This is a genomic window from Paractinoplanes globisporus DSM 43857 (assembly GCF_000379645.1).
In the GTDB taxonomy this organism is placed as follows: Bacteria; Actinomycetota; Actinomycetes; order Mycobacteriales; family Micromonosporaceae; genus Actinoplanes; species Actinoplanes globisporus.
Window position 1 is genome coordinate 510,964 of record NZ_KB903294.1, and the last position, 56,996, is coordinate 567,959.

Genomic DNA, 56,996 nt, shown 5'->3' on the forward strand with positions numbered 1-56,996 from the left:
GTGCGCAACAGCACGAGCGGGAAGAAGAAGTCGTTCCACAGTGGCACGAAGCGGAACACCACGACCGTGGCGATGGCCGGCTTCACCAGCGGCGCCATCACCCGCGCGAAGACCCGGAACTCCCCCGCGCCGTCGATGCGGGCCGCCTCCTCGAGCTCGCGCGGCAGCCCCCGGAAGAACGCCGACATGATGAAGACCGAGAACGGGATGCCGCTCGCCGCGTACACGAGAACCAGCCCGAGCCGCGAGTCGACCAGGTTCATGCTTCCGAGCAGGTAGAAGATCGGCAGGATGCCGAGCCGGATCGGCAACATCAAACCCGCCAGGAAGTACGCGATGAGCACCCCGCTGCCCCGGAAGCGAAAACGGCCCAGCACGTACGAGGCCGGCAGCGAGACAGCCACGTCCAGCGCCACCGCCCCCACCGTCACCAGCACCGAGTTGCGCACGTACGTGGAGAACGAGGCCTGGGTCCAGGCCGTCGCGTAGCTGGAGAAGTCCACTGTGGTGGGCAGGGCCAGCGGGCGCGACAGCACCTCGGTGTTCGGGCGCAACGAGTCGATCACCATTACGATCAGCGGCGCCACGGCGACCGCGGCGTAGCTCCACAGCAGCAGGTATCCGGCGACGCGCCATCCCCTCATGTCAGGGAGGCCTCACGCCGCCGGACCACGCGGTTCGCGACCACGGCGATGCCGAAGGTAAAAAGGAACAACAGCGCCGCCAGTGCCGAGGACTGACCAATCGCATTGGTACCGCCCTCCTGGAACGCCACCCGGTAGAAGATCAGCCCGAGCACGTCGGTGGCGCCGCCCGGCCCCGTCGGCTGGTTGCCCTGGGCGCCCTCGAGCGAGTAGACGAGCTCGAACGTGTTCATCGAGCCGATGAAGGTGAGGATCGAGACCACGCCGATGGCCGGCAGCATCAGCGGCAGCGTGACCCGGAAGAACCGCTGCCCCGCGTTCGCGCCGTCCACCCGCGCGGCCTCGCCGTACTCCGGCGGCAACCCAGCCAGCGCCGCCCCGAACAGCAGCACCGGGAAGCCGATGTACTGCCACGCGTTGACCAGGATCACCACCGGCAGCGCGGTCGCCGGGTCGCCGAGCCAGGGCCGGGCCAGCGAGCCGAGCCCCACCGCGTCGAGCCCGGCGTTGAGCGGGCCGAAGGTCGGGCTCAGCAGCAGGCTCCACAGGTACCCGACGACCAGCCCGCCGATCAGGTACGGCACGGTGTAGACCGTCCGCAGGAACCGGCGGGCGACCGGCAGCTCGACGAGCAGGACGGCGACCAGCAGGCCGAACGTGTTCTGCACCAGCATCGTCCCGGCGAAGAACGCCATCGTGTGCCAGAACGCCGGCCCTAGCTGCCGGTTGAGCGGGAACGTCGTGAAAAGGCTGGTGAAGTTGCCGGCGCCGGCGAACCCGCCCCGGGCCGTGCCCTCCCATTGCCAGAGGCTGTCGGTCAGCGCCGACAGCAGCGGGTAGACGGTGAACACGGTGTAGAGCAGGAACGCCGGCAGCAGAAACCAGAAGGCGACCCGCCACCTCACGGTTTGAACCACTGGGAGACGCCGGTCTGGATGTCGCCGGCCACCTGCGCCGCGGTCTGCTGGCCGAGCAGCATCTTCTGCAGGCCGGTCGCCTGCAGGTCGCTGCCGAGCGGCGTGCCGTAGCGGAAGTCGACGAGCATCAGGTACGGCGTCGGGTCGGTGCGGTACGCGCTGACCATCTGGCCGAGCAGCGGGTCGCTCGACTGCACGCCCTTGACCAGCGAGACCTGCTTGAGGTTGTCGGCCACCTGCTGCCCGAACTCGGTGGTGGTCATCCACTGCAGCAGCTCGAGCGCCTCCTTCTGATGGTCCGACTTCGCGTTCAGCCCGTACGAGGCGTCCACCCAGCCGACCTGCAGCGGCTTCGCGACCACTGCGCCGGGCGGTGGCGGCGGGTTGAAGACGCCCAGCTTGAGCTCCGGGTTGATGGCCTTCATCGGGGCGAGCGCGAACGATCCCTCCGGGATCATCGCGGCCTTGCCGGTGGCGAACAGCGTCTGCACGTCGGTCTCCCCGAGGCCCATCATGTCCTTCGGGAAGTACGGCTTGAGCTGGTTGAGCACGTCGAGCGAGGCGACGTACTCGGGGTCGGTGAACTTCGCCTGCCCGGCGAGGACCTTCTTCTCGAAGTCCGGCCCGCCGTACCGGGTGGCCGCGAACGTGTCGTTGTACAGCGGCAGCAGCCAGGTGTCCTTGCCGGACACGGCGAACGGCGTGATGCCGGCGGCCTGCAGCTTCTTCGCGTCCGCGATCATCTGGTCCCAGGTGGCCGGCGGCTGGAGCTGGTTCTTCGTGAAGATGTCCTGGTTGTAGTAGACCTGGAACGTCGACATCTCCAGCGGTACGCCGTAGACCTTGCCGTCCTTCTTGCCGCGGATGCCGTCCAGCGCCCCGGTCTCGAAGTTGGTCAGGCCGGCCACCTTGCCCTCCAACGGCACGAGCTCGCCCGCGTCGATGAGGGGCTGCACCCCGCCGTACGCCCGCAATTGTGCGACGTCGGGGCCGCCGGCCTGGGTCAGGCCGGTGGAAAGGATGGTGTTGTACTCGGTTGCCTTGTACGGCTTGAAGTCAACCTTGATGTGCGGGTGCGACTCCTGGAACTTGGCGAAGATCTGCTTGTAGACGGCCGCGTCCTCGGGCCGCCACGACCAGACCGACAGCGTGACGTCGCCGTTGTCGCCGTTGGATCCCGTCGCGGTACAGGCGGCGGAGGCGGCCATGGTGGCCGCGACCGCGAGAACCGCGAATCCGTTGCGCGCTCTCATCTCTCTGCCTTTCGCAATCGACTTCAGCCGGCGATGGCCAGCGCTTGCCGCACCGCTCCTCCCGACGCCGCGAGCGCGTCCCGCGCCACTCCGACGGGCACCCCGGCCAGCAGCGAGACCAGCGCGACCCGGCAGTCGCCGCCGGCGCGTTCCGCCGCCACCGCGCAGACCTCGGGGTCGAGCCCCGTCGCCTCGACGAGGATCCGCACGACCCGGCCGCGCAGCTTCGCGTTGCGGGCGCCGACCGCGACCATGAGGTTGGAGTAGGTGCGGCCCAACCGCACCATGAGCGCGGTCGAGAACGCGTTGAGCAGCATCTTCTGCGCCGTGCCGGCCTTCATCCGGGTCGACCCGGCGATCACCTCCGGGCCGGTGGCCACCCCGACGTGCACGTCGACCTCCGTGCCGAAGCTCGCGCCGGGATTGGCCGACATCAATATCGTACGGGCGCCTCGGGCTCGCGCGGCCCGCAGTGCCCCGATCACGTACGGGGTGCGCCCGCTCGCGGTCAGCCCGACCGCGACGTCCTCGGGCAGCAGTTCGCCGCCCTCGTCCGCGCCGCCCACCTCCTGGTCCTCGACGTTCTCGATCGGACGCTGGACCGCCTCGAGGCCGCCGGCGTGATGGGCGACCACCTGCGACGGATCGGTGCCGTAGGTCGGCACCAGCTCGGCCGCGTCCATCATCGCGATGCGCCCCGACGTGCCGGCCCCGAAGTAGTGGACGCGGTGACCGCCGCGCAGCGCGACCGCGGCGAGGTCGACCGCCCCGGCCAGCGCCGGCAGCACCGCGCGGACGGCGGCGGCGACCTTGGCGTCCTCGTCATTGATCATGCACAGCATGTCGAGCGTGCCGGCGAGATCGATGTCCACCGTGTCCGGGTTTCGCTCCTCGGTCGGAGCGATGACCCAGGGGTTCGTTTGTGCCGCCACGACAGAAACTTTCCATGATGTGTTTCTCTTCGTCAATCTCTTACCGTCGATGATCGCGAGCCGTTGTCCCTGATCGGACATTGACGCCGCTCCTCCGATGTCACTAACCTTCACACTTGTCAAGCAACTGGAAAATGGGCTTCAAGGAACGGGGGCCCGCGGTTGGGCGACAACGCTGCCGCCCAGCCGCGCGGGCCGCCCGCCGACGGAGGGAGCGCTGTGCCGGTCGGCCGTCGCGGATTTCTGGCCATCTCGGCGGGCATCGTCGCCGCGCCCGGCCTCGGAGTCCCGGCCGCCGCGTCCCGTGGACGGGTGCGCACCGGCGTCGAGCGCCTGATCGCCTCGCGGTACGAGATCCTGCGCGGCCGGCGGATCGGCGTCATCACCAATCCCACCGGCATCCTGCCCGACCTGCGGCACGAGGTCGACGTGCTGCACGCCGACCCGGCCGTCGAGCTGACCGCCGTCTTCGGCCCGGAGCACGGCTTCCGCGGCACCGCGCAGGCCGGCGGCTCACAGGGGTTCTACGACGACCCGCGCACCGGTCTGCCCGTCTACGACACGTACGGGAAAAGCGGCCAGGCCCTGGCCGACGTCTTCACCGCGTCCGATGTGGACACCGTTCTCTTCGACATCCAGGACGTCGGCGCACGCTTCTACACCTACATCTGGACGCTGTACGACTCGATGGTCGCGGCGGCGCTGGCCGGCAAGCGGCTGGTGGTGCTGGACCGTCCCAACGCGATCTCGAGCCGGCGGGCGTCGGGCCCGGTGCTGCACCCCGAGTACGCCACCTTCGTCGGCCGTAAACCGATCGCTCAGGCCCACGGCATGACCGTCGGCGAGCTGGCCCGGCTCTTCAACGACACCTGGGTCGCCGGCGACGCGGGCCGCCCGGCCGACCTGGCCGTGGTGGAGATGGACGGCTGGCACCGGGACATGTACTACGAGGACACCGGGCTGCCGTGGGTGCCGCCGTCGCCGAACATGCCGACCGTCGACACCGCCGTCGTCTACCCCGGCACCTGCCTGTTCGAGGGCACCCTGGCCTCGGAGGGGCGCGGGAGCACCCGGCCGTTCGAGATGATCGGCGCGCCGTACGGCGACTGGCGCTGGGCTTCGGCGCTCACCGAGCTGCGCCTGCCCGGGGTGGCGTTCCGGGAGAACTACTTCACTCCGACTTTCTCCAAGTTCGCGGGCGTGGCGGTCGGTGGGGTCCAGCTCATCGTCACCGACCGCCGCGCCTGCGACCCGATCCGGACCGCGATCGCCATGCTCGTGACGCTCCGGCGGGTGTACCCGGCCGGTTTCGCGTGGCGGCCGGACAACTGGATCGACAAGCTCACCGGTTCCGACCAGGTCCGCACGGCGATCGACGCGGGCCGGGACACCGACGAGATCGTGGCCGGTTGGCAGGGCGAGCTGGCCGCCTTCCGCGCGCTGCGCGCCCGGTACCTCCGCTATCCCGACCGGGAAGACCGCCGATGACGTCCTTGGCCGGGACCGCGGCCGCGATCCTCTCGCTTCTGATGCCGCCGCTGGTCTTCACCCCTGGGCAAACGCTGCACTATGGCCGCGCGGCGCAGGCCGGACTCGTGCCGTCGTCCATCGAGAAGATCGCCGACGACATCGACACGTACGCCCGGACATCGCCGCCCGAATACGCGGGCGCGGTCGCGCTCGCCGCCCACAACGGGGTGATCGTCGCGCACGACGTGACCGGGTACGCGCTGCGGTACGCCGACGACAAGCCCACCGAGCTGCCGCCGGACCAGTGGATCCCGATGCGGGCCGACACCATCTTCGACATCGCCTCGATGACCAAGTTGTTCACGTCGATCGCCGCGGTGCAGCTCATCCAGGCCGGCCGCATCGGCCTCGACACCCCGGTCGTGACCTATCTCCCGGCGTTCGCAGCTAACGGCAAGTCCGGCATCACCATCCGCGAGCTGCTCACCCATACTTCGGGGCTGCCGGCCGATCCGGTGCCGTCGCTGTGCTCCTACGCGACCGACGACGGGCGCTGGGCGGCCGTCTACGCGGTGGCGCCGATCGCGCCGCCGGACACGACCTACCTGTACAGCGACATGAACCTGATGACGCTCGGCAAGGTGATCGAGACGGTCACCGGGCAGCCGCTCGACCGGGTCGTCGCCGACCACATCACCCGGCCGCTCCGACTGCGCGACACCATGTTCAACCCGCCCGCGTCGCTGCGCCCGCGAATCGCCGCCGAGGAGTACCAGCCGTGGACCGGCCGCGGCATCGTCTGGGGCAGCGTGCACGACGAGAACGCGTACTGCGTCGGCGGGGTGTCCGGGCACGCCGGCGTCTTCTCGACCGCGCACGACCTGGCCGTCCTGGCCCAGTCCCTCCTCGACGGCGGGCGGTACGGCCGCACCCGGATTCTCTCCTCGTCTTCGACCCGATTGTTCTTCACCAACTTCAATCAGGCGTACGGGAGAAACGCGCACGCGCTCGGGTTCGAGCTGAACCAGCGCTTCTACATGGACGCGCTGAGCTCGCCGGTGACGGCCGGTCACACCGGCTACACCGGCACCTCGATCGTCATCGACCCGCTGTCGCACTCGTTCGTCATTCTGCTGACCAACCGCGTCCACCCGAGCCGGGCCTGGGGCAGCAACAACCCGTCCCGCCGCGCGGTGGCCCGCGACCTCGCGCTCGCCCTGCCGGTGCGCCCCGCCTCCGGCCCGACCGACTGGTTCTCGGGCACGGCCGACGCCACCACGGTGACCCTGACCGTGCCGGTGGCCGTCCCGGCCGAGGGCGCCCGGCTGTCGTTCGACCTCTGGTACGACACCGAGGAGACGGACGTCGGGCGCCTTGAGTCGTCCACCGACGGCGGTGTGACCTGGCAGCCGGTTCCGTTCTCGCTGCCGGCCGGCCCGACCGACGGCTCGTTCTCCGGTTTCGAGGGCCGACGCTGGCTCGCCGCGACAGCCGGGCTCGCCCCCGGCACGACCGGGCTGCGCTGGCGGTACACCACCGACGCGCTGTACGAGGGCCGCGGCGTCTACGTCGACGGGATCCGGGTGACCGGACCGCGCGGCCCGCTCTTCGACGACCGCCGGCCCGCCGACGCCGCCCTCGTCCAGCCGGACGGCTGGCAGCTCAGCCGGGTCTGAGCGCGGTCGGCTACGTTCACAGCCATGGCACGTACCCGAAAGCCCGCCACGCCGGTCGAGGCCGAGCCGGTGCCCGCGGCCGCCACCGCGGTGCACATCCGCGCGCTCCTGCCGAGCCTGCAGCCGTCGATGCGGCAGGTCGCCGAGCAGGTGCTGGCCGACACGAGGGCCACGGCCACGCTGACCGTCACCGAGCTGGCGGCCGCCTCCGGCGTCTCCGAGGCGACGGTCATCCGGTTCTGCAAGGCGATCGGCTTCGCCGGGTACCCGCAGTTGCGCCTGGCCCTGGCCGCTGAGGCCGGACGGGCCCAGGGCGCCGACCGCAACGGCCGCGAGCTCGACACCGACATCCGCCCCGGCGACGACCTGGCCCGGGTGGTCGAGAAGATCGCCTTCGCCGACGCCCGGGCGGTCGAGGAGACGGGCGCCCAGCTGGACATCGTGGTGCTCGAGCGGGTCGTCGAGGCGCTGGTCCGGGCGTCGCGGGTCGACCTGTACGGGGTCGGGGCGAGCGCCTTCGTCGCCCTCGACTTCCAGCAGAAGCTGCACCGCATCGGCCGGGTCGCCTTCGCTTGGCCGGACACCCACGTGGCCCTGACCAGCGCGGCCCTGCTGCGCCCCGGCGACGTGGCGATCGGCATCTCACACACCGGCACGACCACCGACACGATCGACGCGGTGACCGAGGCCCGCTCCCACGGCGCCACGACGGTCGCGCTGACCAACTTCCCCCGCTCCCCCATCGCCCAGGCGGCCGAACACGTCCTGACCACGGCCGCCCGCGAGACCACGTTCCGCTCCGGCGCCACCGCCAGCCGCCTGGCCCAGCTCACGGTCGTCGACTGCCTGTTCGTAGGCGTAGCGCAGCGAACGTACGGCCAAACCCTGGCCGCGCTCGACGCCACCCGCGCGGCAGTCGGCAGCCGCCACACTTCAGGCCCCCGCCGAACCAGCCGCTGACGGTTCGCCCGCGACCCGGCCGAACCGCCGACGGGGCGAACACGCCTCGGCCGGCCGCCGGGCTGGCCGACGCACCCTCACCCGCTGCCAGGCTGGCCGACTCGCCTACCCGCCGCCAGGCCGGCTGCCGCGCCNACCCGCCGCCAGGCCGGCTGCCGCGCCCACCCGCCGCCAGGCCGGCTGCCGCGCCCACCCGCCGCCAGGCCGGCTGCCGCGCCCACCCGCCGCCAGGCTGGCTGCCGCGCCCACCCGCCGCCGGGGAGGCGGCCGCAGCCGGCTAGCCGGCGAGGCGGGCGTGGATCTCGGTCAGGCGCTGGTCCGGCCATTCCGGGCGGATGCTGCGCACGGCCAGCCAGGCGGCCCCGACCAGGCCGTCGGCCGGGGCCAGCACGTCACCGCCGAACCGCCCAGCGATCAGCTCGCGGACCCGGCGGCCGACCGGGGAAGCCGGTTCGCGCACGACGCTGCCGTTGAGCACCAGCGGCGCCGACTCGCCAGTCGCCCGCACCTCACCGATGAGGCCGACCAGCCGCGCCGCGGCGTCATCGCAGATGGTCGCGGCGACCGCGTCCCCCGCCGCCTCGGCCGCGACCACCAGTGGCGCCAGCGCGGCCAGCTCGATCGGTGGCTGGCCCGCCGCCGCGCGAATGAGGCCGGACCGCCGTCGCTCGGCCGACCCGCCGCCCGAGTCCCCCAGCAGCCGCCCGCAGACCGCGCCGGCCAGCGCGGTCGACGCCCCGGTGCCACAGATCGCCGCGATCGCCCGGCGCACGGCCTCGCGACCCATCCAGAAAGCGGAGCCCTCGTCCCCGAGCAGCCAGCCGAGCCCGTCGGCGGTGGCGTCGACGCGCCGATCCCGAATCCGCACCGCCATCGCACCGGTGCCCGCGAGCAACACCGTCCCCTCCGCCCCCGCGGTGGCCGAACTGAACGCGACCTCGGCGTCTCCCACGTACCGCGGCGAAACCGAGATGCCAACAGCGGCCAATGCCTCCCTGAACGCCCCCGCCGCCCGCTCGTCGTCCAGCGTGGCCCGCCCGGCAACGCCCAGCACGACGGCGCGCACCCGCCCCGGCTCCAGCCCGTCCAGCGCCCGCCGAGCCGTCGCCGCCAACTCGGCGGCGGCCCGCTCGGCGCCGTGCGTGGTCGGGTTCCCTCCCCCACCCTCCACGGTGACCAGCCGAGCCCCGCCCACGGTAGCCACGGTCACCCGGGTCGACGTCCCACCCAGATCCGCACCGACGACGAGTTCGTCCATCCCGCACACGGTAGCGGTGCTCCGGTCAGCCGGCCTTGAGGCGGCTGGCCTTCACCGTGGTCTGGCGTGGGCCGACGACGCGGCCGTCGTTGCTGATCTCGACGCCGTGGACGTCGTACCAGGTTTCGCCGTCGTGGGTGCGTGGGCGGGTCCAGTCGACGCCTTCGATGACCATGCGGAGCACGCCGGCGCCGAAGAGGTAGTCGGTCTCCGCGAAGGTCCACACCCGTGGCGGGAGTCCGTCGTGCGCGTCCATAGCCAGATCCCCGATCCCTCGTCGAGCGCGCCGGGACTTGCGTCCCGCCATGTGAGCATGCACCTGCGCGCGCAAGAGCACGTTACTTTGCACGTGCATCTGCACGGAGGGGCCGACGATCGATCCGGAAGTTCACCCTCCGTCCACCGTCCGGACGATGTGTTCCGTGCGGGGCGGGCGGAGGCGATCTCAGACCGTCAGCGTAACGGTGACCTGCGCGATCGAGGGATCGGCCTCCAGTTCGGACCGCAGCCGGTCGACCTTGGCGATCAGGGTTTCGGCCGGCTCCTCCCGGCTCGACCGCGCCGGCGCCAGCAGGATGTTGACCAGCAGGCGGGACGGGCCGACGTAGACGGCGTGCACCGTGGTCGGCTCGCCCACCCATTCCGCGTCCGTCACCTGCCGCCGGATCGGCTCGACCACGTCGTCCGGGGCAGCCTCCTCGAGCAGCAGGCCCTTGGACCGGCGGGCCAGCAGGAAGGCCACGACGACCAGCAGGACGCCGATGGTCATGCTGCCGATCGCGTCCCACGCGGCCCAGCCGGTCACGGCGTGCAGGATCAGCGCCACGAACGCGACGGCCAGGCCGACCAGCGCCGCCGAGTCCTCCAGGAACACCGTGGTGGCGCTCGGATCGGACGCGCGGGCCAGGTGCTGCACCATCGAGCGGCTCTGCTCCTTCGACTCCTTCGCGAGCTGCTTGCGGGCGGTCTGCCACGAGTAGCCCTCGAACGCGGCCGCCACGACCAGCACGCCGATGCCCACCCACAGCGACTCGACCGGCTCGGGCAGCAGCAAGCCGCGGATGCCCTCGCCGATCGAGAGCGCGCCGCCGATCAGGAAGATGCCGAGCGCGGCGAGGAAGGACCAGAAGTACCGCTCCTGGCCGTAGCCGAACGGCCGCGACGGGTCTGGCCCGCCCGCCGACTTGCGCAACCCCACGAAGAGCAGCACCTCGTTGCCGGTGTCGGCGATCGAGTGCAGGGCCTCGGCCCACATCGACGCCGACCCGGTCAGCAACGCCGCCACGATCTTCGCCACGGCGATCGCGAAATTGGCGGCCACCGCCACGATCACCGTCCGGGAGCTTCCGCTGGTCACGTCCGGCGGTTACCCATCGACCGGCTCGGATAACCGATTCCGTGCATAACTGGCGCCCGGTCGGGGGAATCTTGGGCCGTGAACCGGTTCTCCCTGATCGTGGTGGTGCCGGCGGTGCTGCTCGCCGCCGCGGGCTGCGGCGACGGCGGTCGTCGCACGGCGGCCTCGAACACGGCCTCGGCGATGTTGCGCGCGGTGGCCGAAGGCGACGGCAGCGGCGCGTGTGCGCTGCTCGCCCCGGACACGGCCGACGCAGTGGCGCAGGCGCAGGAGACGAGCTGCGCCGAGGGGGTGCTCCGCGAGGATCTGCCGGCGCCGGGCGCGGAGCGGCACGCCGACGTGTACGGGCAGTGGGCACGAGTCCGGCTCGACGGCGACACGGTCTTCCTGGCCGTGTTCCCCGGCGGCTGGCGGGTCGTGGCGGCCGGCTGCCGCCCCGACGGGTCGGACCGTCCCTACGACTGCACATTGTCGGGGCGGTGAGGCGCGTGCGCTGGCTGTTGGTCGTGTTGCTGCTGGTGATCGGGGCCGGCCTGGGTTACGTGATCACGATCGGGGCGTTGCACCGATGACGCGCCGGCTGCGGGAGAACTCGCTCGGCCTGGTCTTCGGCGTGCTGTTCCTGCTGGCGCTGGCCGCGCAGGCCGTCGCCGGGCACGCCGACTTCAACCAGCAGCAGCTCACCGACGGCCTCGAGCCGATCTCGATGGGCCGCTACGTGACCTCGGCGAGTTTCGCGGTGGACGTCGCCGAGAACTGGCAATCGGAATATCTGCAGTTCTTTCTGTATATCTTTCTGACGGTCTGGTTGATCCAGCGCGGCTCCCCCGAGTCGAAACCGGTCGGCGAGCAGGGCCTCGAATCAGATCAAAAGCAAAAGGTCGGGCCGTACGCCGGCGACGACTCCCCGGCGTGGGCCCGTGCGCGCGGCGCCCGGCTGTGGTTGTTCAGCAACTCGCTCGGCCTGGTGATGGGCCTGATCTTCGTGCTGTCCTGGCTGGCCCAGTCGATCGCGGGGGTCGCCGCCTACAACGAGCGGCAGCTCAGCGACCTCGAGGAGCCGATCTCCTGGGGGCAGTACCTGGCCTCCCCGGACTTCTGGAACCGGACTCTGCAGAACTGGCAGTCCGAGCTGCTGGCGGTCGCCTCGATGGCGATCCTCTCGATCTACCTGCGTCAACGCGGCTCACCGCAGTCCAAGCCGGTCGGCGCCCCGCACACCGCCACCGGCATCGAGGGCTGAAACCCGTTTGCCGTCGTCGATCGGCGGGCATCCGCCCGCTGTGCGCTTGCTACGCAGCAAACTCTCCCGGCCCGGCCTGTCGCGCCGCCGGGCGGGGCGCGGCTTCACCTACCTGGACGCCGACGGTTCCCGGATCACCGACGCCGAGACGCTCGACCGGGTCAAGGGCCTGGTCATCCCGCCGGCCTGGGAGCAGGTGTGGATCTCGCCGGAGCCGCGCGGGCACATCCAGGCCACGGGCGTCGACGCGGCCGGCCGCACGCAGTACCTCTACCACCCCGAGTGGCGCGCCGCCCGGGACGCGACGAAGTTCGACCACGTGCGGGAGGTGGCCGGCCGCCTGCCCCGCGTCCGGCGGCGGCTGCGCGCCGATCTCACCGCGGGCGGCGGCCTGACCCGCGAGCGCGTTCTCGCCGCCCTGGTCCGCCTGCTCGACCTGGGCATGTTCCGGGTCGGCAGCGGCGAGTACGCCGACCGCGACGACGATCCATCGTATGGTCTGACCACGCTGCGGCCCGATCACGTGAGCGCCCGCGGCGGCCGCACGCTGTTGCGCTTCCCCGGGAAGTCCGGCGTGGAGCACACCGGCACCGTGCGGGACCGGGAGGTCCAGGCCGTGCTCGCCGACCTCAAGCGGCGCCGCCGCGACGAGGAGCGGCTCTTCGCGTACTGGGACCGGGCAGGACGGCGCTGGCGGGAGGTCGACGCCGCCGCGGTCAACGAGTATCTCGGCCGGATCAGCGGCGGGCGGATGACCGCCAAGGACTTCCGCACCTGGCACGGCACCGTCAAGGCCGCCACCGAGCTGGCCCGGATCGGCCCGGAACAAACCGTGACCAAGCGCCGGAGGGCGGTCGCCCACGCCATGCGGGAGGTCGCGGACCTGCTCGGCAACACCCCGGCCGTGGCGCGCGCCTCGTACGTGGATCCCCGGGTGATCGACCGCTACGAGCACGGCGAAACCATCGAACGCGAGACCGAGCAGGCGGTACGCAACCTGCTGGGGTGAGCCCGCTCAGGGCTTGCGCGGCGTGTAGGCGACCTTGAAGAACCCGCGGATCGGGCGGCCGAGGCCGAGGTTGTGCTCGAAGGTGACCGGCTTGGCCGGGGCGTTCGTGTCCAGCCGGATGGCGATGTCGTCGCGGCGGCCGCGGTTGGGGTCGTAGACGTCGACGGTCAGCCGGCTGCCGTCCACCCGGTAGCCGTACGCCAGCACCTGGTGGTTGAAGGCCAAGTCCTTCGGGTTGCGCGAGGCCACGGTCACGACGCCGAGCGGCACCGGCAGGCCGCGGTCGAGGTCCTTCTTGATCTGCGGCCACTGCACGCGGACCGTGCGCCAGCCGAGGCCGCGCTCGGCCACGACCTGACGGCCGAAGAGCTTGATGACGTGGTCGCCGTCGGGAAGGCTCATCCACTGGTAGTACTGCGCGACGCCGGCCGGGACGTGCCAGGACTCGATCAGGCGGCAGACGATGAACTTGTAGAACGGGTCGCCGGCCGGCGGGCGGTCGGCCGCGGGCTCCCGCTCGGCGAGCCAGTAGTCGAGGGCGGCGAAGACCATGCCGCCGCAGAGGCCGCCCCCGGCGTTCCCGATCCCGATGTCGCCGAACGGGGTGGGCAGAACGACCGCGGGCTGCTGGGGCCACGCGTTGGTGAACGCGAAGCCGTGCTTCGAGGGCAGGAAGCCGTCCGCCATCCCGTCACGCTAGACCGGGCGCCCCCACCGGCGGGAGCGCCCGGTCGGCAAGCCGTCAGAGCGACGTGCGGTGGATCCGCCCGTCGACGCCGCGGAGCACGACCACGGCCGAGCCGTCGGGACCGGGCGAAGCGCCGATCGCGCCCTGGATCTCGTCGGTGGCGAACTCGCCGCGCTGGAACCAGCCGCCCCACGCGCCGTCGACGAAGTTGCGCTGCCACAGCCGATTGTCGGCGGCGACCGCGAACAGGTAGATGCGGCCGGTGGTGCCGAGCAGCGTCGGGCTGCCGTTCAGCGTGCCGCCCAGGTTCTGCCACTCCGACCAGGCGCCGCCCGAGAGGACCCGCTCCCAGATCTCGTCGGTGCGGTACCGCACGGTGACGTGGATCGCGCCGGAGCCGTCGACCGCCGCGCTGGGCCGGCCCTGCACGCCGCGGCCGTTCGGCCCGCTGATGCCGGTCCATCCGGTGTGCGGGCCTCGGGTGACGATCAGCCCGTCGAAGCCGCGAGCGAAGACGGTCCAGTCGGAGGGTCCGGTGAAGGCGACGGCCGGGGCGTCGGCGACCTTGCCGCCGAGGTCGGACCACGAACCCCAGCGGTCACCCGTCAGCGTGCGGTGCCAGACCCGGTTGTCGGTGCCGCGGGCGAAGACGTCGATCCGGCCGTCGGCCGGCGCGTACGCCGCCGGTTGCCCCTGAATCCGCAGGCCCAGGCTGTGCCAGACGCCGTCCACGTTCTCCCGGAGCGTGCCGTCCGGGCCGCGGGCGAAGACCCGCCCACCGGCCGCCGCGGGCGGGTCCGAGGCCGGCCCGAGGTCGGTGCCGACCACGTCGTCGGTGCCGGTGAGGCCGAGCATCGCGACGCCGTGCGCCGGAAACGTGGCCGTGTAGGAGCCCTGGAACGTACCGGCGTCGGCTCGCGCCCACAGGTCGCGCACGCGCACGTCGCCGCCGAGCGCCACACTGTCGAACGAAACCGTGATCTGCTGCGCGGTGTCACCCCGGTTGAGCAGCGCCACCGCGCGACGACCCGAGCCCGCGAGCGGCTTGCTCCACACCTGCGTGGTGCCGGACGGGTCGGCCACCTTGACGCCCTGCTTCACCAGCGGGTCCTGGTCGACCGCGACGATCTCCGGATTGCGCAGCGCCGCGATCATCGAGGCCGGTAGCGTGCGCGGGTCCGACCCCAGCACGAGCGGCGCGGCCATCATCGACCACATCGCCAGCTGCGACTTCGACTCCTCGAACGTGAGCTCGGTGCCGCCTCCGGGCAGCGGCCGCATCGGCAGCAGATAGTCCGGGTCGCTGAAATGCCCCGGCTTCGTGGCGGAGGGGTGGTACGCGTTGACATCCATGTTGCGCAGCACCCACAGCCACTGCCATTGCGGCTGCGGGTCGAGCACCCCCACGTCGGTGTAGGTGCGCCAGGACGTCGCAATCGAGGGGGCGTACGTGTAGCTCCAGGTCGACAGGGCCTCCGGCGGATAGGGCCCGCCACCCCAGTCGCTGCTCACCGGGTTGCAGATGTTCAGGAACATCGGCCGCGGCGCATGATCAACTTCAAAGGCGAGCTGCCGGTACGCCGTTTCCGGGTCCAATCCGGACACTCGGCCGCACAGCCAGTCCGCCTTGAGCGCGTCGAAACCCCAGCGGGCGAACTGGCGTACGTCGTCGCGGTAGTGCCCGTAGCTGCCGAGTCCGCAGTTGCCCTCGAGGTAGGGCCCGGCGTCGGTGTAGATGCCCGCCTGGAATCCGCGGGCGTGCAGGTAGCGGGTCAGCGCCGCCATCCCGGACGGGAACCGGGCCGGGTCGGCGACCAGCTCGCCGGCGGCGTTGCGGGGCGTGGGCGCGGCCCAGTTCCCGTCGATCCAGACGATCCGGTAGCCGGCGTCGCGCAGCCCGTCGCGGGCCATCGTGTCGGCGATCGTCTTGATCTCGGCCTCGGTCGGGTCGCCGCCGAGTCCGTAGTAGGTGTTCCAGCCCATGTAGGGCGTCGTGGGGGCCGCGGGCGCCGCCGACGCGGCCGTGGGTGCGGCGATCAGGGGGATGAGGAGCAGGGAGAGAGCAGCGGCACGGAGGAAGCGCACGGTCACCTCTCTTGCAGAAGCAGAGCGATCTGGTCGCGCTGACCGGGATCGGCCAGCGCCGCACCGAGCGCGACCACGCGCGCGCCGGCGGAGAGATAGGCGGGCGCGCCGGCCACGGTGAGCCCACCGGTGGCGACGAACCGCGCGTCGGGGAACGGCCCGAGCAGCCCGGAGATCCAGGCCGGTCCGAGCGCCGCCGCCGGGAACGCCTTGAGCCAGCGGCATCCGGCCAGCCACGCCCGCTGCACCTCGGTCGCAGTGCCCACGCCCGGCAGGTGCGGCATTCCGGCGGCCAGGCTCGCGGCGAGCACGCCGAGGTCGAGGCCGGGCGCCACGGTGTACTGCGCCCCGGCGTCAGCGGCGGCGCGCACCTGCTCGGGGGTGATCACGGTGCCGGCGCCGACCCGCAGGCCTCGCTCGCTCGCGGCGTCGACGGCAGCCCGCAACGACGGGATCTGTGACGGGTGGCCGATCGGGATCTCGAGCACGGTGACCCCCGCGTCCCACAGCCGTTCGGCAACGGAGACGGTCTCGGACGGCGGCAGTCCGCGCAGGATCGCCATGACCGTCGTGCCGCCGAGGATGTCGTCGAAATTCATGAAATATCCTCCGTGAGCAGGGCAACGTCGCCCGTCACCCGCAGCGCGGCGCCGGCCAGGCGATGCCCAAGACCGAGGCGGTCCGCTTCCGGCAGGCGTCGCATCAGCCCGGCGAGATAGCCCGAGGCGTACGCGTCCCCCGCGCCGACCGGCTCGACGACCGCAATCGTCGGCGCCGCGCCGAAGTCGATGCCGCCCGGGTGGAACGAGGTCGCCCCGACCGCGCCGTCCTTGACCACGAGCACCTCGGGCGCGGGCAGCAGATCGCGCACCTCGGCCGGGTTCGATACACCCCAGAGAAGGCGCGCCTCGTCGAGCCCGACGAAGACGATGGCGGCCCGGCCGGCAAGCTCGCGCAGCACCGGCGCGGCGGTCGCGACCGGCCACAGCCCGGGCCGGTAGTTGACGTCGAAGCTGCACCGGCGCGACGCGAGCAGCCGGTCGACCAGCCGCGCGCACGAGTCGGACAGCGCCGGGGTGATGCCGCTGAGATGGGTGATCTCTCCGTCCGGGACCGGGGTGTCCGGGCCGAGCCGCGACGCCGCCGATCCCGCGCGGTAGTAGTGGACGCTCGTCGTGAGACCCGGGTTCTTGAAGAACACCCCGGTCGGCGCGCTCTTGTCGACCTCGCAGAGCACCTCGACGCCGTACGAGGCGATCCGACTGCGCAGCAGCTCGCCGAGCGGATCGTCGCCGACCCGGCTCACCCAGGCCGCGTGCACGCCGAGTTGGGCGAGGTAACAGGCCACAGTGGACTCCGCGCCCGCGACGTCGAGCCGCATGCGCCCGCCCTGCGACAGCGGCGCCGGCGGGTCGGGCGTCACGAGCGCCATCGACTCCCCCACGCAGACGACGTCGATCATGCGGCGCTCACCCGCAGACGCCACTCGCAGACGCCACCCGGGGGCACGACCGCGGCATCGCCGGGCCCGGCGTCGGCGAGGTCGAAGACGCGGCCCAGCATGGGCTCGACGCCGATACTGCGGTATGGATTGACCTCGGGCCAGCCGCATAGGTTGCGCCATAGCGCCGTGGAGACCGGCTGGCCGGGCGCCTCGAGCGTGAACGTGAGCCGTTCGCCGTCGCTGACGGTCACGGTGGGGCAGTCGACCAGGATCGCGCCGACCGCCGTGCCGTCGTCGGGACCGAGCGCCGCGAGGGGGGTCGGCCACTTCTCGACCGCTCCCCCGTCGATGCGGGTCTCGGTCCCGGCCGGCGCCTCCAGCACAGCGTCTTCCGACACGTCGAGCAACGCGTGCGCGGCCCAGATGAACCGGTAGCCGGGCTCCGCCTCCAGCCGGTACGCCACGCTGCCGGCCGAGATCGCCCGCCACAGCTGGAAGTCGCCGCAGTTCACATAGCCCCCGTCCCACGGGCGAGACCACGCGGCGCCATGGTCCGGGCGGCCGCGGACTGTGGGAACGCACTCCTCCAGGCCACCTGCGTCGACAAAGGAGTCGCCGGGGCGTACGGAAAAACGGGTTTGATCTTGATGGTGCCAGAGCCACTCCCGGCCGGCGGCGTGCAGCGACGTCCAGCGGCCGCCGTGCTCCGGGTCGACGGTCACGGTCACCATTCCGCGAACGACCCGTCGTCGTGGCGCCAGACCGGGTTGCGCCAGGTGTGCCCGGACGCGTCGGCCCGCCGGACGGCCTTCTCGTCGACGGTGATGCCGAGGCCGGGTGCGTCGAAGCGGGCGATGTGCCCGTCGACGATCCGCAGCGGCGCCGGGTCGGTCACGTAGTCGAGCAGGTCGGCCGAGCCACGGTGGTAGTGGATGCCCATGCTCTGTTCCTGGATCAGGAAGTTGGGCGTGGCGAACGCGACCTGCAGGCTGGCGGCGAGCGCGATCGGCCCTAGTGGACAGTGCGGCGCGAACAGGGCGCCGTAGGTCTCGGCGAGCGCGGCGATCCGGCGTACCTCGGAGATGCCGCCGGCGTGCGAGAGGTCGGGCTGCACCACGCTGACACCGGCCTGCAGAGCCGGCAGGAACCCGGCCCGGTCGTAGAGGCGCTCCCCGGTCGCGACCGGGATCGGGGCGCAGCGCACCAGATCGGCGAGCAGGTGGGTCTGCTCGGGCACCAGCGGCTCCTCGACCAGCAGGGGACGCAGCGGCGCGACGGCGGGCAGAATCATCCGTGCGGCCGGAAGGCTGGCCCGCCCGTGCAGGTCGATCGCCACATCGCGGTCGTCGCCGAGGGCGGCGCGGGCCGCGGCGACCCGAGCGACGATGCCGTTGACCTCGGCGAGCGTGGGCACCGGGGAGAGGCGGCCGCTGGCGTTCATCTTGACGGCGGTCATGCCCGCCTCGACGTGCGCGGCAACCCCCTCGGCGATCTCGGACGGCTCGTCGCCGCCGACCCAGGCGTAGACCCGGGCGCGGTCGCGGACCGGCCCGCCGAGCAGGGCGTGCACCGGCGCCCCGTACGCCTGGCCGGCGATGTCCCACAGCGCCTGGTCGAGCCCGGCCACGGCGCTGGAGAGCACCGGGCCGCCGCGGTAGAAGCCGCCCTTGGTGAGCACCTGCCAGTGGTGCTCGATGCGCAGCGGGTCCTCGCCGATCAGGTAGTCGGCGAGCACGTCGACGGCGGCGCGGACGACCTCGGCCCGGCCCTCCACGACCGGCTCGCCCCAGCCGATCAGGCCCTCGTCGGTCTCCACGCGGCAGAACAGCCAGCGCGGCGGAACCAGGAAGGTCTCAATCCTGGCGATTTTCATGCTGCGTCCTTTCCAGCCGGGCCACGTCCTCGATGGCCTGGTCGAGCAGCTTGCCCATGGCCCGGGCGGCCTGGGTGGGGTTGCGTCGGCGGATCGCCTCGACCACGGCTTTGTGGCTGGGCACCGGATCGTTGGGTCCCGCGGCGCCGTGCACCATGCGGTCGCGTTCGGCCAGGCCGGTCTCGATGACCACCTCCATGCGCTGGACGAGTTCGTTGTGGGTGGCGGCGAGCAGAGCGCGGTGGAAGGCGAGGTCGGCGGCGACCGCGGCCGACGCGTCGTCGCCGGCCGCGGCCATGTCGCGAAGCGCGGCGTCCAGCGCGGCGAGGTCGTCGTCGGTGGCCCGCGCGGCGGCGAGGCTGGCCGCGCCGGGCTCGACGATCGCGCGCAGCTCGTGCAGGTCGTCGAAGAGACCGGGGCGCTGCGAACGGGCGAACTGCCAGCGCAGCACGTCGGGGTCGAGCAGGCTCCAGGCCGCGCGGGGCCGCACGAAGGTGCCGCGCTTGGGCCGGGCGTCGACCATGCCCTTGGCCGCGAGCACCCGCAGCGCCTCGCGCAGCACGGTCAGGCTCACGTCGAACTCGGACTGCAGCGCGATCAGGTCGAGGGTGTGCCCCTCGGGAAGCTGGCCGGTGAGGATCCGCTGAGCGAGGACCTCGACCGTCTGACCGTGCACGCCACGAGCCGCGAACTGCTGCATCCCGGTTTCTCTCTCTTCTGTCGGTCGTTCATGCCGAGGACTTCACGGCCGTCCAGCCGCCGTCGACCACCAGGCTCGCGCCGGTCACGAACGACGCCTCGGGGGAGGCCAGGAACGCCACCGCGGCGGCCACCTCGGCGGGGGTGCCGAAGCGGCCGGCCACGGTCTCGGCGATGCTGCGGGCCCGGTCCTCTTCGGACACCCGATCCCACGCGGCCGTCATGATCGGGCCGGGCAGGACGGTGTTCACCCGCAGCGCCGGACCGTACTCGACGGCGAGTTGCCGGGCCAGGGCCACGAGGCCACCCTTCGCCGCCGCATAGGCGGGATGCCCGGGCAGACCGACCAGGGCGTGCACCGAGGACACGACGACGACGCTTCCGTCGCTCTTTTGAAGATCAGGCAGAAGCGCGCGTACGCCGAGGAACGTGCCGGTGAGGTTCACGGCGATCTGCCGTTCCCAGGAGGCCGGCGTCATCTCACCGGCGGGGGTCACGTCGACCGTGTAGGCGTTGCTGACGAGCACGCTGACCGGGCCCTCGTCACGCGCCGTAGCGGCGATCGCGGCCCAGCCCTCCTCGCTCGAGACGTCGGCCAGCACGGGTCTCGCGCGGCCCGCGGCGGCCTCTATGCGCTTGGTCGTCTCGTCGCTCGCACGCACGTCGGCGAGCACCACCACGGCACCCTCGGCTGCCAGCCGCTCGGCGGTCGCGGCCCCGATGCCCGAAGCGGCTCCCGTCACCACGGCCACGCGACCAGCGAAGCGACGCTCCACGCTCTCACCCTTCGCCGCAACTCTTCATTAATTACGAAGATATGTTGACAGGCCTTCAACGGTGATGCAACCTCTTGGAAACACGAATCAGGAGGCTCAGCATGACTACCGCTCCACTAAGTCGCCGCGGGTTCCTCGCCGGGCTCGGCGGTCTCGGTGTGGCCGGCATCCTCGGCGCTTGTGCTACGGGGAGTGACGACACCTCCGGCACCGCCTCCTCAACCCTGACCCTTCAGTCGTCGCTCTCCGACGCTGACCCCAAGGCCGCGCTCACCAAGGTGGTCGAGGGCTATACCAAAAACAAAGTCACCCTCAACACGATCGCGATCGAGACGTTCCGGGCGCAGCTGCCGACGTACCTGAACTCGGGCAACCCGCCGGACGTGCTGACCTGGTACGCGGGCTCGGTGGCCCGCGACTACGCGAGCAAGGGCTTCCTGCTCGACGTCTCCGACCTGTGGACGGGCAGCGGGCCGTGCGCCGGCTTCTCCCCCGCCCTCAAGGAGCTGTCCACCGCGGACGGCAAGCAGATCTTCGTGCCGACCAACTACTACTGGTGGGGCGTCTTCTACCGGAAGTCCGCGTTCCAGGAGTGGGGCGTGCAGGTGCCGACGACCTGGGACGAGTTCATCCAGGTCTGCAAGACGATCAAGAGCAAGGGCGTGGCGCCGATCAGCATGGGCACCGGCTCCACCCCGTGGGTCGCCTCCGGCTGGTTCGACTACCTCGACCTGCGCATCAACGGCGCCGAGTTCCACCGCGACCTGCTGGCCGGCAAGCACCCGTTCGACGGCCCCGAGGTCAAGGCGGTCATGGACCACTACCGCCAGCTGGTCGAGTACATCGACCCCAAGGGCCGGTCGTACTCCTGGCAGGACGCGGTCACCCCGCTGAACTCCAAGAAGGCCGGCATGTACCTGATCGGCGCCTTCATCACCTCGGCGGTGCCCGCGGACGGCGTCGACGACCTCGACTTCTTCCGAGTGCCGATCATCGACCCGAGCGTGCCGGTGGCCGAGGAGGCGCCGACCGACGGCTACTTCGCCAGCGCGAAGTCGAAGAACGTGTCCGGCGCGAAGGACCTGCTCGCCTACCTGGCCGCCCCGCAGTCCCAGCAGCAGTTCATCCAGCTGTCCAAGTCGTCCAACCTGCCGACCTCGCAGCAGGTCGACACCAGCACGTTCTCCCCGCTGGTGCAGAAGGGCATCAAGCTGCTGAACGACAGCAAGGCGATCACCCAGTTCTTCAACCGGGACTCCAGCGACGAGCTGCAGACGACCGCCGACACCGCGCTGACCAAGTTCCTCGACCGCCCTGGCGACGTCAACAAGATCCTCACCGAGTGGCAGGCGAACGCCAAGAAGGTCTTCGGGCAGTGACCACCGTCGCGGCACCCAGGGGACGGCGCGATCGCCAGCGCGCCGTCCCCGCCGTGGTCTGGCTGTTCCTGCTGATCCCGGCGCTTGTCGAGATCGGCATGGTCTTCTGGCCCGCGCTCAACAGCTTCTACCTGTCGCTCACGAAGTGGAACGGGCTGGGAGCGGCCCAGCCGGTGGGCCTCGACAACTTCCGCGACCTGTTCTCGGACGACGTCTTCCGCGGGGCGCTGAAGAACAACGTCATCTGGGCGATCGGCTTCGGCGGGTTGTCGGTGCTGGGCGGGCTCGGGCTGGCGCTGGCGCTCAACAAGCCCCGTCGCGGCGTCGGTCTCTACCGCAGCGCGATCTACCTGCCGATGGTGTTCTCGCTGGCGGTGACCGGCCTGTTCTGGCGGGTGCAGTACCAACCCGACGGGACCATCAACACGCTGCTCGGCGCGGTCGGGCTCTCCGGCCTCGAGAAGCAGTGGCTCGCCGATCCCGACACGGCGCTCTACGCGGTCCTCGTCGCCGCGGTGTGGCGGCAGGTCGGGTACGTGATGGTGCTCTACCTGGCCGGTCTCAAGAGCACCGACCCCACACTCGACGACGCCTCGGCGGTGGACGGCGCCGGCGCCTGGCAGCGCTTCCGGTACGTCACCTGGCCGCAGCTGAAGGGAGTGAACACCGTGGTCTTCGCGGTCACGGTGATCGACTCGCTGCGTACCTTCGACATCGTCTGGGCGATGACGCAGGGCGGGCCGTACCACTCGTCGGAGCTGCTCAGCACGTACATGTTCCAGCAGGGCTTCACGTTCCTGAACCTCGGCTACGCGTCCGCGATCGCCGTGGTGATCTTCGCGCTGGCCCTGGTCTTCATCATCACGTACCTGATCCGGGCCACAAAGGAGGAGGCGTCGTGACGGCTGCGACCCTGACTCGGCCGGCATCCGAGCAGACGGCGGAGACCCCGGCGAACCGGAAGCGACGCCGCTGGGTCTTCCACGCGGTGATGGCGCCGCTCACCCTGCTCTGGGTGGCGCCGATGATCTTCGTGCTGGTGCTGGCGTTCCGCTCGTTCGACGACATCGCCCAGAACGGCACCGCGGCCTGGCCGTCGTCGTTCACGTTCCAGGGCTTCAAGACGGCGCTCGGCACCGGGGCGATGGGCCGGGCGTTGTGGATCAGCATCCAGGTGACGGTTCCGGCCGTGCTGCTCAGCCTGCTGCTGGCGTCCTGGGCCGCGTACGCGCTGAGTCGTTATGCGGTGCCCGGACGGCGGATCATCCTGCTCACCATGCTGGCCGGCAACCTGCTGCCGCCGCAGATCCTGCTGATCCCGGTGTCGCGGGTGATGGAGTCGCTGGGCATCTACGACACGCTGGTGGCGCTGGTCGCCATCCACGTCGGCTTCGGGCTCGGCTTCTACACGTTCGTGCTGCACGGCTTCATGCGGTCGATCCCGTCCGAGCTGACCGAGGCGGCCCGCATCGACGGGGCCGGGCCGGTGCAGATCTACGCGCGGATCATCATGCCGCTGTGCCGGCCGTCGCTCGCGGCGCTCGGCGCCCTCGCCACCACCTGGATCTTCAACGACCTGATCTGGGCGATCACCGTGCTGCGCACCGAGGCGAAGCTGCCGGTCACCGCCGCGCTGCTGAACCTGCAGGGTGGTTATGTGAGCAACTGGAACGTCGTGGCCGCCGCGTCGGTGGTCGCCGCCATTCCCACCGCGATCGTCTTCTTCGCCTTCCAGCGGCACTTCGTGTCGGGTCTGCTGATGGGATCCACGAAATGACCCCGATGACCATCACGCTCTGGGACTTCACCTGGTACACCCGGACCGGCCCGGGCCAGCCCTTCGAAGACCTCGACTCCGCCTTCCGGCAGGCGGTGGATCGCGGATATGACACCGTACGCGTTTGCGCGATGCCCTACCTGCTCTTCGGATCGGGGCTGGACACCTCCGCGCTGCGCTTCTCGGGACTCGGCGGTTCTTACGGCCAGCGGACGCGGTGGTACGACGTCCCTTCCGGCCCGCCTGTCGATGGCCGCGCCTGGCTCATCGAGCTGTTCCGGGCGGCCGACCGGCACGGCTGCCGGGTGATCGTTTCAAGCTGGGAGTATCAGCAGAGCCCGTCCTTCTCGGTCGACGACGCCTGGCACCGCGCCCTGCAAGGGGTGCCGCGCGATTCCCGCACGGTCGCGCTGGCCGACGCGCACGCCGATCTGATCGACCTGCTTCTCTCGGAAGGCCTTGCGCACACGGTCGCGTTCGTCGAGCTGCACAACGAGGTTCAATTCAGCGGGCTGCACCACGGCGAGGGCATCGTCGGGCTGCGGCCGTCGATGGAGCGCGGCATCGACCGCTTCAAGCAGCGCCACCCGTCGGTTCCGGTGACCGTCAACTACGCGCGCGTGCCGGTCGGCGAGATGCGCGGCATGCCCCGCAACGCGGACGTCGCGGTCTTCCATCCGTACGTCTACGGCGTGCTCGACCAGCTCGTGACGGAGTTCGCGCTGCGCGACCCGTCGCGGCCCTATCCGCAGGAGCGGGCGTTCGCCGAGCTGCTGCGCGACGGCGCGCCCAAGCTGGAGGACTGGTTCCCGCCGGCGAGCTGGAAGACCGAGGCGACCGTGGTGCCGCACCGGGAGATCTACACCCACGACTGGTGCGACCCCGATAAGTGGGATCGCTGGCTGTACGACCGCTACGGCTCGCACCGCCGGGCCATGCGGCAGACTCTGGACACCTGGCTGGACGTGGCCGCGGACTACGCGTTGTCGCGGGACATCCCGCTGGTGTTCGGCGAGGGCTGGGTCGGCTACACGCCGTTGCACGCTTCGTTCGAGGAGGGGCCGGTCGGCGCGGAGATCTGCGAGCACGCCGTACGCCGGTCGCGCGAGCTCGGCGCCTGGGGCACGCTCGTCTGCTCGAACGCGGCCCCGCACCATCCGATGTGGAACGACGTGGCGCTGCAGCGCCGGCTGAACGACGAGTTCCGGGAGAACCGCTGAGCATGTGGACCCTCAGGGGCGTCAACACCGAGTACACCGTCGCGGCGCGTGGCGACCGCATCGACCTTGTCGCGTGGGGGCCGCACGGGGTCTCCGACGGCCCGTCGCCGTTCGACTTTTCGGGCAAGGTGCAGTACATGCTGCCCGGGGATGTCGCCGCCGTCGAGTACGCTGCCGACGGCCAGCGCCCCTTTCTCGGGGCGGATCTGGCCGTGGCCGGCTCGGTGCTGACGCTTGCCCTCGCCGATGTCGCGTTCCTCCCCGACGACGGGCTGCGGGCCCGATTCTCCGACCCGCTCACCGGGCTCGTTGTGACGCTGCGCTGGCGTTTCGCGCCGGGGACCGATGTCATCGAGCGCTGGGCCGTTGTCGAGAACAGCGGGGACGCGCCCGTGGCTTTGAGCCGGCTCGGGTCGGCCGGCTTCTCGGTGCCGACCCCGTCGGGCGCGACGCTGTCCTACCTATGGGGACAGTGGGCGCAGGAGTTCACGCCGGCCTCCGTGCGGCTGGCCCGGGGGCGCTTCGAGATCGGCAGCGCGCAGGGTGTTACGGGGCATCAGTTCTCGCCCTGTCTCGCGGTCGAGAACGGCGATGCCGCGTACGGGATCCAGCTGGCCTGGACGGGATCGTGGCAGATCACCGCCGATCTTGACGTGGCCGGGCTGACCCGGGTGCGGGCGGGCCGACAGCTCGCCGAGGGGCCTGTGACGGTGGCGCCCGGCGAATCGGTGACCACACCGGTCGCGGCCGGGGTCTACAGCGCCGAGGGGCTCGGCGGGCTGGCCCGGGAGTGGCACGCCTATGAGCGGCATCTCGCCGGCCCGCGGCTGGAACGTACCCGGAAGGTCATCTACAACTCGTGGGAGGCGACCGCCTTCGACGTGACGGCCTCCGGGCAACTGGCGCTCGCCGACGTGGCCGCGTCGCTGGGGGTGGAGACGTTCGTCGTGGACGACGGGTGGTTCGTGGGGCGGCACGACGACCACGGTGGGCTCGGCGACTGGACGCCGGACCCGGCCAAGTTTCCCGACGGCTTCGGGGCGTTCGTCGACGCGGTGCGGGCCAAGGGGCTCGACTTCGGTCTCTGGGTCGAGCCGGAGATGGTCAATCCGAAGTCGGCCCTCTATGCCGCCCACCCCTCGTGGGTCTACCAATCGGACGGGCGCCCCCGCACGACGATCCGCAACCAGTACCTCCTGAACCTCGGCCGGGACGACGTGTACGAATTTGTGCGCGAGACCCTCGACGCTTTGCTCTCGACGTACGCCATCTCGTATTTGAAGTGGGATTTCAACCGGCCACGCACCGAGGCGGCGCGCAACGCGTCCGATGTGGATGGTGCGCACGTGCGGAACCTGTACCGGATCCTGGACCACCTGCGGGTGGCTCATCCGGACGTGACCGTGGAGGGCTGCGCGGCCGGTGGGGCGCGGGTCGACCTGGCGATGGCGGCCCGCACCGACGTGCTGTGGCCGAGCGACAACACGGCGCCGCTCGACCGGCTGCGCATCCAGGACGGGTTTCTGTCGGCACACGCGCCGCACCTGATGAGCTCGTGGGTGACCGACGCCGAGGGGATGTTCGACGAGCGGCCGCGATCGCTGGCGTTCCGGTTCGTGCTGGCCTGCGCCGGGGTGTTGGGGATCGGCGCGGACATCACCCGCTGGTCGCCCGCTTCGCTCTCCGAGGCGGCTTCATGGGTGGCTCGCTACAAGGATGTGCGGGAGGTGATCCAGCGCGGCGTGGTGCATCGGATCGGCGGGCCTTCTGAGCGCCGGTGCGCCGTGCAGTACACGCTCGGCGACCGGGTGGTGGTGCTGGCCTGGAACGCGGGTGGGCTGGACGGGCTCGACCGGGTGCCGGCGCGGGACATCCGGCTGCCTCTGCGCGGCCTCGACCCTCGTGCTCGTTACCGGCACGGCACGCAGGTTTACTCGGGCAGCCACCTCATGGCGGTCGGCCTGCCGGTGCGGTGGACGGCGACCCATGACGCCGACCTGATCGAGCTCGCCCTCATCTGACCACGCCGTTGCGGTAGGCGAAGACGACGGCCTGGACCCGGGTGCGGAGGCCCAGTTTCATGAGCACGCGGGAGAGGTGGGTCTTGACGGTGGCCTCGCCCAGGTAGATGCGGGCGGCGATCTCGGCATTGGTCAGTCCCTCGGCGAGCAGGCGCAGGACGTCCCGTTCGCGCGGGGTGAGGCGGGCGAGGGCCTGGCGGTCGGCCTCGGAGGCGGCGGGGTCGGGGTGGCCGGCGAAGGAGGCGATCACGCGCAGGGTGACGGCCGGGTCGAGCAGGCCCTTCCCCGCGGCGACCGTCCGCACCGCGTCGATGAGCTGCTCCGGGGGCGCGACCTTGAGCAGGAAGCCGCTCACCCCGGCGCGCAGGGCGGCCGCGACGTACTCGTCCTCGTCGAAGGTGGTCAGCACGATCACCTTGCTGTCGGGGTGCTCGGCGCAGATCTGGGCGGCCGCGGTCAGACCATCTATCCGTGCCATCCGTACATCCATCAGAACAACGTCGGGCTTGAGGCGGGCCACCAGGTCGGCGGCCTGGTCGCCGTCGGAGGCCTCGCCCACCACCTCGATGTCGTCCTCGCCGCTGAGCACCATGCGCAGGCCGACCCGGATCATCGCCTCGTCGTCGACCAGAGCCACGCGGATCATGCGGTCCGTCCCATCGGCAGGCGGGTCATACGGTTAGTCCCATCCGCTCGCGGGTCATACGGTCTGTCCCATCGGGAAGCTGGCCCGCACGGCGAAGCCGCCGTCCGGTTGCGGGCCGGCGCTGATCGTGCCGCGGAAGAGCGACACCCGCTCCCGCATGCCGACCAGGCCGTGGCCGCCGGTCTTTCCCGGCTCGGCGGTGCCCTTCTCGTTTACCACCTCGACGGTCACCCGCTCGGGCGCATAGCCGATCGTCACGCGGGTCGGGACCAGGCCGGAGTGGCGCAGCACGTTGGTAAGGGCCTCCTGCAACACGCGGTAGGCCGACGCGTCGAGCAGGCGCGGGATCTCGGCCCGTTCGCCGTCCACCACCAGGTCGACCGGCAGCCCGGCCGCGGCCACGTCGGCGACGAGCTCCGTGGCCCGGGCCAGCGACGGCTCCGGCACCGGCAGCCCGGCCGTGCCGCTGTCGCGCAGGATGCCGACCAGGCCGCGCATCTCCTCCACCGACTGGCGGCCCAGGCGTTCCAGGCTTCCCGCTATCTCGCGGTGGACCGGATCGTCGAGCTGACGACGCAGGCCGCCCAGCTGGAGCGTCATCACGCTGACCGAGTGGGCGACGGCGTCGTGCACCTCGCGGGCTATCCGGGTGCGCTCGTCGATGATCGCCGCATGCTCGCTACGCTCCCGCTCGGCGTCCAGGGCGGCGGCCAGGCGGGTGAGCTCGGCGGCGCGCTCACCGTTGATCCGGCTCAGGCGGCCCAGCAGCCACCCCGGCAGCAGGATCGCCGGCTGGAAGATCGCCTCCCACACCGTCTGCCCGGCGAGCAGGGAGGTCACCACACCGGCCGCCATGGCCGTGACCAGCGCCAGCAGCGCCCGGCGGGGAGGGAGCCGCCAGGCCGACCAAGCGACCACGCCGATCAGCCCGATCAGGCCCGCGCCGCCGATGTCCGGGGCGCCGAGCAGCAGGCCGAGCGGAAAACAGGCGGCCGCGGCCAGAGTGCCGGCCAGGGGGAACCAGGTGGCGAGCGTGACGCCGGCGCCGAGCAGGAGGCCCGGGCCGTAGATGGCGGCCGCGCGCTGGGCGAACTCGGCGTCCAGGTTCGCCTCGGCCACGGCGAGCAGGCCCACCAGGGGGCCCAGGACCAGGGGAATCGCGCGCGCTTTCACACCCGGATCGTACGGTCGAGATCACCGCCCCCGAGTCCATCGTTTGACGGACCCGCTCGATGCGTCCCGGCGGACTCGGCACGGCGGGATGCGACGGCATTGTTCTCGCCATGGACATCATGACCAGCCCAAACGCGGCCGACAGCGCCACTTCGCCGAAGACCGGCACCAGCAAGATCCTCTACCGCATCGGCGGCGGCCTCCTGATCGCCGGCCCGATCCTCACCTTCGCCGGCATGCTGACCGCGCCCTCCCAGGCCGCCGACACCACCGCGGCGTACGTGGAATCGCTGGCCCGAGACAGCACGCTGACCCAGATTTCGGCCCTGTTCCTGCACTACTCGAACATGACGATGGCCCTGGGCCTGATCGCCGCCCCGCTCCTGATCCGCGGCGTCCGAGGCCGCCTCCTGACCCTGATCGGCATGCTGGCCGCCGTCCTGACCATGCTGAACATCTCCGGCGCGGTCAAGGACGACTGGTGGCGCATGGTGATCGGCCAGACGGTGCCCCTGGACGTGGCCGTACGCATCTCGGACACCGTCGATGCTCAGGCCTGGCTCTCTCCCTGGCGCGACACCGCGATGATCGGCTTCCTGGGCCTGCTCCTGGTGTACATCGGCCTGGCCCGGGCGGGCGTCCTGGGCTGGTGGGCCCCGGCGGTCTACGTGGTCGCCCTGGTCGGCATGTTCACGGTCCCGGTCAGCCTGACCTTCGTGTACGGCCTGACGTTCACCGCGCTCTTCGCCCCGCTGGCGGTGCTCGGCTTCCTCACCATCCGCCGCACCCGCCTGCCACGGCCGACCGTCTGATCCTGGTAGGTGCCCCTGCCGCACGCCTCGTAGATGAGGGTGCGGCGGGGGCACCTCTTTGCTCGGTGACCTAGTTGCGGCGCATCGGGCGTCAAGCGCCGGCTCTGTCTCGGATCACCTGAGGCTGAATGGCGGGTACCGGTCGGTGACCAGCAAGAACGCGTAGGCCTGCACGCGAAGCGCCCACCGGCCGACACCCACCATGTAGTCGAACAGCGGCCGCGGATAGCGCCCGGTGAAGAGGATGGCGAACCACGCGATGACCCAGACCACGATCGCGCCGATCCCGAGAAAGAAGAGCACGATGTAGTGAGGGATTGCCAGCAGCCATTTGACCAATGGGAGCCAGCGGTTGAGATCCTGCTCGACGTCCGGGTAGTCGATTTCCAGATGCACCGACTGCTCCTCGACCGTCGAGGGATACCGATCGGTCAAAAGAAACAGATAGGCGCCGACTCGGGCGCTGAAGCGCGTGAACTCCCGGGCGAAATCGAACCACCAGCGTGGGTAGCGCTTTCGGAACAAGATCATCAGCAATGTCGCGCCGACGAGGGCGGCTGCGATTCCCCCGCCACTCGTCGTGGTGGTCGTGACCGCGTTGTCGGTGACCGTCCTCACCGTCTGGCTGGTGTAGGCCGAGAGCACGTTGAGAACAATGGCAATCGGAAGGATCCAGATCAGCCGGAAGAACGACGTCAAGCGGTCGAGTCTTTCGGGGTAGTCGATGTCCAAGCGGGCAGCGTAGGAATCCGACGCTACGACCACGACAATGCCTCCTCAAGCCGGCTCATGCCGGCGGACAGCCTTGCGGCGCTTCGGCGGTTCTGTCAGCGCGGAATACGTACAGCCTTCTCGCCCCTGTGACCGGCGTCAATGAGTCAACCGGCTGGGGCTGTGCTGGCCACGGCGGCCACCATGTCCTCACCTTCGCCTCCCGCCACCCCGGCGGGATCGCCGATTCCACCGCGCCCAAATGGGATGCGCGGCCGGCAGTTCGGGTGACGTCACAGGCCGGGTGGCCGGGCCGATCTCCTGCTCCACACGGCTCGGCCCGGGCCGCCCGTCCTGCGCGCGCCCGGCGTGTGATCTCCGTCGCAAGGGCTGCCGTGCATGGGCCCGCTGCCGTCACGTACCTTGTAATTGCAGATTTTTGCAACTTAGAAATTCAAGATACAGTCACATACTGGCGGGATCGGTGAGACGAGTGAAGGTTTCCCAGTCGCAGCAGCCGGCGGTGCTGCGCCGGGCGGGAACGGGGTCCTCCTGGCGGGAGGGCACGCTCGTTGTCTACGCGCTCAGCACGCCCGACATGGCAGATCTGCCGGCGGCCGGGCGGCGGATCCTGTCCACGATCCTGACCGCCCGCGACGGCCTGCGCGAACGACTGCGCGTCGAAGGCGTCGCCCGGTGAGTGCCACGCCGATCCGTCGCCGCATGGCCGGGTGGCTGATCGACCTGCTGCCGCAGCGCTCGGATTGGGACGCGTTGCGGCGCGCTCCGGGCCGGGACCTCGTGGCCGGGATCACGGTCGCGGTCGTGGCGCTGCCTCTGGCACTGGCGTTCGGGGTCGCCTCCGGCATGGGCGCTCAGGCCGGGTTGATCACGGCGGTGGTGGCCGGTGCTCTGGCGGCGGTATTCGGCGGCTCGAACCTACAGGTTTCGGGGCCGACAGGGGCTATGACGGTCGTGCTCCTCCCCGTCGTGCACCAGTTCGGGCGCACCGGTGTGCTGATGGTGGGGCTGCTGGCCGGTTTGCTGCTGATCGGGATGGCGTTCGCCCGGCTCGGCCGCTACGTCCGTTATCTGCCCGTTCCGGTGGTCGAAGGCTTCACCGCGGGCATCGCGGTGGTGATCGCGCTGCAGCAGGTGCCCGCCGCGCTCGGTATTGCCGATGCGCACGGCGAGAAGGTGTGGTCGGCCGCGGCGGACGCGGTGATCCGGTTCGCCGGGCATCCACACCCGGCACCCGTTGCGGTGGCCGCCGGCGTCGCCGCGTTGATGCTGCTGGGCGCCCGGTGGCGGCCGGTCGTGCCGTTCTCCCTGGTCGGGATTGTCGCGGCGACGCTGCTGGCGGCGACCATGGCGCTGCCACTGGCCCGGATCGGCACGCTTCCCGCCGGCTTCGCGCAGCCGTCGCTGAGCTTCCTCGATTGGCGGGCGCTACCCGGGCTGCTTCCCGCCGCGTGCGCGGTCGCAGCGCTGGCGGCGCTGGAGAGCCTGCTGTCAGCGACGGTCGCCGATGCGATGAGCGTCGACGAACGCCACCAGCCCGACCGGGAACTGTTCGGCCAAGGCATCGCGAACCTGGTCACGCCCGTCCTGGGTGGCGTGCCCGCCACGGCCGCGATCGCCCGCACCGCGGTCAGCGTGCGCGCCGGCGCACGCTCCAAGCTCGCCGCGTTCACCCACGCCGTCGCCCTGGCGGGCGTGGTCCTGCTGGCCGCGCCGCTGGTGTCCCGAATCCCGATGGCCGCGCTGGCCGGAGTCCTGCTTGCCACCGCGGTCCGGATGATCCAGGCCGCATCGCTGCTCGCCCTGGTCCGTGCGACCCGCCGCGATGCGATCGTGCTGGTGCTCACCTTCGCCGTCACCGTCTTCTTCGATCTGGTGACGGCGGTGGCCGCCGGCATCGGCGTCGCGGTCGTGCTGGCTCTGCGCGCGGTTGCCCGCTCGGCCCGTCTCGAACGCGTGCCGATCGACCCCGGCGACCGCCACGCCGAGGAGCAGGCCCTGCTCGACCAGCACATCGTCGCGTACCGCCTGGACGGGCCGCTGTTCTTCGCCGCCGCGCACGACTTCCTGCTGCAACTGAGCGACGTCGCCGACGTACGGGTGGTCATCCTGCGCATGTCACGGGTGTCGACCATCGACGCCACCGGAGCGCACATCCTCGATGACGCCATCAACCGGCTGCGGCGGCGCGGCATCGCGGTCCTGCTGTCCGGCGTCGATCCGGATCATCAGCAGGTGCTCTCCGCCCTCGGTGCCGCGACCCTTCGCGGGGACCATCTTGTCTTCGCCGACACCCCAGCGGCCATCGACCACGCGCGCCACCTGCTGCACATCGACACCACGGACCCCACTCCGCAGCCGGACGCGGCCACCGCTCGCTGACCGGGCGGATCACCGTCGAGAACCTGCCGCAATGTCGTCGAGCTCGCCCGCCGCGAGACGGCCGTCCGGTCAGATCAGGAGGTCTCGGCGGGCGGGGGGCCGTCCAATGCCTCGCGCACGCGTCGCAGCAGAGCGACCTCGGAGAACGGCTTCTCCACGAGGATGACGCCGGGTTCGAGGGTGCCCTGGGAGGCGAGCACGGGCTGGGCGTATCCGGACATGTAGAGCACCCGGATGCCGGGAACGAGGTCGCCGATCGCGGCGGCCAGCTCCTTGCCGAGCATGCGCGGCATGATCACGTCGGTGAGCAGGACGTCGATGGAGTGCTCGGCGTGCTCGGCGATTTTCAGTGCTTCGGGGCCGCTGTCGGCGGTCAGGACGTGGTAGCCGTTGCGGGCCAGGATGCGGCGGGTGACTTCGCGGAGCGCGTCTTCGTCCTCGACGACCAGGACGGTTTCACCGCCGTGCCTGAGCTGGCCGGCGGCCGCGGGGCAGGCGGCCGTTGCCGGGGCGGGGATGTGGTCGGTGACCGGCAGTTGCAGGGTGAAGGTGGTGCCTGCTCCCTGGGCCGAGTGGATGTCGACGTGGCCGCCGGCTTGGGTGACGATGCCGTAGACGGTGGCGAGGCCCAGCCCCGATCCTTCGCCCTTGGGCTTGGTGGTGAAGAACGGTTCGAAGACCCGTTCGGCGATCTCCGGCGGAATACCGGTTCCGGTGTCGGCGACCAGCACCTCCACGTGCCGGCCCGGACGCATCGAGTCATTGGTCAGGACACGATTGGTGGTCGCGATGCTCAAGGTACCGCCGTCGGGCATGGCGTCCCGGGCGTTGACGGCGAGGTTGACCAGGACCTGCTCGATCTGGCCGGGGTCGGCGAGCACCGGCCACAGGTCCCAGGCCAGGCTGGTGTGCAGGGTGATGTGCTCGCCCAGGGTACGGCGTAGTAGTTGTTCGACCTCGGTGACGACGGTGTTGAGGTTGAGGACCTGGGGGCGCACGACTTCGCGGCGGCCGAACGCGAGTAGTTGGTGGGTGAGGTCGGTGGCGCGCTGGCCGGCGCGGAGTACCTGGTTGAGGTCGTTGGTGGCGGCCTGCCAGTCCGGGTCGCCGTCGGCGGCGGCCCGGGCGGCCTGTTCGGCCACGAAGGTGGTGTAGTTGAGCATCACGGCCAGCAGGTTGTTGAAGTCGTGTGCCACGCCACCGGCGAGCTGACCGAGGCTTTCCAGCCGCTGGGACTGGTGGAGTTGGGCTTCCAGCCGCTCGCGTTCGGCGGTGGCCTTCAGCCGTTCGCGCTCGGCCTGGGCTTCGATGCGGTCGGTCACGTCGCGGATGGCCGCGGACACGACGGTGCCGTCCTCGGTGTCCAGGGCGGACAGGCTGATCTCGGCCGGGAACTCCGTGCCGTCCTTGCGCCGGGCGGCCAGTTGTGTGCCGGCGCCCATGGGCCGGGGTTGAGGGTGGTGGAAGTAATGGGTACGTCGCTGCGGATGTGCGGCGCGGGCACGCTCGGGCACCAGGATCTCGATCGGTTGTCCGAGCAACTCGGTGCGGGTGTAGCCGAACAGCCGTTCGGCCTGGGCGTTGACCAGGGTGATCTTGCCATCCGGGGTGACGCCGACGATGGCGTCCGGGGCGGCCTCCAGCAGACCACGGAACTTGGCCTCGGCCCGGGCGCGGTCAGTGACATCACGGATCGCGGCGGACACCAGTACACCGTCCTCGGTGTTGATCGAGGACAGGGAAATTTCCGCGGGGAACCGCGTGCCGTCCTTGCGCCGGCCGGCCAGTTGCATACCGGCGCCCATCGGACGCGGCGCGGGATCGGCCAGGTAACGGAAGCGGTGCCCGGGGTGCACGTCGCGGGCGTACTCGGGGACCAGGATTTCCACCGGCTGGCCGAGCAGTTCCTGCCGTGGATAACCGAACAGGCGTTCGGCCTGGGCGTTGACCAGCGCGATCCGTCCGTCCGGGGTGGCACCGACGATGGCGTCCGGGGCGGCCTCCAGCAGGCCGCGGAACTTGACCTCGGCCTGCTGCCGTTCGGTGACGTCCCGGGACACCGAGGCCACGCCGACGATGGCCCCGGCCGCGTCGACGATCGGCGACATCGTCAGCGACACCGTCACCGCGCTGCTGTCCTTACGCAGCCGTTCGGTCTGGTACTGCTGCACCCGTTCACCCCGGCCGATCCGGGCCAGCAACTCCGTCTCCGATGCCCGCTGGTCCGGGGGGAACAGCACCTCAGCGTGACGGCCCACGATCTCGGCGGCCGAGTACCCGTACAACCGCTCCGCGCCCGGGTTCCAGCTGGTGATCACCCCGGCGAGAGTCTTACCCATGATCGCGTCGTGCGACGACTGCACGATCGAGGCCAACTGGTTGCGGGCCTCGGCGGCCCGGCGCTGCTCGGTGACGTCCCGGATTGCCGCCGACACCAGCACGCCGTCCTCCGTGTCGATCGCGGACAGGGAGATCTCGGCGGGGAATTCGCTGCCGTTCTTGCGACGAGCCACCAGGGCCATCCCGGCGCCCATCGGCCGCGGTTCCGGATTGGCCAGGTATCGGAGACGATGCGCGGGATGCCCCAATCGCTTGGCCTGCGGGACCAGGATCTCCACCGGCTCGCCGACCAGCTCGTCACGCCGGTAGCCGAACAACCGCTCCGCCTGCGCGTTGAGCAACGCGATCAGGCCGTCGGCGTCCACCCCCACGATGGCGTCGGGAGCCGCTTCCAGCAGGCCACGGAACTTCGCCTCAGCCCGTACGCGGTCTGTTACGTCCCGCACCGCGGCGGCAACCAACACCCCGCGATCGGTGGCGATCGCGGACAGCGAGATCTCCGCCGGGAACTCGGTGCCGTCCTGGCGGCGTGCCGCCAGCCTCATCCCGGCACCCATCGGCCGCGGCTGCGGATCTCGCAGGTACCGCTTTCGATGCCCCGGGTGCACGGTCCGCACGTCGTCGGGCACCAACAGCTCTATCGGCTGGCCGAGCAGCGCGCTGCGGCGGTAGCCGAACAGGCGCTCCGCCTGCGCATTGACCAACACGATCCGGCCAGCCGTGTCTACGGCAAGAATGGCGTCCGGCGCCGCCTCCAACAGCAGACCTGAGACATCCTCTGACCCTGTCGACATGCCGACTCCCCCGGCCGACCGCGCCACCCGAGATCCCTGCACCTCACGGTAGACCGTGCTGGTTCGCCGCATCCGGAAACCGTCGTTCCCGCCATGGCCCGCCCCAGCGGCGCCCGCGCTGGACTGACTGTGCGCGCGAGGAAAGAGCGCGCCGGCGGGCGTGGGTCGTCGACGCCGGCGGCGCGCACGGCGGCGTCCGCTCCCGATCTCGAGCAGGTCACCGGCCACTGCTTCGCCAGCAGCGCACCGAAGCGATCCGCCAAACTCGCGCGCTCAGAACCGCCACGCCCGATCGTCCAGCTTCGCGCTTCGCCGCTTCACCGCGCGGACCGGTCGGGTGCATCACGGGCCCGGATGGGCGCCCGGAGCAGATCCGGGGCAGCACAGGCCGGACTCGCCACATGAACTGTTCGGACCGGCGGGGTGTATTTCCCGGTGACACTGCCCAACCCGAGAGGAGTGCATCGATGAATCCACGTTGGAGCTGGCGCACCGGAACGGGACTCGCTGCGTCGGCCGGCGCTACGGCGCTGGTCATGCTGGTCGCCTCACCGGCGACGGCCAGCCCATTGTTCTGCGGCGCGGGCCGCGGTCTGACTGCGCAAGTCGCCGTACAGGGCGCGCTCGACGACGCGCAGAATTCGGCACAGTCCGAAGGGTTCTACGGACCGTGCACCTTGTCCGGGGAACCTCAGATCTTCGAAGTGTTCGACGATCCCTATTTCGGGCACATCTTCCGCGCCCAGGTCACCGTCACCTGCCAGGCGTAGGCAGTGCCTCATCGCGGAAATACCAGCGAGGTCACCGGTCCGTCCCGGTGACCTCGCGGCGCCGAATGCCGGAAGGACCCCTGTAGTGCTTTGTCATGGTCGTCTTCGCGCCGTCCCAGGCCGCGGACACCACCGCGGCGTGCCGCCGATGAAAGCGCACCCTTGCCGACGCCGCCGAGCGCGGCGGCAACCCCGCCGATCGCGACCGTAGCCAGCAGATCACCTCCCCGACCGGCCGGGTGGACGCGCGCGTCCCATATTGCGACGGTCGGTGACGGCCTCCGCCGATAGCGTCGGTCGAGCCGATCAGTATGCGTAATTTGCGGAGGTCCTGATGAAGGCACTTGTCTATCACGGCCCTGGTCAGAAGGCCTGGGAGGACGTTCCCGATGCGACGGTCGTGGAGCCGACCGACGTTGTCGTCCGGGTGGACACCACGACGATCTGCGGTACCGACCTGCACATCCTGCACGGCGACGTGGCCGCCGTTACCGATGGGCGGATCCTCGGCCACGAAGCCGTCGGCACCGTCACGGCGGTCGGCGACGCGGTCAAGGGGTTCGGCGTCGGGGACCGGGTGCTGGTGCCGGCGATCACCAAATGCGGGCGGTGCGAGTACTGCCAACGGGGCATGCCGTCGCATTGTCAGACCGTTGGTGGGATCGGATGGATTTTTGGTCATCTCATTGACGGGACTCAGGCCGAGCTCGTAAGGGTGCCGTATGCGGACACGTCGCTCTACGCCGTGCCCGAGAACGTGACCAATGAGCAGGCCATTTTCCTGGCTGACTCGCTGCCCACCGGGTACGAGGTCGGGGTCCTGGCCGGTGCGGTGCGGCCGGGCGACACTGTCGCCGTGGTCGGTGCGGGTGCGGTCGGGCTGGCCGCCATCCTCACCACGGGGCTGTGGGGCGCCGCCCGGGTCATCGCCATCGACTCGAACAAGTTCCGGTTGGAGAAGGCGCTCGAGTTCGGCGCTACCGACGTGTTCGAAGCCGGCCAGAGCGCAGCCAGCGACGTCCGAGCGCTCACCGATGGGCTCGGCGTCGACGTCGCCATCGAGGCGGTCGGCTACCCCGAGACTCTGCTGACGGCGGCCTCGCTGGTACGGCCCGGCGGCACGATCGCCAACATCGGGGTGCACGGCGTGCCGGTCGAACTGCCGATGCAGGACATGTGGATCCAGAACGTGAAACTCACCATGGGCCTGGTCGACACGGTCTCGATTCCGACGCTGCTCAAGATGGTGGCGAGCGGGCGGATCCCGGCGGAGAAGATGGGCACGCACTCGTTCACGTTCGACCAGATGGACGAGGCATATGGCGTCTTCGGCAACGCCGCCGCCAACGCCGCCCTGAAAGTCATCATCACGCCCGCCTGATCCAGGCCGCCTCGCCCCCGCCGATGGGCCCGTTCGACGCGGCCGCGCCCCCGGGCCGGTGGGCCCGCCGGCTGGGGCCTCGCCCCGCGAGTGGGCCCGCCGGAGGCGGGGGCGCCCCCGGGCCGGTGAGCCCGCCGGCTGGGGCCTCGCCCCGCGAGCGGGCCCGCCCGACGCGGATGCGCCTCGCCCCGGCCGGTGGGCCGGGGCGGGGCCATCAACTAGGACGGAAGCTCGGGCTGAACCCGCATCGGAGCGAACGTGCTCGGCGCGGGCGCCGTCGACACGATCGGAGCTGTCGCGCCCGAGGCCGGCAGCCGGCCCACCAGCGGCAGCGAGAGCGAACTGCCCCGCAGGTCGAGGCGGATCGTCGCGCCCACGGACTGCGGTGATGAGTACTCGTTGTCGCTGGCCTGCAGGATCAGGCCGAGCACGTGCCCGCGGGCGATCCGCTGGTCGGTGGCCTGCATCGGCACGGTCACCGAGTACCACTTGCCGGGCTGCAACGGCGTGACGAAGCGCAACGAAACGTGGTGGGCCGCGTCCTGCCAGCCGCGAGTGAGAATCGCGTGGTCGCTGGTCACGACGTCCTCGGCGGTGTCGAGGTAGCACGCGTCGTCGGCCGTGGTCGAGGCACCCCAGCACGACGACGTGTCCAAGGTCGTGATGCCCTCGCCGTTGCCCAGGTAGTCCACGCGGGACGCGGTGCCGTAGTCGACCAGGCGCGCGGTCAGCTCAGTCGTGGGCTTGTCGACCTGCACCCGCAAACTCACGGCGGGGGTTCCGGAGACGCGTACGCCCGAGGAGAGTGGCGCCGAGAGGAAGGCGACCCGGCCGGGAACCGCGGTGTTCGGCGAGGCGACGGCCGCCGCCTCACTGAGGTCGGGCGCGTCTGTCCACGTACGGAAGCCGCCGGAGGACCCACCACCCAGCGTGCCCGTAAGACCATCGCCGTTGCCGAGCGTCACCTTGGTCTGATGCGCGCCGGAGGCGGGCCAGCTCCGCTCGTTCACCCACGTGCCCGGCGCGGTCTCGATCCTCGCCTGCGGTTCGCGGTCGATACCGTTCGGCAAACCGAAGAGCCAACGGTCAAACCATCGGTGCAGGACGTCGACCCACGCGGCCCGATCGATGTCGAAGGGATCGACGTGGCTCATCTGGGACAGCCAGATCTTCTTCGGCACGTCGAGCCGGCTCCACCACTGAGCGAATTGGGTGGTCGTCACGTTGGTGTCGTTGATGCCGTGCACGATGAACACGCTGGCGTGCACCTTCCGCGCGTCCGGCCGGAAGTCCCGCGACGCCCAGAACGCGTTGTAGTTGCCGGTCGCGTCGTCGCTGCCCTGGTCGAGGCCGGCGACCGTGGCGGCACAGACCGAAGCGGGCCGCCCGCTGACGACCGACGCCAGATACTCCGGGTAGTCCGGCGCCCGCAACACGCCGTTGAAGCGCTGATAGTCATACCAACTGGAAATCGCCGAGATAGGAACAATTGTCTCGAGGCCCTCGACGCCGGTCGCGGCCACACCGTTGGCCACCGACCCGTCCCAGGACTTGCCGATCATTCCGGTCTTACCGTTGGTCCAAGCCGTCGCGACCGCCGGCGTCCCATCGGCGTACGTGGCCCGGGCGCGCCCGTTCAGCCAGTCGATCACGGCCTTGGCCCCGAGCACCTCCTCCCGCCCGCCGACGTCCATGCAACCGGTGGACCGGTTCGTCCCGGCCAGGTCGGCGGAGACGAACGCGTACCCGCGCGGCACGAAGTAGTTGTCGTAGAAGAGCGGCTGCTTGGCGATGGTGCCGCTCGCGTCGTACTCCTTGAGCTCGCTCTCGTTGCCGCGCCCGCAGCAGGCGTAGTACGGCGAGCCCTCGAGGATGACCGGCACCTTCAGGTGCCGCGCGGCCGCCTCGCGCGGCCGGACGATGTCGACGGCGACGCGGTCGGGAACGCCGTCGCCGTCGTTGTCGAGCGAGGTCTGCACCCAGACGCTCTCCCGGACGGCATTCTGGTAGGAGTAGACCGGCATGGTCTCGGTGCCCGAAACAGCCGGCGTGGCGAAGGCTGCGGCCGGAGCGACGAAGATGGTCAGCACCCCCGCGACGACAGCCATGGCAAGCGTTCGTGGCCTTGACATCGACGCATCTTAATACGGGAGCGGACGTGCACGGATCGATAAACGTCGAAACACAGGCCCGCGTCACCACGGTAATCATGAATCGGCCCGAACGCCGCAACGCCGTCGACGCCGCGATGGCAAACGAGCTGGCGGCCGCGTTCCGGCAGTTCGACGCCGACCCCGACGCCGATGTCGCCGTGCTGTGGGGCGCCGGCGGAACGTTCTGCGCCGGCGCGGACCTCAAGGCCGTCGGCACCGACCGCCAGAACACGGTCGAACCCGACGGCGACGGCCCGATGGGACCGACCCGGATGCGACTGAGCAAGCCGGTGATCGCCGCCGTCGAGGGCTACGCCGTCGCCGGTGGCCTGGAGCTGGCCGCCTGGTGCGACCTGCGGATCGCCGCGACCGATGCGACCTTCGGCGTGTTCTGCCGCCGCTGGGGCGTACCGCTGATCGACGGCGGCACGGTGCGACTCCCCCGGCTGATCGGGATGAGCCGGGCGCTCGACATGATCCTCACCGGGCGCGCGGTGCCGGCCGCGGAGGCCTTCACCTTCGGCCTGGTGAATCGCCTGGTCGACCCCGGCACCGCGCGCATGAGAGCCGAGGAACTGGCCCGCGAGCTCACCCAACTCCCCCAGACCTGCCTGCGCAACGACCGCCGATCCACCTACGAGCAGGCCGGCAAGGGCGAGGAAGAAGCGATGCGGTTCGAGCTGGAGGTCGGCCTGGAATCGCTACGGCGGGACGGGGTCGCGGGAGCGGCACGGTTCGCGGCGCCCGGCTCCAAATGATCGACGATCATGCACCGGTCCTCACAGGAGCCAGGTGATGGGCGCCGCCGGATCGGGGTCGTACCGGCAGGCCGCGCCCGTGCTGACCTGGGTGTAGAGGTGCCGGCCGGCCTCCGGCTCGCATTCGGCGATCTTCGCGAGTGCGGCGACGATCGCCTTGCGCACGGCGACCCGGGCCCGCTCGGCGTTCGACCCGTTCTCCCGCGCCCGGCCGCCGAGGCCCGTCACCGAGCGGAGATGGGCCTCGATCGCCGCCCTCTCGTCGGGCGCCGCCGTCGCGAGTCGCCGGCGGTAGGCCGCGAGGGCTTTCGCGTCCGCCGAAGGGCCGGTCCCGGGCTGGTGGACCGTCTGCGGGCCGACCAGGTCGAGCGCGGCGACGTCGACGCCGGGCCGGGCCAGCAGGTGGTGCAGGTATTCGAGGCCGCGCATCGCCGGCAGCGTCACCGGCGTCGCGTCCGGCCCGACGCTCCACAGTCCGCCGTCGGCCGGGCGCAGCCGCATCCGGGTCGCCCCGCCTTGTGCCTCCAGGCGCTCGCGCCACCAGACCGCGCCGATCCGGCGGTACGTCGCCAGCGCCCGGGCCCGCTGCCGCGCCGCCGCCGTCTCGTTGCCGAGCAGCGCGTTTCCCCGCGAGAGCGGGTCGTCGGTGACGCCATGGAACATCACCGCGCCGGCATTGACAACAGACCGATTCTCGTACGGGGTGAGCAGCGCGACGGCCGACTCGACCACCTCGCGCACGCCGCCCGCGAGCGCCGCGTCCAGCACGCACTGAAGGATCAGCAGCCAGTCCATGTCGGCCGGAAGCCCGGCCAGGGTGTCGCCGCCGAACTGCCCGGCGACCGCGGCGGCCCGGTCGGCCCGGCCGGCCGCCGCCCAGAGCAGCCCCGCCTCGGCGAGCACGGTCGGGGCGCCCTCGGCCCGCGCGAACTCCTCGAACTCGTCCGCCTCGGCGGCGCAGGTCTCGCGGTCGCCGAGCAGCATCGCCGGGTACGCGGTCATCGCGTGCCGGACCCCGTCCCCGTCGGCGATGAACGCCTGCCGGGCCGCGTCCTCGGCGAGCTCGCGCAGGTAGGCGGCGGTGTCGAGGCGGCCGAGCATCAGGTCGGCGGCCAGGCGGCGGGACGCGGCGAAGAACCGGGCCTCGGCGTTGCCGGCGCCCAGATCCTCGAGGGCGCGCAGGTTGCGATGGATGCGGGGCAGGTCGAGCAGCTCGAAGGCGACGGTCAGGCCCCACAGATGGGCCTGGAGGCGGGCCTTCGGATCGCGCAGGTGGGCCACGACGTCGTCGAGCTCCTGCGCCCAGCCGCGGCGGCGGTCCAGGTCGTCCGGGCCCCAGTGCGCGGTGAGGGTGGCGTCGAGGCAGTCGGCGAGCAGCACCGGGTCGCCGGCCTCGCGAGCGATCTCCAGCGCCACGGCGGCGAACGGCACGGCCCGGTGCGGGCGGCTCGCGTAGACCCAGACCCGGGCGAGGGCGGCGGCGAGCGCGGCCCGGGCGGTGGGCTCCTCGACGCGTACGTAGACGTCGTGCAACCGGGCCGGGATGAGCCCGGGCGTCGCGTCGAAGCGCTGGCCCTGGGCCAGGGCGAGCGCCCCCCGGGTCGCCGCCGGCAGGTCGTCCGCGGCGAGCGCCCGGTCGGTGGCCTCCGCGTAGAGCGGGACGGCGTCGGCTCCCCGGCCGGCCGCGGCATGCCCGTCGGCCAGGTCGAGGAGCCGCCGCACGTCGTCGTTCATGGGCGGGACAGCTCGACTTCCACGGCGTGCCGGCGCACCGTGTCCTCGTCCCAGTCGCCGGTGCAGTAGATGGCGATGTCGGTGATCGAGCCGTTCTCGACGTCGGCGCGGAACATCTCCCGGCAGTACCACGCGGCGCCCTCGTCGTCGGTCCACCGCTCGGCCATCTGCATCACCCAGCCGCCGGCGGTGATGTCGAGGCGCTCGACGGTCACCTTGCCGGGCCACGGGTGGCCCTGCGTGCGCAGTGCCATCAGGTCTTTGTCGTTACCTGCCTGCAGCCGCCACTGCGGCAGCGACAGGTCGCCGAACGCGTCCGGGGCGAACAGGTCGCCCGGGTCCTCGCCGGTCTCCAGCCAGTGCACGAACCGGTCCGCGGTCATGTGGGCCCCGATCACGTGCTGGACCTTGGCGAGCTCGCCGGCCGGGCTGAACTCCACGATGCCGGTGCCGGCGGCGATCAGCGGGAGGTGGCCGGGCGGGGCGTAGTAGGCGTCGCCCTCGCCGTACGTCTCCTCGTGGCCGGCCCACCGGAAGGTGATCTGACCGCTGGTCACCACACCCCAGTGCGGGCAGGTGCACCGATCACCGGGCAGGCCGGCGAAGTAGGGCGCCGGGTCGACGTCCTGCGGGAACCGCTCGAACGCGACGGTGTACCCGCCGAGGTCGGCGTACCGTCCCTCGATCAGCTCGTGGTCGATGGCGACGGGAGTGGTCATCTGGCGTGCGCTGGGCATCGCTTCCTCCTCTGAGAAGATGCTGACACCCCTACGGCGTGACGCGCGTCGTCACATCTCGTAACCACTCGGGTTTCATTTTTCGAGGATCAGCACGGCCCGGGTGTAGAGCAGCTCGAAGCCGGCCCGCTGGACGTTGCGCTGGGACGGGGAGCCGGGCCGGGTGGTGACCACGGCGAGGTCGCAGCCGGCCGCGTGGGCGTCGGCGAGCCGGGCCGCCAGCAGCGCGGTCTGCACGCCGCGGCGCCGGTGCTCGGGCAGGGTGGCCGCGCCGGCGAACTGGGCGATGCCGTCGCCGGTGGCATGGTAGAGGGCGCCGCCGGCCGGCACCCCGTCGCGCCGGGCCAGGTAGCGGGTCGCGCCGGCCGAGGTGGCCTGGTCGCGCTCGGCCGCCTCGAGGATCGCCCGCGGGAACTCCTCGAACGACGCGATGCCCTCGACGTCCTCGTGCAGAAAGGCCTCGACCACCACGTCCAGCCAGGTCTGCAGCTCACCCTCCGGGCTTCGCGAGACATTCGGCGGGTACGACGGAATGTCGGTCAGCGGCCGGCCGAGCACATTCTCGAACGAGGCGAGGCGGTAACCGCGGCCGGTGAGGCGTTCCGGGAGCGCCGCGTCGCCGAGGATGGAGAGCTCCACCTGCACGGGGCAGCCGACGGCCGCGTAGGCCCGCTCCACCGCGTCCAGCCCGGCGTCGGGCGTCGGGCCGTCGAACCCCAGGCCCGCCACCTTGTTGAACGGCGAGCCCGGTTCGACGTACGTCGCCACTCCCCCACCCACCCGGATGGTGAACCCGTGCGGGTCGGCGCCGCGACCCCGGCCCGCCGCGGCGCACGCGGCCATGAACTCGGCCTCCGCGCGCTCGATGCGCGCGGCCAGCGCGGTGTCGCAGAACAGGGCGGCCACTTAACTGGAGGCGACCCAGGTGGGGTTGGCGATGACGAAGGCGGCCATCGTGTCGGTCCTGGCGGCCTTGAGCATCTCCAGGCTCGTGGGGTCGAGGATCTCGACGTCGCCGATGCCGGCCACGGTGCGCGGGTTGAACTTGCCGTCGTTGGTCTTGAGGGTGACCAGGGCGTTGGGGTTGATGCCCTTCATCGCGAACGCCCAGTCCTCCAGCGAGATGCCGCCGCCGTCGACGGTCATCGTCTTGCCGATCGCCGAGAGCAGGCCGGGCAGCTTGGTCGGCGAGTTCAGCCCCTGGTGCACGGCCGTGGTCAGGATCGCCTTGAGCAGTTGCTGCTGGTGGCGCTGGCGGCCGTAGTCGGAGTCGTGCAGGGAGAGCAGGTCACGCTGGCGGGCGTAGTCGAGCGCCTCGACCGGGGTGAAGCAGTGGTTGCCCTTGGCGTAGAAGTTCGCGGTGACGCCGGGCACCTTCCTCGGGTGCAGGCCGGCCGCGTCGGTCTTGTACGGCACCGCCTGCTTGCCGTCGGCGGTGTGGCCCACGTGGATCGAGGTGACGTCCTCGTCGACGTACATGCAGACCTTGCCGAGCACCTGCAGGACCTTGGTGAAACCGGAGAAGTCGATGATCGCCCCCGCGTCCGGGGTGATGCCGGTCAGTTGCTTGACCGTGAGCGCGAGCAGCTCGAAGCCGTGCGACTCCGCCGCTGCGCCGGTCAGCCCCCGACTCCCGTACGCGAAAGCGGAGTTGATCTTGTTTTTCCCGCCCGGATATTTCTGGGCGCCGTTGTCGTAGGCCGGGATCGACACGTAGCTGTCGCGGGGAAGGGAGATGAGGTACGCCCCGGAGCGGTCGGCCGGGATGTGCATCAGGATGATCGAGTCGGACCGGCTCAGCTCGCCCGTGTTTGCCCAGCTCGGCCGCGTGTCCAGCCCGACCAGCAGGATGTTCTTCGCGCCGGTGATCTCGGCGTGCTTCGTGGTGTCGCGCGCGCCGCCGAGCAGGCTCTGCTGCTGGATCGCGCCGGTCGCCGATTTCAGCACCACGTCGGCCGTGACGAGGGTCCCGCCGCTGACGGTGAGCAGCAGCGAGCCGATGCCGATCAGCCAGCGCGCCCAGACCGGGCTGCGCCGCCGAGTGGCGGACAAGACTTTCGACAAAGGGTTCCCCTCGGGTGCGGTCGCCTCGAATGCTAGAAGCGCCCCGCCACCGCGGCCAGTCGAGAGCCCGAGGTCACAGCGCTCTTTCAGGTTGGCCGGGTGGCTTGATCGCCCGTTCGGAGAGGAGCCGGCCGTGTCACCGGAGCAGAACAAGAGGGTCGTCGCCGGCTTCGTCGAGGAATGCCAGAACAAGCACAACCTTGCGTACGCCGACGAGATCTTCCACCCCGATTTCGTCAACCACTACCGGCCCGGCGGCCGGGAGATCGTCGAGACGCCCGGTCGTCCGGCCGCCGGTTTCCAGGGCTTCTACGGCATGCTGCTGCGCGGCTTCCCCGACGCGACCATGCAGGTGGACGAGCAACTGGCCGAGCGCGACCTGGTGGCGACCCGCAAGACCTTCCGCGGCACGCACACCGGCGAACTGTGGGACCTGCCGCCCTCGGGCAACCGGGTCGAGTGGGAGTTCATCGACATCATGCGCATCCGAGACGGCAAAATAGTCGAACACTGGACAAGCATGGACCTGGACGCCCTGCGCGCCCAGATGCGCCTCGGTTAGCTTGATGTCGTGGGGGTCGTGGCCGCGGTCGAGGATGACGGGTATGTCCCCGAGTATGGGCTTCTTGTTCTGGGTGACACGTCCCTCGATTGGGGGCCTGAGGAACCGGACGTCCCGCGATACCGCGATCGGGGTGACTCGCCGGCCGGGACGTTCGCCGGTACCGGAGGGGGCTGGGTCACCGCCCAGGCCGACAGCCTGATCGACCACACGATCCGCCTCGAGACGCACGACGAGGCGCCGGCGCCGGACCAGGGTGAGTTCGACGACGTGCTGGAGGCGCCGTACCGGTCAAGCTCGGGCGCGGTGATGCTGAGCCACGTCACCGGCGGTATCTACGATCCGACCACCCTCGAGCTGGGCGACGCCGAGTGGTATCGGGTGCGGGTCGCGCGGCGGCACGGTCGCGCCGGCGACACGCCGCGGGACAGTTGGCTGCTGCGGTTCTGGCCGGATCCCGGGCTCGAACCACCCGTGTGGCAGGCACGAAGCCGGCCCGCCGTCGGCGCCGGGGACAACGGGTGGCATTCCGCGCTGCCGCAGGAAGTCACCCAGGTCGGGTACATCGCCATGAACGCGGCCCGCGCGCTCGGCGGGCCGGTGACCGCCGCGCAGGTCGACGCCTGGCATCGGCACCCCTCCTTCCCGGCGGGCTGGATCGACGAGCCGCTGTGGCCGGCCGGGGCCACAGGTCCGGCCGCACAGTACTTCGACCGGCGGCAGCGTCGATGCGATGAGATCGCCGCGGAGCTCGGCGTGCCGGCGGCGCGCCGCAAACGCGACGTGCTCCCACTGCTGGCCGCCGCCGGCCTGCTGGTACGCGAGGGGGACGCCTACCGCCCGGGCCGGCCGGCGCGGATCGACACGGTCCTGTCGCTGCCGCCCGAGCAGGTCGAGGCGGTGCGCCGCCAGGACGCCAAGAGCCGGTACGGCGGCCTAGCCCAGGATCTCGAACTCATACTCAGGTGGATCCGCCGGCCGCCGTTCCGGACGACGGCCGCCGAACTGACGGGACGGCTGCTGGTCACCGAGGCGGAGCTGGCCGCCGCCCTCGCCCACGCGGAGCAGTCGGCCGGACTGCTGCATTTCGACGAGGAACCGGCGCTGCGTCTATGGCTCGGTCATCGCCCCCACGGGTGACCGCCGATCAGAACGGTGCCGGACCGCTGCCGGCCAGCGACACCAGGATCTGCGTGGCGAGCAGCTTCCGGACGCCGGTGACGGCCACCGACCCGATCTGGTCGTAGGGCAACTCCAGGGACAACCCGTCACTCGGGTTACGGATGTCGGCGCTGGTCTGGTCCGGGCGGAACGTGCCGCCCCAGCCCTCGACACCGCCGCGCTGGTTGGTGCTGAGGGAAGCCATGCCGGACACGCGCGTGCCGTCGACGAGGGTCAGCCTTGCCGGACCGGAATAGGTCGTCATGGTAGTTACCGTAACCGGCCCTCCGGGCATCGCGGACCCACCGCGCTCACCTCGACCGGGTCAGGCTCCGTTCCGGCGGGCCCGCGGCGCGGTCAGGACCGGGGCGGGCGCCACATCGTGGTCATGACGTGGCCGGTCGCGGTGGTGATTTTCCCGTACGGGGTGAAGCCCAGCCGCTCGTACCGGATGTCGTTGACGGGGTTGGATGATTCCAGATACGCCGCGGCGCCGCGCGTGTCGACCGCGGCCAGGTTCTCCGCCAGCAGGCGCATTCCGTGCCCCTGGCCCCGGTGGGCGTCGTGGGTGCCGATCAGGCCCAGGTAGAAGTGGGGCTCGCGGGGCCGGGCGGCGTCGAACTGGGCCATGATCCCGAGGATCCCGTCGGTCGTCTCGCGGCCGGTGGTGGCCAGCAACAGGCGCTCCAGCTCGTGCTCCTCGGCGCCGGTCAGCTCGACCCCACCGGGCGGAATCCACACCGAGGTGGCCTCGCCGCCGGCGGTCAGGAACGTCCACGGATAGCGCTGCACGCACGTGACGTAGAACCGCCACAACCCGGCCGCCTGCTCGGCTCGGCGCTCGGCGTCGGGGAACGCCGGCCCCCACAGCGGGTCGTCGAAGAACGCAACTGTCAGAATTTCGACGATCCGGTCGATATCGGCCGGCCCGGCGGCCCGGGCGGATCCGGTGGTCATCGCGGGCAGCCCTCCGGCAATACGTTATGGCGGTCAGAACATTAGGTCGCGGCGACGGCGCCGTCCATCGCGATACCGGACCGGACGATCAGCGTGAAGCGGCCGGGCCGGCCGACGCGGTCGCGACGTCGAAGAGCCGCACCGTCAAGTACCAGTCCGCGACGGCGACGGTCCGCCCGTCCGGGCTGAAGGCCAGATCCTGGAGCGCGCCCTCGGTCGCGGTCACCCCGGCGGCGTCGAAGTGCCGCTGCCGGCCGGGATCGGTGGCGACGACCCGGCCGGATCGGACGTCGCAGACCCGGACCACGCCGTCCCCGGTCCCGACGGCGAGCATGGTGCCGTCCGGGCTGAACTCCAGGTCGACCAGCGATGCGGCCGGAACGGTGACCCGGGTGCGGCCGGCCAGGTCCCGGATCACCACGCTCCCCTCGGTGCTGAGGGCGACGAGTTTGCCGTCCGGGCTGAATATCGCGTTCGCGCCCGGGAAGCTGTCCGTCACTCGCCGGTCGGTCATCCGGATCAGCTGGACCACATCCGTGCTCACCACGAGCAGCTTTCCGTCGGGGCTGAACGCGACCTTCCCGGCGTACCCGTCGTCGGAGAACGTCGCGGAGGCGCGCCTGGTCGCCACGTCCCAGAGCTTGACCATCCACTTGGGAGCGGTGCCCGGGATGGCTCCTCCGTTGTTGAAGCTGGCGACCGCGAGCGTGGCGCCGTCCGGGCTGAAGACGACGCCGGTGTCGAGGCGATAGTGCCCGGAGAGAGTGGCCAGGCGCTGCCCGGAGGCCATGTCCCAGAGCAGCACGCTCCCGATGCCGTCGTCGCTGACCTTCCCGGCGGTGACGATGAGCCGGCCGTCCGGGCTGAACGCCACGACCTGGTTCCCGAGAACGCCGGTCGACAAGCTGCGTACCGTACGGCCGGCCGCGAGGTCCCACAGGCGGACCGTCTCGTCGTTGCTCGCGGTCGCGAGCAGCCGGCCGTCCGGGCTGAAGGCGAGCGCGGAGACATTGCCCTCGTGACCGAGGTCGACGACCCGGACGTGGGGGTCGTAGTTCGTCGGCTCTGTCGTCCGCTCCGAATCGGAGCAACCCGCGGCGATGGCGACAACGGCTACCGCCATCACCAGGACGGGCCGGCCCATCGACGCGCGGCGAAGGCCCACGACCGGACGCTAGCACCGATCGAAGGGTACGGGCTGATGGTCGTACCCTTCGATCGGATTGGTCGTTGTCAGCAGGTCAGGTTGGACCCGGTCGGGACGCCGAGGATGCCGGCGAAGCGGGTGTAGAGGTTGACCCGGTCCTGCATCTGGGCGGTGTTGCCGCCGTTGCACTCGATGCTGTTGATGGCGCGGATCGTGGTGCCGAAGCCCTGGCCGTTGACCATCGCGTTGTGCGAGGTGGTGCCGGCGTTGCCGGTGCCGGTCATCCAGTACCAGATGCCGGTCTCCCACGAGATGGCGGCGTTGGTGGAGACCAGGTTGGGGTTGTTGAGCAGGTCGACGCCGAGGGCATTGCCGGCCGCGTAGTAGTTGAAGTTCCAGCTCAGCTGGATGGGCCCGCGACCGTGGTACGCGGATTGGCCGGCCGGGCAGCCGTAGGGCTGGGACCAGTCGCAGTAGGTCGGCCAGTTCGCCTGGTTGATCTCGTCGATGTAGACCAGGCCTCCGGTCTCGTGACCGACGTTGGCCAGGAACGCGGCCGCCTCCTGCTTGGCGACGGTGTCACCGCCGGTGGTCGCGAACGACGGGTACTTGGACAGCGCGGTGACCAGACCCTGATACGTGTAGAACCCATTGCGTCCCGGGAACATTGAATTGAACTGACCTTCGCTGACGACGAATCCGCCCGGCGGGGTCGTGGTGCCGCCGCCACCACCGGTGCAGGAGTACGGCGACCAGAACCAGGTCGAGATCGTCGGGTCGTACCCCGGGTTGTCGTGGGTTGCCTGGTAGTAGAGGCCGTTGGTGTACCGCACGATGGCGCCGGTGGTGTAGTTCTGCCCGGCCACCCAGTTGGGGTAGTTGCAGGTGCCGCCGCCTCCGCCACCGCCACCTCCGCCGCCGCAGGTGCCGTTGTCGGCCCAGACGCCGGAGCCGCCGGTGGAGGGCGCCTCGTACTGCGTCCACCATTTGGCGGTCCAGTTGTGGCTGTTGTAGGAGACGACCGCTCCGCCGGTGTAGACGGTGCTGTTGTTGTAGGCCGTCGCGCAGGCCGCGGCGGCCTCGGACGCGGTGATCGGGAACAGGGCGGCGGCCGCTCCAGCGATCGCGACGCCAACGGTGACGACGATCGCCATGAGGCGTTTTCTGGGCATGGGTCACCTTCCGTGCGTGGGGACGACGCACAGCACATGGGGGATTGTGGGCGGTCATGGGAGCAATGCCCCGACCGTCCGATAGACATCGACTGAACCAGATGTCCGGGTAGCCGGTCAATATCTGTTAACAAACTTCAGCATAATCGGGCAACGGGCCGGCCAGCGGATGTGCCGCCGCCGCGGCACACCCGGGCCGATCGGTTCAGTCCTGCAGCCAGGTGAAGGTGACGCGGCGTCCCTGCAGCACGGCCTGGTGCAGGTGGCGCAGGTGGAGGCTGGGTTCGACGCCGAGCTCGCCGGAGAGCAGGCGGCGCAGGCGCTGGTAGGCCCCGAGCGCCGCCGCGGCGTCGCCGGTCTCGTAGAGGGCTCGGATCAGCAGGGCGTGCGCGCTTTCCCGGCGCGGGTGCTCGGCCACGAGCTGGTGCAGGTCGCCGAGCACGGCGCCGGGATCGCCGCCGGCACAGAGGGCGTCGACCAGGCCCGCGTACGCCCGAAGGCGGCACTCCTCGAAGCGGCAGGCGATGCTCTCGGCCGTCACCGACCGCTCCCGCATCCCCGCGGAGATCGGCGACCCATGCCACAGCGACGCCGAGCAGGCGCGCGGCGTCCTGTTCGGCTCCGCCGGTCGCCCGCCCCGAGAGGTCGAGAAAGGAGAGCAGGTCGCACTCCCCCGGGCCCAGCGTCAGGACGTATGCGCCGCCGGTGTGCAGCAGACGCCGCTCACCGCCCCGGGCAAGCCCGGCGAGCGTGGCCCGCACCTGCGACGCGTACGTGTGAATGTTGGCGGTGGCCGACCGCGGCGGCCGGTCGTCCCACAACTCGTCCGCGACGGTGTGCAACGGAACCGGCCGGTTGACCCCGGCGACCACCAGTCGAAGCAGCTCGGCGGCCCGCCCCCGCAGGACATGCCGGCGACCGGAGTCGTCGGTCAGGCGCAGGTCGCCCAGGACATCAATTCGCATGCCCCCAGGCCACCTGTCCGGCGAGGTGTCCAGGCCATTCCCCGGACGCGACCCCCTCGGTCTCGTCCGGGATTCCTGGACGAGACGCGGGACACGGCCGGACGGGCGGCGGCGCGGGTAGCATCCGGCGGGATGGATCAGCTGGATGCGATTGCGGCCGACATTCTCGGCATCACCCTGCGGCCGGCGCAGCGCCGGGCGCTCGCGGCGCTCACCCAGCACGGTGACACGCTCGCCGTGCTGCCCACCGGGAGTGGCAAGACCGCGATCTACCAGGTCGGCGGGCTCGCGCTCGGCGGGCTGACCGTGGTCGTCTCGCCGCTGATCGCATTGCAGCGGGACCAGCTGCGCGCGATGACCTCCAACGGCAAGGTGCGGGCCGTCATGCTCAACTCGGCGCAGCACCACGCCGACCGCGCGTCCGCGCTCGGCGAGCTCGGCGGCGGCCGGGTCGACTTCCTGATGCTCGGGCCGGAGCAACTGGCCAACGCCGAGACGATGGCCGCGATCGCCGGCAGCCCGCGGCCGATCACGCTGGTCGCGGTGGACGAGGCGCACCTGGTCAGCGAGTGGGGGCACGACTTCCGGCCGGAGTACCTGCGTCTGGCCGACGTGGTCGAGTCGGCGGGACGGCCGCCGGTGCTGGCGCTGACCGCGACCGCGGCGCCGCCGGTGCAGGCCGACATCACCCGCCAGCTGCGGATGCGGGACGCGCAGGTCATCGTGGCCGACTTCGACCGGCCCAACATCTCGCTCGCCGTGCGCCGGGCCCGCCACGACCTGCCAGAGGACCAGGCGATCGACGACCGTACGGTGGAGGTGGTGCTCGCGCACGACGGGCCGGCCCTGGTGTACGCGCTGAGCCACGCCCGCTGCGAGAGCCTGGCCAAGCGGCTGCGCCTCGACGCGTACAAGGCCGAGCCGTACCACGCCGGGTTGCCCGCGGCCCGCCGCAGCGAGATCCAGGACGCGTTTTTCTCGGGCGAGCTCGACGTCGTGGTCGCGACCAGCGCCTTCGGCATGGGCATCGACAAGCCGGACGTGCGGACCGTGGTGCATGCCGGCGTGCCGGGCAGCCTCGACGAGTACTACCAGGAGATCGGCCGCGCCGGGCGGGACGGTGGGCCGGCCGCCGCGGTGCTGGTCTACGACCCCCGGACCGTACGCATTCCGCGCCTGCTCGCGGCCCGGTCGAAGATGGGCGACGCGGCGGTGCACTCGGTCGTCGACGCGATCGAGGCGGCGACCGGGCGGATCACCGTGAGGGAGCTGGCCGACGCGAGCGGTGTCGGCCGGGCCGCGGCCGGCCGGGTCGTGGACGAGCTGCTGGAGCTGGGCCTGGTGCGGCCGGACGGCAACGACGCCGTGCTCGCGGCCCCGATGGGCGATGCGTTCCGGCAGGTCACCGCCGCGGGCAACCGGCGGCAGGCCATCCTGCGCTCCCGGATCGAGGCGGCCCGGGGGTACGCCGAGACGACCCACTGCCGCCGGGCCGAGCTGCTCGGCTACTTCGGCGAGCAGTACGACCCGCCCTGCAAGTCCTGCGACAACGACGACCATGCCGCGACACCCGCGCCGGCCGGCAAGCACGGCACGGGCCAGCGTGTCGTCCACCGCCTCTGGGGCCCCGGCACCATCCTCAGCCGGGACGACCATGAGCTGGTGGTCGCCTTCGACTCGGTCGGGTATCGCCATCTCACGGCGGCGTCGCTCACCAATGGACTGCTCATCATTCAATAAGGCAGGCATATCGGCAAACCGACACATTGCACCCCGATTGGCGGGGATGCGCTTCGATGGACGCGCTCACGCCGATGTCGGAGGTGTACTGGTATGACCACGGGGACGAGAGCGCCCTGGCGGGAAGCCTATCTGGGCGGATCGCCGGAGGCCGAGCGCAAGATCTTCGAGCAGATGGCCCTGAAGATCATGCAGACGCAGGCGAAGAACGCCAAGGGCGGCCCGATCGTGGCCGGCTTCCAGGCCAAGGTCACGTTCGCCGTCGACGACGCCGAGCTGCGCTTCCTCGACCTGCCGCCCGAGCTGCGGGTGGGCTTCGCGCAGCCGGGCGCGGTCTATCGCACGGCGGTGCGGTTCAGCAACGCCGAGGGGCGCATCCTCTCCGACCACGAGCCCGACCTGCGCGGCGCCGGCCTGCGTGTGCACGTGTCGGCCGACGAGCAGCACGACCTGCTGATGACCAGCGCGCCCGTGGCCCACGCGCGGGACGCCCGGCAGTTCACCGAGTTCGCGCTGGCCACGGCCGGCGGCGGCATCGGTCGCTACCTGGGACTGGTCAGGCTCGTCTTCGTGATCGGGCCGTTCGAGACGATCCGCATGGTGCGCAACGTGCTCGCCGGCCGCACCAAGGCCACCAGCGTCGCGACCGAGACCTATTGGAGTCGTACGCCGGTGACCTGGGGCGCGGAGACCGCGGTGCAATATCTGCTGCGGCCGTGGACCGGCACCCCGGACGCGGGCCTGCCGCCGGCCGGTGACCCCGATTTCCTGACACACGAGATGGAGCACCGGCTCGCCCTCGGGGACGTGCGCTTCGAGCTGTGCGTGCAGCGCTTCCGCGACAGCCGGGAGACGCCGATCGAGGACGCGGCCGTCGACTGGCGGTCATCGTCGGCGCCGCCCGAGCCGATCGCCGTGCTGACCATCCGGACCGGGACGGCGGACAGCGAGGCCGCGCGGGCCCTGCGGCTCAATCCGTGGAACACGACCGACGAGTTCCGCCCGCTCGGGAACCTCAACCGGGTGCGCAAGGCCGCGTACGACGCGAGCGCCGCGCATCGCGACCGGGAACGCTGGCTGACCGAGCTGCCGCTGCGCAACCGGATCGCGGGCGCCGCCATGCGCGGGATCTTCGGCACGATCAACCGGTTCCGGCCGTGGTACCGGCTGCCGCAGACGATCTCGCTGCTCAACCTGGCCACGCTGCGCGATGTGCTCCGCCGGGACAACCTGATCGACACCGAGATCCGGGAGGCTCCTCCGCGCGTACGGAAGGCTCCCGCTCCGATCCCGGAGGACAAACGCTCATACCGTACGCACGAAGGATCTTTCAATGATTTGTCGGATCCGCCGATGGGGGCCGTCGGCGCCGCGTTCGGCCGCAACGTGCCCGGCGTCAACCGGCCCGACCTCGCCGACGAGCCGAACGCGATCGCCGTCAGCCGGGAGCTGCTGCACCGCGAGTCGTTCATCCCGGCGACCTCGCTGAACATCCTGGCCGCCGCCTGGATCCAGTTCCAGGTGCACGACTGGGTGGTGCACGCCCGGCACCCGCTCGGCGTCGACGATGTGCGCGTCCCGCTGCCGCCGGACATGCCGGGCTGGCGGAACACTCCCGGCGGCCCGCTCGAGCCGGAGATGCGGATCGGCGGCAACATCCCGAAGGGCATCGGCGCGGACGGCGTCGAGATCCTGTACGGCAACGTCGCCTCGCATTGGTGGGACGGTTCCGAGGTCTATGGGACCAACACGTCAAAGGCCAGAGCATTGCGGGACGGCGCCAAGATCCGCCTCACGCCGGAGGGCTACCTGCCGGTCGACGTGCACGGATCCGAGATCACCGGCTTCAACGAGGCCTGGTGGCTGGGTCTCAGCAGCATGCACACGCTGTTCGCGCGGGAGCACAACTTCGTCTGCGACCAGCTGCGGGAACGCAATCCCGGCTGGGACGACGAGCGGCTCTACCAGACCGCCCGGCTGGTCGTGGCCGCGATCATCGCGAAGATCCACACGGTCGAGTGGACGCCCGCGATCCTCAACACGCCGGTTCTGGACCGCGCGATGCACGTGAACTGGAACGGCGTACCGGCGAGCGACTGGCTCACCCGCTTCGGCGTCTGGCTGACCGACGTCCACACGCTGAAGGGCATACCAAAGACGGTGCCAGACCATCACGGCACGCCGTACTCGCTGACCGAGGACTTCGTCACCGTCTACCGCATGCACCCGCTGGTCCCCGACGACTACACCTTCCAAGACCCCGCAACCGGTCACACCGTACGCACCGAAGCCCTGCGCGACCTGCTCGGCGACCAGGCCGACGACGTTCTGCGCGAGGTTGGACTGACCAATGTGCTCTACTCGTTCGCGGTCGCCAACCCCGGCGCGATCACCCTGCGGAACTACCCGAAGACCCTGCTCAACCTGGAACGCGAGGGCGAGCTGATCGACCTGTCGGTGGTCGACATCGTGCGCACCCGCCGCCGGGGCGTACCGCGCTACAACGACTTCCGCGCGGCGCTGCACATGCCCCGCATCGAACGTTTCGAAGACCTGAGTCAAGATCCTGATCTCGTACGCCGTCTGAGCACCCTTTACCGCAGTGTCGACGAGGTGGACACCATGGTCGGTCTGTTCGCCGAGACGCCACCCGAGGGATTCGGCTTCTCCGACACCGCGTTCCGCGTCTTCATCCTGATGGCGTCCCGCCGGCTGCAGAGCGACCGCTTCCTGACCGCCGACTACCGCCCCGAGATCTACACCCAGTTCGGCATCGACCACGTCGAGGCGACCACCATGACCAGCCTGATCAAGCGGCACTGCCCCGGCCTCGCCGGGCTGATCCCCGACGAGGCCAACGCGTTCCGTCCGTGGGCTAGCTGACCAGTGGTTTGAGAGCGGCCCCGACCCGGCTCACCATGCCGGGCCGGTGGCCGTTGCGGATCAGGTTGATGGTGATGCCACCGATGCCGGCGCCGATCACCTTCTCGTGGAGCTGCTCGGCGACCTGGTCGACCGTGCCGAGGAAGACCCGGTTCCGGCGGTCGGCCGGCACCAGCTCGGCCATCTCCTTGACCTCCTGCTCGGTCTCGCCGACCAGGCCCATGGTCAGGTAGCTGGTCGGCAGCGTCGCCGGGTCGCGATCGGCCTCCTCGCAGCGCTGCCGCAGGGCGGACACCTTCTGCGGCAGGTCGGCCACGTCGCAGATGATGTTCATGTGGTCGGCGAAGCGGGCGGCCAGCCGGAACGTCTTCTTCTCCCCGCCACCGCCGAGCATGATCGGCACCTTGGGGCGTACGCGCGGATTGTTCATGGCACCGTGCGCGGTGTACCACTTGCCCTCGAACGTCGCCGGCTCGCCGCGCAGCATCGGCGCGATGATCGTGAGCGCCTCCTCGAGCCGCTCGAACCGCTCGCCGAACGAGCCGAACTCGAAGCCGTAGTCGTGATGCTCGCGCTCGAACCAGCCGGCCCCGATCCCGAGGATCGCCCGGCCCCGCGAGACCACGTCGAGGGTGGTCACGACCTTCGCGGTCAGGGCCGGGTTCCGGTAAGTGTTGCCGGTGACGAGCGCGGACAGCTGGATCGTCTCGGTGGCGGACGCGAGCGCGCCCAGCGTCGTGTAGGACTCGAGCATCGGCTGGTCGGGGGAGCCGATGCCCGGCAGCTGATAGAAGTGGTCCATCACCAGCACGGTGTCGAAGCCGGCGGCCTCGGCCTCCCGCGCCTGCGCGACCACGGTGGGGAAGAGGTCCTCCGGCGCGACGCCGGGATAGGTGAAGTTCGGGATCTGATAGCCCAGCCGGATTGTCACGCTCTCATCTTGTACGTCTCCCGGCGGTGACGCACCCTTTCACGCAGGTGTGGCGTTCCGCCTCGGCAGGACCCAGCCCGCGCGCGGGAAGTGGCAGGTGTACCCGTCGGGGATGCGCTCCAGGTAGTCCTGGTGCTCGACCTCGGCCTCCCAGAACGGGCCGGCCGGCTCGACCGCGGTGACGACCTTGCCCGGCCAGAGACCGGAGGCCTCCACGTCGGCGATCGTGTCCTCGGCGACCCGCTTCTGCTCGTCGCTGGTGTAGAAGATCGCCGAACGGTAGCTGAGCCCGATGTCGTTGCCCTGCCGGTTCAGCGTGGT

52 protein-coding genes (2 of these 52 only partly in view) are annotated in these 56,996 nt (G+C 70.9%); 21 read left to right on the plus strand and 31 right to left on the minus strand.

Annotated features, from left to right (window positions below):
- The 4 genes in view from A3CQ_RS0102270 to A3CQ_RS0102285 are tightly spaced (at most 23 nt apart) and all read right to left on the minus strand, a layout consistent with a single transcriptional unit that may run on beyond the window.
- Positions 1–644 carry the 5' portion of a carbohydrate ABC transporter permease gene (locus tag A3CQ_RS0102270; protein WP_020509288.1) on the minus strand. The gene continues 172 nt to the left of window position 1, outside the view, so the window shows 644 of its 816 coding nt (coding positions 1–644); its start codon is at positions 642–644; the stop codon falls past the left edge of the window.
- Entirely contained in the window at positions 641–1,549 is a 909-nt protein-coding gene (locus A3CQ_RS0102275; RefSeq protein WP_020509289.1) for a carbohydrate ABC transporter permease, read from the minus strand. Before A3CQ_RS0102275 ends, A3CQ_RS0102270 begins: the two co-directional genes overlap by 4 nt.
- A complete protein-coding gene (locus A3CQ_RS0102280; RefSeq protein WP_020509290.1) occupies positions 1,546–2,814 on the minus strand; it encodes an ABC transporter substrate-binding protein in 1,269 nt (422 codons plus the stop codon). Before A3CQ_RS0102280 ends, A3CQ_RS0102275 begins: the two co-directional genes overlap by 4 nt.
- A 23-nt stretch (positions 2,815–2,837) precedes the next feature.
- Positions 2,838–3,746 (minus strand): N-acetylmuramic acid 6-phosphate etherase, encoded by a 909-nt coding sequence (locus tag A3CQ_RS0102285; protein ID WP_020509291.1) that lies wholly within the window; start codon positions 3,744–3,746, stop codon positions 2,838–2,840.
- 219 nt (positions 3,747–3,965) lie between these two features.
- Here A3CQ_RS0102285 and A3CQ_RS0102290 point away from each other — a divergent pair, with 219 nt between their 5' ends.
- From A3CQ_RS0102290 to A3CQ_RS0102300, 3 genes are read left to right on the plus strand one after another with little or no spacing between them, the layout of a single operon-like run.
- Positions 3,966–5,234, plus strand: a complete 1,269-nt coding sequence (locus A3CQ_RS0102290) for an exo-beta-N-acetylmuramidase NamZ family protein (RefSeq protein ID WP_020509292.1) — start codon at positions 3,966–3,968, stop codon at positions 5,232–5,234.
- Positions 5,231–6,892 carry a serine hydrolase domain-containing protein gene (locus tag A3CQ_RS0102295; protein WP_020509293.1) on the plus strand — a complete coding sequence of 554 codons (1,662 nt, stop codon included), beginning with the start codon at positions 5,231–5,233 and terminating at the stop codon, positions 6,890–6,892. The genes A3CQ_RS0102290 and A3CQ_RS0102295 overlap by 4 nt, the downstream gene beginning before the upstream one ends.
- Positions 6,893–6,916: 24 nt before the next feature.
- Entirely contained in the window at positions 6,917–7,852 is a 936-nt protein-coding gene (locus A3CQ_RS0102300) for a MurR/RpiR family transcriptional regulator (RefSeq protein WP_020509294.1), read from the plus strand.
- Positions 7,853–8,129: 277 nt separating this feature from the next.
- On the opposite strand, the gene A3CQ_RS0102305 is transcribed toward A3CQ_RS0102300, so the two are convergent.
- The 3 genes from A3CQ_RS0102305 to A3CQ_RS0102315 form a co-directional block, all read right to left on the minus strand.
- Positions 8,130–9,110, minus strand: coding sequence for an N-acetylglucosamine kinase (locus A3CQ_RS0102305; protein ID WP_020509295.1), 981 nt, complete (start codon positions 9,108–9,110; stop codon positions 8,130–8,132).
- Positions 9,111–9,135: 25 nt separating this feature from the next.
- Positions 9,136–9,366 carry a hypothetical protein gene (locus tag A3CQ_RS51130; RefSeq protein WP_020509296.1) on the minus strand — a complete coding sequence of 77 codons (231 nt, stop codon included), beginning with the start codon at positions 9,364–9,366 and terminating at the stop codon, positions 9,136–9,138.
- 189 nt (positions 9,367–9,555) lie between these two features.
- Entirely contained in the window at positions 9,556–10,467 is a 912-nt protein-coding gene (locus A3CQ_RS0102315; RefSeq protein ID WP_020509297.1) for a cation diffusion facilitator family transporter, read from the minus strand.
- 78 nt (positions 10,468–10,545) lie between these two features.
- Between A3CQ_RS0102315 and A3CQ_RS0102320 the strand changes: the two genes are divergently transcribed.
- The 3 genes from A3CQ_RS0102320 to A3CQ_RS51135 all read left to right on the plus strand — a co-directional run bounded on the left by A3CQ_RS0102320 (position 10,546) and on the right by A3CQ_RS51135 (position 12,719).
- Complete coding sequence (locus A3CQ_RS0102320; protein WP_020509298.1) at positions 10,546–10,950, plus strand: hypothetical protein; 405 nt, start codon at positions 10,546–10,548, stop codon at positions 10,948–10,950.
- Between the two features lie 85 nt (positions 10,951–11,035).
- Positions 11,036–11,710 carry a DUF6766 family protein gene (locus tag A3CQ_RS0102330; protein WP_020509299.1) on the plus strand — a complete coding sequence of 225 codons (675 nt, stop codon included), beginning with the start codon at positions 11,036–11,038 and terminating at the stop codon, positions 11,708–11,710.
- 40 nt (positions 11,711–11,750) lie between these two features.
- Positions 11,751–12,719, plus strand: a complete 969-nt coding sequence (locus tag A3CQ_RS51135; RefSeq protein WP_040431546.1) for a DNA topoisomerase IB — start codon at positions 11,751–11,753, stop codon at positions 12,717–12,719.
- 6 nt (positions 12,720–12,725) lie between these two features.
- Here A3CQ_RS51135 and A3CQ_RS0102340 read toward each other — a convergent pair whose 3' ends face one another.
- The 8 genes from A3CQ_RS0102340 to A3CQ_RS0102375 are packed head-to-tail and all read right to left on the minus strand — an operon-like array spanning position 12,726 to position 20,284.
- Positions 12,726–13,406 carry a hypothetical protein gene (locus tag A3CQ_RS0102340; RefSeq protein ID WP_020509301.1) on the minus strand — a complete coding sequence of 227 codons (681 nt, stop codon included), beginning with the start codon at positions 13,404–13,406 and terminating at the stop codon, positions 12,726–12,728.
- Between the two features lie 55 nt (positions 13,407–13,461).
- On the minus strand, positions 13,462–15,492 hold the full coding sequence (locus tag A3CQ_RS0102345) for a DUF8189 domain-containing protein (RefSeq protein ID WP_245576972.1): 2,031 nt from the start codon (positions 15,490–15,492) through the stop codon (positions 13,462–13,464).
- Between the two features lie 2 nt (positions 15,493–15,494).
- The gene (locus A3CQ_RS0102350; protein ID WP_020509303.1) at positions 15,495–16,091 is read right to left on the minus strand and encodes a bifunctional 4-hydroxy-2-oxoglutarate aldolase/2-dehydro-3-deoxy-phosphogluconate aldolase; all 597 of its coding nucleotides are present in this window, start codon (positions 16,089–16,091) and stop codon (positions 15,495–15,497) included.
- The gene (locus A3CQ_RS0102355) at positions 16,088–16,954 is read right to left on the minus strand and encodes a sugar kinase (protein ID WP_020509304.1); all 867 of its coding nucleotides are present in this window, start codon (positions 16,952–16,954) and stop codon (positions 16,088–16,090) included. The genes A3CQ_RS0102350 and A3CQ_RS0102355 overlap by 4 nt, the downstream gene beginning before the upstream one ends.
- Positions 16,951–17,658: a hypothetical protein gene (locus tag A3CQ_RS0102360; protein ID WP_157295195.1), complete on the minus strand. Its 708-nt coding sequence runs from the start codon at positions 17,656–17,658 to the stop codon at positions 16,951–16,953. Before A3CQ_RS0102360 ends, A3CQ_RS0102355 begins: the two co-directional genes overlap by 4 nt.
- 2 nt (positions 17,659–17,660) lie before the next feature.
- A complete protein-coding gene (dgoD, locus tag A3CQ_RS0102365) occupies positions 17,661–18,809 on the minus strand; it encodes a galactonate dehydratase (protein ID WP_020509306.1) in 1,149 nt (382 codons plus the stop codon).
- Complete coding sequence (locus tag A3CQ_RS0102370) at positions 18,790–19,509, minus strand: FadR/GntR family transcriptional regulator (protein ID WP_020509307.1); 720 nt, start codon at positions 19,507–19,509, stop codon at positions 18,790–18,792. The genes dgoD and A3CQ_RS0102370 overlap by 20 nt, the downstream gene beginning before the upstream one ends.
- A 28-nt stretch (positions 19,510–19,537) precedes the next feature.
- Positions 19,538–20,284 (minus strand): SDR family NAD(P)-dependent oxidoreductase, encoded by a 747-nt coding sequence (locus tag A3CQ_RS0102375; RefSeq protein WP_026205205.1) that lies wholly within the window; start codon positions 20,282–20,284, stop codon positions 19,538–19,540.
- 101 nt (positions 20,285–20,385) lie between these two features.
- Here A3CQ_RS0102375 and A3CQ_RS0102380 point away from each other — a divergent pair, with 101 nt between their 5' ends.
- Genes A3CQ_RS0102380 through A3CQ_RS0102400 form a run of 5 tightly spaced genes read left to right on the plus strand, consistent with a single transcriptional unit; the run spans position 20,386 to position 26,681 of the window.
- A complete protein-coding gene (locus A3CQ_RS0102380; RefSeq protein ID WP_026205206.1) occupies positions 20,386–21,663 on the plus strand; it encodes an ABC transporter substrate-binding protein in 1,278 nt (425 codons plus the stop codon).
- The gene (locus tag A3CQ_RS0102385; RefSeq protein ID WP_020509310.1) at positions 21,660–22,565 is read left to right on the plus strand and encodes a carbohydrate ABC transporter permease; all 906 of its coding nucleotides are present in this window, start codon (positions 21,660–21,662) and stop codon (positions 22,563–22,565) included. Before A3CQ_RS0102380 ends, A3CQ_RS0102385 begins: the two co-directional genes overlap by 4 nt.
- Positions 22,562–23,440, plus strand: a complete 879-nt coding sequence (locus A3CQ_RS0102390) for a carbohydrate ABC transporter permease (RefSeq protein WP_020509311.1) — start codon at positions 22,562–22,564, stop codon at positions 23,438–23,440. The genes A3CQ_RS0102385 and A3CQ_RS0102390 overlap by 4 nt, the downstream gene beginning before the upstream one ends.
- Positions 23,437–24,660 (plus strand): cellulase-like family protein, encoded by a 1,224-nt coding sequence (locus tag A3CQ_RS0102395; protein WP_020509312.1) that lies wholly within the window; start codon positions 23,437–23,439, stop codon positions 24,658–24,660. The genes A3CQ_RS0102390 and A3CQ_RS0102395 overlap by 4 nt, the downstream gene beginning before the upstream one ends.
- Before the next feature lie 2 nt (positions 24,661–24,662).
- Positions 24,663–26,681, plus strand: a complete 2,019-nt coding sequence (locus tag A3CQ_RS0102400; RefSeq protein WP_020509313.1) for an alpha-galactosidase — start codon at positions 24,663–24,665, stop codon at positions 26,679–26,681.
- On the opposite strand, the gene A3CQ_RS0102405 is transcribed toward A3CQ_RS0102400, so the two are convergent.
- Positions 26,674–27,327 carry a response regulator gene (locus A3CQ_RS0102405; protein ID WP_020509314.1) on the minus strand — a complete coding sequence of 218 codons (654 nt, stop codon included), beginning with the start codon at positions 27,325–27,327 and terminating at the stop codon, positions 26,674–26,676. The two genes, A3CQ_RS0102400 and A3CQ_RS0102405, sit on opposite strands and share 8 nt — an antisense overlap.
- Before the next feature lie 54 nt (positions 27,328–27,381).
- The gene (locus A3CQ_RS56970) at positions 27,382–28,500 is read right to left on the minus strand and encodes a sensor histidine kinase (RefSeq protein ID WP_020509315.1); all 1,119 of its coding nucleotides are present in this window, start codon (positions 28,498–28,500) and stop codon (positions 27,382–27,384) included.
- A 59-nt stretch (positions 28,501–28,559) separates the two neighbouring features.
- On the opposite strand from A3CQ_RS56970, the gene A3CQ_RS0102415 reads away from it, so the two are divergent.
- Positions 28,560–29,312 (plus strand): hypothetical protein, encoded by a 753-nt coding sequence (locus A3CQ_RS0102415; protein WP_169516245.1) that lies wholly within the window; start codon positions 28,560–28,562, stop codon positions 29,310–29,312.
- 114 nt (positions 29,313–29,426) lie between these two features.
- On the opposite strand, the gene A3CQ_RS0102420 is transcribed toward A3CQ_RS0102415, so the two are convergent.
- Positions 29,427–30,044 (minus strand): DUF4389 domain-containing protein, encoded by a 618-nt coding sequence (locus A3CQ_RS0102420; protein ID WP_020509317.1) that lies wholly within the window; start codon positions 30,042–30,044, stop codon positions 29,427–29,429.
- A 472-nt stretch (positions 30,045–30,516) separates the two neighbouring features.
- On the opposite strand from A3CQ_RS0102420, the gene A3CQ_RS51145 reads away from it, so the two are divergent.
- Both A3CQ_RS51145 and A3CQ_RS51150 read left to right on the plus strand, forming a co-directional pair.
- Positions 30,517–30,723, plus strand: coding sequence for a hypothetical protein (locus A3CQ_RS51145; RefSeq protein ID WP_020509318.1), 207 nt, complete (start codon positions 30,517–30,519; stop codon positions 30,721–30,723).
- Positions 30,724–30,746: 23 nt separating this feature from the next.
- Positions 30,747–32,426, plus strand: a complete 1,680-nt coding sequence (locus tag A3CQ_RS51150; RefSeq protein ID WP_020509319.1) for a SulP family inorganic anion transporter — start codon at positions 30,747–30,749, stop codon at positions 32,424–32,426.
- 74 nt (positions 32,427–32,500) lie between these two features.
- Here the strand turns inward: A3CQ_RS51150 and A3CQ_RS58635 are convergent, their stop codons facing one another.
- Positions 32,501–35,560, minus strand: a complete 3,060-nt coding sequence (locus tag A3CQ_RS58635) for a hybrid sensor histidine kinase/response regulator (RefSeq protein ID WP_084698949.1) — start codon at positions 35,558–35,560, stop codon at positions 32,501–32,503.
- A gap of 467 nt (positions 35,561–36,027) precedes the next feature.
- Here A3CQ_RS58635 and A3CQ_RS0102440 point away from each other — a divergent pair, with 467 nt between their 5' ends.
- A complete protein-coding gene (locus tag A3CQ_RS0102440) occupies positions 36,028–36,330 on the plus strand; it encodes a hypothetical protein (RefSeq protein WP_157295199.1) in 303 nt (100 codons plus the stop codon).
- Positions 36,331–36,664: 334 nt separating this feature from the next.
- On the plus strand, positions 36,665–37,711 hold the full coding sequence (locus A3CQ_RS0102445; protein ID WP_026205211.1) for an alcohol dehydrogenase catalytic domain-containing protein: 1,047 nt from the start codon (positions 36,665–36,667) through the stop codon (positions 37,709–37,711).
- A 218-nt stretch (positions 37,712–37,929) separates the two neighbouring features.
- Here the strand turns inward: A3CQ_RS0102445 and A3CQ_RS0102450 are convergent, their stop codons facing one another.
- Positions 37,930–39,819 carry a Xaa-Pro dipeptidyl-peptidase gene (locus A3CQ_RS0102450; protein WP_020509323.1) on the minus strand — a complete coding sequence of 630 codons (1,890 nt, stop codon included), beginning with the start codon at positions 39,817–39,819 and terminating at the stop codon, positions 37,930–37,932.
- Positions 39,820–39,881: 62 nt separating this feature from the next.
- Here A3CQ_RS0102450 and A3CQ_RS0102455 point away from each other — a divergent pair, with 62 nt between their 5' ends.
- Positions 39,882–40,622, plus strand: coding sequence for a crotonase/enoyl-CoA hydratase family protein (locus A3CQ_RS0102455; RefSeq protein WP_026205212.1), 741 nt, complete (start codon positions 39,882–39,884; stop codon positions 40,620–40,622).
- Between the two features lie 21 nt (positions 40,623–40,643).
- On the opposite strand, the gene A3CQ_RS0102460 is transcribed toward A3CQ_RS0102455, so the two are convergent.
- The 4 genes from A3CQ_RS0102460 to A3CQ_RS0102480 all read right to left on the minus strand — a co-directional run bounded on the left by A3CQ_RS0102460 (position 40,644) and on the right by A3CQ_RS0102480 (position 45,157).
- On the minus strand, positions 40,644–42,356 hold the full coding sequence (locus A3CQ_RS0102460) for a hypothetical protein (protein ID WP_020509325.1): 1,713 nt from the start codon (positions 42,354–42,356) through the stop codon (positions 40,644–40,646).
- Complete coding sequence (locus A3CQ_RS61970; RefSeq protein WP_211216438.1) at positions 42,353–43,093, minus strand: cupin domain-containing protein; 741 nt, start codon at positions 43,091–43,093, stop codon at positions 42,353–42,355. Before A3CQ_RS61970 ends, A3CQ_RS0102460 begins: the two co-directional genes overlap by 4 nt.
- A 75-nt stretch (positions 43,094–43,168) precedes the next feature.
- Entirely contained in the window at positions 43,169–43,999 is an 831-nt protein-coding gene (locus tag A3CQ_RS0102475; protein WP_020509327.1) for a GNAT family N-acetyltransferase, read from the minus strand.
- Positions 44,000–45,157 carry an LCP family protein gene (locus A3CQ_RS0102480; protein ID WP_157295201.1) on the minus strand — a complete coding sequence of 386 codons (1,158 nt, stop codon included), beginning with the start codon at positions 45,155–45,157 and terminating at the stop codon, positions 44,000–44,002. It abuts the gene before it with no gap.
- Positions 45,158–45,290: 133 nt separating this feature from the next.
- Here A3CQ_RS0102480 and A3CQ_RS60415 point away from each other — a divergent pair, with 133 nt between their 5' ends.
- Positions 45,291–45,719, plus strand: coding sequence for an ester cyclase (locus tag A3CQ_RS60415; RefSeq protein WP_020509329.1), 429 nt, complete (start codon positions 45,291–45,293; stop codon positions 45,717–45,719).
- Between the two features lie 9 nt (positions 45,720–45,728).
- Complete coding sequence (locus tag A3CQ_RS0102490) at positions 45,729–46,859, plus strand: DUF6042 family protein (protein WP_026205215.1); 1,131 nt, start codon at positions 45,729–45,731, stop codon at positions 46,857–46,859.
- A 7-nt stretch (positions 46,860–46,866) separates the two neighbouring features.
- Here the strand turns inward: A3CQ_RS0102490 and A3CQ_RS0102495 are convergent, their stop codons facing one another.
- The 5 genes from A3CQ_RS0102495 to A3CQ_RS0102515 all read right to left on the minus strand — a co-directional run bounded on the left by A3CQ_RS0102495 (position 46,867) and on the right by A3CQ_RS0102515 (position 50,742).
- The gene (locus tag A3CQ_RS0102495) at positions 46,867–47,145 is read right to left on the minus strand and encodes a hypothetical protein (RefSeq protein WP_020509331.1); all 279 of its coding nucleotides are present in this window, start codon (positions 47,143–47,145) and stop codon (positions 46,867–46,869) included.
- Between the two features lie 92 nt (positions 47,146–47,237).
- A complete protein-coding gene (locus tag A3CQ_RS0102500) occupies positions 47,238–47,837 on the minus strand; it encodes a GNAT family N-acetyltransferase (protein ID WP_020509332.1) in 600 nt (199 codons plus the stop codon).
- A gap of 88 nt (positions 47,838–47,925) precedes the next feature.
- The gene (locus A3CQ_RS0102505; RefSeq protein WP_157295203.1) at positions 47,926–49,002 is read right to left on the minus strand and encodes a WD40 repeat domain-containing protein; all 1,077 of its coding nucleotides are present in this window, start codon (positions 49,000–49,002) and stop codon (positions 47,926–47,928) included.
- Between the two features lie 68 nt (positions 49,003–49,070).
- On the minus strand, positions 49,071–50,156 hold the full coding sequence (locus A3CQ_RS0102510; RefSeq protein WP_040431252.1) for a glycoside hydrolase family 19 protein: 1,086 nt from the start codon (positions 50,154–50,156) through the stop codon (positions 49,071–49,073).
- 205 nt (positions 50,157–50,361) lie between these two features.
- The gene (locus A3CQ_RS0102515) at positions 50,362–50,742 is read right to left on the minus strand and encodes an AfsR/SARP family transcriptional regulator (protein WP_281171437.1); all 381 of its coding nucleotides are present in this window, start codon (positions 50,740–50,742) and stop codon (positions 50,362–50,364) included.
- A gap of 511 nt (positions 50,743–51,253) precedes the next feature.
- On the opposite strand from A3CQ_RS0102515, the gene A3CQ_RS0102520 reads away from it, so the two are divergent.
- The gene (locus A3CQ_RS0102520; protein ID WP_020509336.1) at positions 51,254–52,861 is read left to right on the plus strand and encodes a RecQ family ATP-dependent DNA helicase; all 1,608 of its coding nucleotides are present in this window, start codon (positions 51,254–51,256) and stop codon (positions 52,859–52,861) included.
- A gap of 93 nt (positions 52,862–52,954) precedes the next feature.
- Positions 52,955–55,744, plus strand: coding sequence for a peroxidase family protein (locus tag A3CQ_RS0102525; RefSeq protein ID WP_020509337.1), 2,790 nt, complete (start codon positions 52,955–52,957; stop codon positions 55,742–55,744).
- Here the strand turns inward: A3CQ_RS0102525 and A3CQ_RS0102530 are convergent.
- Entirely contained in the window at positions 55,737–56,675 is a 939-nt protein-coding gene (locus A3CQ_RS0102530; RefSeq protein WP_020509338.1) for an LLM class F420-dependent oxidoreductase, read from the minus strand. The two genes, A3CQ_RS0102525 and A3CQ_RS0102530, sit on opposite strands and share 8 nt — an antisense overlap.
- Before the next feature lie 39 nt (positions 56,676–56,714).
- Positions 56,715–56,996 carry the 3' portion of a peptide-methionine (S)-S-oxide reductase MsrA gene (gene msrA, locus A3CQ_RS0102535; protein WP_026205216.1) on the minus strand. The gene runs 234 nt beyond the window's last position, so 282 of the gene's 516 nt are visible here — the last part of the coding sequence; its start codon lies off the right edge, out of view; its stop codon occupies positions 56,715–56,717.

Coding starts and splice junctions, on each gene's coding strand:
- A3CQ_RS0102280 (WP_020509290.1), bottom strand. CDS start 2,814: ATGAGAGCGCGCAACGGATTCGCGGTTCTCGCGGTCGCGGCCACCATG.
- A3CQ_RS61970 (WP_211216438.1), bottom strand. CDS start 43,093: ATGCCCAGCGCACGCCAGATGACCACTCCCGTCGCCATCGACCACGAG.
- A3CQ_RS0102370 (WP_020509307.1), bottom strand. CDS start 19,509: ATGCAGCAGTTCGCGGCTCGTGGCGTGCACGGTCAGACGGTCGAGGTC.
- A3CQ_RS0102405 (WP_020509314.1), bottom strand. CDS start 27,327: ATGATCCGCGTGGCTCTGGTCGACGACGAGGCGATGATCCGGGTCGGC.
- A3CQ_RS0102400 (WP_020509313.1), top strand. CDS start 24,663: ATGTGGACCCTCAGGGGCGTCAACACCGAGTACACCGTCGCGGCGCGT.
- A3CQ_RS0102300 (WP_020509294.1), top strand. CDS start 6,917: ATGGCACGTACCCGAAAGCCCGCCACGCCGGTCGAGGCCGAGCCGGTG.
- A3CQ_RS0102445 (WP_026205211.1), top strand. CDS start 36,665: ATGAAGGCACTTGTCTATCACGGCCCTGGTCAGAAGGCCTGGGAGGAC.
- A3CQ_RS0102450 (WP_020509323.1), bottom strand. CDS start 39,819: ATGGCTGTCGTCGCGGGGGTGCTGACCATCTTCGTCGCTCCGGCCGCA.
- A3CQ_RS0102510 (WP_040431252.1), bottom strand. CDS start 50,156: ATGCCCAGAAAACGCCTCATGGCGATCGTCGTCACCGTTGGCGTCGCG.
- A3CQ_RS0102395 (WP_020509312.1), top strand. CDS start 23,437: ATGACCCCGATGACCATCACGCTCTGGGACTTCACCTGGTACACCCGG.
- A3CQ_RS0102350 (WP_020509303.1), bottom strand. CDS start 16,091: ATGAATTTCGACGACATCCTCGGCGGCACGACGGTCATGGCGATCCTG.
- A3CQ_RS0102520 (WP_020509336.1), top strand. CDS start 51,254: ATGGATCAGCTGGATGCGATTGCGGCCGACATTCTCGGCATCACCCTG.
- A3CQ_RS0102305 (WP_020509295.1), bottom strand. CDS start 9,110: ATGGACGAACTCGTCGTCGGTGCGGATCTGGGTGGGACGTCGACCCGG.
- A3CQ_RS0102525 (WP_020509337.1), top strand. CDS start 52,955: ATGACCACGGGGACGAGAGCGCCCTGGCGGGAAGCCTATCTGGGCGGA.
- A3CQ_RS51150 (WP_020509319.1), top strand. CDS start 30,747: ATGGCCGGGTGGCTGATCGACCTGCTGCCGCAGCGCTCGGATTGGGAC.
- A3CQ_RS0102415 (WP_169516245.1), top strand. CDS start 28,560: ATGCGTCCCGGCGGACTCGGCACGGCGGGATGCGACGGCATTGTTCTC.
- A3CQ_RS0102495 (WP_020509331.1), bottom strand. CDS start 47,145: ATGACGACCTATTCCGGTCCGGCAAGGCTGACCCTCGTCGACGGCACG.
- A3CQ_RS0102440 (WP_157295199.1), top strand. CDS start 36,028: ATGAATCCACGTTGGAGCTGGCGCACCGGAACGGGACTCGCTGCGTCG.
- A3CQ_RS0102380 (WP_026205206.1), top strand. CDS start 20,386: ATGACTACCGCTCCACTAAGTCGCCGCGGGTTCCTCGCCGGGCTCGGC.
- A3CQ_RS51130 (WP_020509296.1), bottom strand. CDS start 9,366: ATGGACGCGCACGACGGACTCCCGCCACGGGTGTGGACCTTCGCGGAG.
- A3CQ_RS0102340 (WP_020509301.1), bottom strand. CDS start 13,406: ATGGCGGACGGCTTCCTGCCCTCGAAGCACGGCTTCGCGTTCACCAAC.
- dgoD (WP_020509306.1), bottom strand. CDS start 18,809: ATGAAAATCGCCAGGATTGAGACCTTCCTGGTTCCGCCGCGCTGGCTG.
- A3CQ_RS0102500 (WP_020509332.1), bottom strand. CDS start 47,837: ATGACCACCGGATCCGCCCGGGCCGCCGGGCCGGCCGATATCGACCGG.
- A3CQ_RS0102460 (WP_020509325.1), bottom strand. CDS start 42,356: ATGAACGACGACGTGCGGCGGCTCCTCGACCTGGCCGACGGGCATGCC.
- A3CQ_RS0102330 (WP_020509299.1), top strand. CDS start 11,036: ATGACGCGCCGGCTGCGGGAGAACTCGCTCGGCCTGGTCTTCGGCGTG.
- A3CQ_RS58635 (WP_084698949.1), bottom strand. CDS start 35,560: ATGTCGACAGGGTCAGAGGATGTCTCAGGTCTGCTGTTGGAGGCGGCG.
- A3CQ_RS0102355 (WP_020509304.1), bottom strand. CDS start 16,954: ATGATCGACGTCGTCTGCGTGGGGGAGTCGATGGCGCTCGTGACGCCC.
- A3CQ_RS0102295 (WP_020509293.1), top strand. CDS start 5,231: ATGACGTCCTTGGCCGGGACCGCGGCCGCGATCCTCTCGCTTCTGATG.